This is a genomic window from Stenotrophomonas sp. STEN035 (assembly GCF_056759935.1).
Map to the genome: position 1 here is coordinate 57516 of NZ_JBRRDY010000003.1, position 55413 is coordinate 112928.

Consider the following 55413-nt stretch of genomic DNA (forward strand, 5'->3'; position numbering starts at 1 on the left):
GTGCCGTTGCGCCTGGACAACCTGGTGATCACCGCACCGGACGGCAGCAGCGTGCAGCCGCAGAACGCGGCGACCGGCAAGTACCGTAGCGTGTTCGACGTCGAGCTGACCCAGCAGGGCACCTACCGCCTGGCCACCGTCAATGCCGGCCTGTCGGCCAACTGGCAGGAAGACGGCAAGCCCAAGCGCTGGCGCGGCAACGCCGCCACCTTCGCCACCGAAGTACCGAAGGATGCCAAGGACCTGAAGGTCTCCGAGACCGCCGGCCGCATCGAAACCTTCGTCACCAACGGCAAGCCGAACAACACCGCGCTGCAGCCGACCGGCAAGGGCATGGAGCTGGTTGCCCTGGGCCACCCGAACGATCTGTTCGCCGGTGAGCAGGCCAAGTTCAAGTTGCTGGTCGACGGCAAGCCGCACGCTGGTCTGGAAGTCGAGATCACCCGTGGTGGCACCCGCTACCGCAACGCCCAGGAAGAGATCAAGGTCATCACCGACGCCAACGGCGAGTTCTCGGTGACCTGGCCGCAGGCCGGCATGTATTGGCTGGAAACCGGCACCGAGGACAACAAGACCTCGATCCCGCAGGCCAGCGTCCGCCGCCTGAGCTACGTAGGCACGCTGGAAGTGCTGCCGCAGTAAAGCTCAAAGCCCCTCTCCCGCCCGCGGGAGAGGGGTTGGGGTGAGGGCAAGGCCGAAGCCGGGCTCCTGAAGCCGCGGCAGACCCAGAAAAGCAAAAGCTCCCCTCATCCGCCCCTTCGGGGCACCTTCTCCCGCCTGCGGGAGAAGGGACCAACTGCACCCAGACAGTTTCCGATACCGATGTCCTCCAACTCCGACATCGCCGCCCTTGGCGGCCACACCATGGGCACCAGCTGGAGCGTCAAGCTGGTGGCTGCACGCAGCCGTGACCTGCACCCGCTGCATGCCGGCATCCAGGCCGAGCTCGACCGCGTGGTCGCGCAGATGAGCACCTGGGAAGCAGACTCGGACATCAGCCGCTATAACCGTGCCGCCGCCGGCAGCTGGCATGTGCTGCCCGATGATTTCTGGAACGTGCTCAGCACCGCGCGCGACATCGCCGAACGCAGTGCAGGCGCGTTCGATCCCAGCATCGGCCCCTTGGTCGCACTGTGGGGCTTTGGCGCCGATGCGGCCGCACAAGGCGTGCCCGATCCCGCGCGCCTAGCCGAGGTTGCCGCAGGCTGCGGCTGGCACAAGCTGCAGCTCGATCCACAAACGCAAAGCGCGCTGCAGTCCGGCGGCCTGCAACTGGACTTGTCTGCCATCGCCAAAGGCTACGGCGTGGATCTGGTCAGCCGCTGGTTGCGCCGCATCGGCATCACCGCTGCCTTGGTTGAGGTGGGCGGTGAACTGCATGGATACGGCTTGAAGCCGGACGGCCAGCCTTGGCGCGTGCTGGTCGAATCCGCGCCCGACGAAGATGCCGACGCCGACTACCCGCCGCGCGTGCTCGCGCTCGACGATCTGGCAGTAGCCACCTCCGGCGACCGCTGGCACCAGTTCGAACGCGATGGCGTTTCCTACAGCCACACCCTGGACCCTCGCAGCCATGCCCCGGTGAGCCGCGCCGCAGCAGCAGTCACCGTGATCGCCCGCGACGCCATGCGTGCCGATGCCTGGGCCACCGCGCTCACGGTGATGGGTGCCGATGAAGGCCTGGCCTTTGCCAACGACCACGACTTGGCTGCACGCTTCATCACCCGCAGCAGCAACGGCCTGATCGAAACCATGACGCCCGCCTTCCAGCGTTACCTGGACGCCAGCACGCAATGAATCCCAACCGCTCCACCCGCTCCCTGCTCGGCAATCTCGCCGTCGGCCTGGGCCTGCTGCTGATCGCACTGTTGCTGCTGCGCCTGCATCTGGGCGAGAGCTGGTGGCCGGCGGCGCCGCTGGCACCGCAGTGGTGGATGGCGCTGGCAGCGTTGGCGGTCTATGCGGCGGCCTGCTTCGCATTGTGGTGGTGCACCCGCCAACGCGATGACGACAGCGGCGACAGCAAGGAACCGCCGATTCTGGTGGTCTGGTCCAGCCAGACCGGCTTTGCCCAGCAGCTGGCACAGCGCACCGCCGCGCATCTGCGCGCCGCCGGTCACAAGACCCGACTGCGCGCCATCGACCAGGTCGATGCGGCCCTGCTCGGCAGCAGCCGCCAGGCCTTGTTCATCGCCGCCACCACCGGCGAAGGCGATCCGCCCGACCATGCACTCGCCTTCCTGAGCCGGGTGATGCCGCAGCCCTTGAAGCTACCGCAGCTGCAGTACGCCGTGCTTGCGCTCGGCGACAAGACCTATGAGCACTACTGCGCATTCGGCCATCAACTCGACGAGTGGCTGCGCACGCACGGCGCACAGCCACTGTTCGACACGGTGGAAGTGGACAACGCCGATGCCGATGCGCTGCGCCATTGGCAGCAGTTGCTGGGCCAGCTGGGTGGCGAAGCCGCCAACGCAACAGACTGGAGTGCACCGGCCTATCAATCGTGGTTGCTGCGCGGGCGCGAAGTCCTCAATCCAGGCAGCATCGGCGGCAAGGTCTTCCACCTGCAGCTGCAGCCCGCGGATGGAGCGCTGCCGACCTGGCAGGCCGGCGACATCGCCGAGATCGGCCCACGTCAGTCTGCCGCTGCGGTGCTGCAGTGGCTGCAGGCAAACCGTTTCGATGCCGCCACCGTGCTGGCCGACGGCCGCACGCTGGCGGATGTCCTGGCCCGCTCCTATCTACCCGACGGCGCCGATAGCCGCGACGCCAATGCACTTGCCGCCAGCCTCAAGCCACTGCCACACCGCGAATACTCGATTGCCTCGATGCCAGGCGAAGGCAGCCTGCAACTGATGCTACGCCGGCAACTGCACCCGGACGGCACGCCCGGCCTGGCCAGTGGTTGGCTGTGTGACTACACGCAGATCGGCGACAGCATTGATCTGCGCCTGCGCAGCAACAGCAATTTCCATCCGCCGCGCGGTGATGCCCCGCTGATCCTGATCGGCAACGGCACTGGCATTGCCGGCCTGCGCGCACATCTGCGTGCACGCATCGATGCCGGCGCGTCTCGTAACTGGCTGTTGTTTGGAGAACGCAACGCAGCCCACGATTTCCATTTCGGTGAAGAGCTGCAGCAATGGCAGCGCCAGGGCGAAATCGAGCGACTGGATTCAGTGTTCAGTCGCGATGACGGCGACTTCCATTACGTGCAGGACGCACTGGCCGCGCACAGCGATGTACTGCGGCAATGGCTGGACGACGACGCCACCATCCTGGTCTGCGGCAGCCTGCAGGGCATGGCCCCGGCGGTGGACAAGGTCATCATCGACACGATTGGCGAAGATGCGCATCAAGCTTTGCGTATAGCCGGCCGCTACCGCCGCGACGTCTACTAGCTCTGCCCCCTCCCTTTTGCGCAGCAAAGGGGAGGGTTGGGGAGGGGTTGCCGTTGCCTTGCGCTGTTGGTTCTGTGGCTTCGCGGCTTACGCCGCTCCTACAACTGCCGGAGCTACCTTTATCGCCAACAACTCCCCACCGCCGCTAAGCGTATAGCGCTGCCTTTCACCGGCAGCCAACCACGCGGTATCGCCCGCCGACATTGCCGGCAGCACACCACCCTCGAATTCGGCCTGCCCAGCCAATAGATGGATCGCCCACGCCGCCTGCGGCTCGGTGAAAAACAGCATGTTGCCAACCAAGGGGCGATGCAGCAGCTCGGCTTGCAGCGCCTCACGCCGCCACATCAGGTTGAAATCCTGGGTCACGCCATCGACCAGTTCACCCACCAGCTCCGCCTCGCCAGCAAAACGCAGGCGCTGATACGGCGGCAGCAGGGTTTCGCAGCGGCCATCGGCAAAGCGCAGACGCAGGCCTTCGCCCTGCAGCAGCACCAGCTCACGCTCGACACCGGGGAACGCGGAGAAGGCCGCGTCCTGTTCGATCTCGGCGATCGACAAACGCAGCTGCCAATCGCCCTGCTCGGGCAGACGCAGGATCTCGCGCGTCCAACCCAGACCATTACGCCAGCGCTCGCGCTGGTAGAGGGCGGACGGGATGACGCGGGAAGGAGAGTTCAAGGTATGCATCAGGCAATGATGCCATCAGCGCGCGGGTGGCTGTTTCTTTTGTGGGAGCGGCGTGAGCCGCGAAGCCACAGATCCAACAGCGCAGAGCAACAACAACCCCTCCCCAGCCCTCCCCTTACCTACGGCAAAGGGAGGGGGCTCAAAGCACCCCTCCCCAGCCCTCCCTTTTCTGCGCAAAAGGGAGGGGGCAGAAGCTTTGCTTACTTCGGCATCGCCAGGTTCTCCGCCGTCAACGGCTTGCCCGCCCGCGGCGTGGTCGCAATCACCGCATCGGCAGGCAAGGCCGTGCCCTTGTCCAGGCGCGCCTGCACCCGATCCAAGGCCTCGTACACATACGGCAACAGCGGCAGGTAACGCGAGCCGTAATCCGGCAAGCCGAGGAAACCATCGAAGTGCTGCACGTTCTGCACCTTCCAATAGCTCACCTCGCGCCCGGCAGCCTTCGCTGCAGCCGCATACGGCGCGCTGCTGAAAGCCGGCGGAATCAAGCCATCGTCGGCACCGTGCACCACCATCACCGGCAGACCCTTGCGCGGCAATCCGGCATGCGTGGCCTGGATGCCAGCCTGCACACGCTTGGCGTCTTCTCCTTGCCCGTCCCACAAACCGCGCAGGCATTTCAGGCCCGCATAGGTCAGGTCCGGCAAGGCGACCTTGCTGTCGAGCAGGCCAACGCCAGCACCCGGCGGAATACCGCTGCCGTCGGAGATCCATGCTGCCCGTTCGACTGCGGTCGCGGCGCGCGGCGAGAAATCCGGATTCTGTGCGGCAAAGTTGAAGCCGCAGGGATGCTCGCCCACACCATAACGGCCATAAGCCGAGGCATAGGTCGCCGAGATCGCACGCCACAGATCAAAGCCGGTAGACAAGGCACCCGCACGCAGCGACGCATCGGTCCAGCCCTTGCTCAGCATCAGGTCGTAAGCCGATTTTGCCTGCGCAGCCGGGGTCACACCGCTGATCACGCCTTCGGCCACCAACGTTGCGCAGCGCACTGCTGCACCAGCCTGCAACGCAGCCGTCAGCGGCGGCTGGGGCAGGTTGCTCATGTGCAGCTGCGCACACGGCATCAACAACGCCGCTTCGGTGCTGTAGTCATACAGCGCACGCGCACCCGGGCCGCTGGAATAGATGCTGGGCTCGCCAGCAACCACCGCGTCCAGCCAATCGCCTTCCAGCTCAGCCGCACGCAGCACCGCGCCACCGCCATTGGAAATGCCGACGGCGATGATGCGGGTGTTCTCAAAGGTGAAAGGCGCAGCCTGCGGATAGGCTTCTGCCAACGCCAGCAACGCGAACTCGGCGGCCTGCTTCACGTGGCGGCCCCAATCGGCCTCCGGGTTGTCCTTGGAATGTGCGTGCTTGAACGCAACACCTGACGCATTGATCGGCGCATCCGGCACGAAGGCCAGATCGCTTACATCGCCCAGTGCACCGACCGTGCCGTTGGCACGCACGCCGATCTGCGCGTTGAGGTCGTAGTAATCGCTACCGGCGCCCTTGTCGGTATAGACCACGGCACAGCCCTTGGGCAGACCCCAGGCAGCGGCGACCGAGACGGCGCCATAGATGCCACGCGAGCCCGACGCCGGTGCTACCAGCACGCAGCGCTTGCCGGTATCGAAGTTGTCTGGAATCTGCGCCAGCACGCGGTGCGGCTGCTTGACACCGGGCAGGCGCGCGAACGCCGAATACTCCCGGCCGGGCACGCTCTGCAGGCTTCCGAACAATTCGCCGTAGCCACCGCCGGGAGCGAGGTCGGCAATACCGCGCCAGCTGCCCCACATCGCCCGCCGACGCAGCTCATCGACGGTCGGCGCACTGGCGTCGGCGAATGCCGGCGGCGCCATGCTGCGCAGGCCGGCCAGGCCGAGCCCGGCGGTAAGCAGGTCGTCACTGCCGCGGTGTTCGCTGCGGAGCTCGTTGCTGAACATGGAAGGCTCCACGGACTTGGTTGCTGGGCCGCTGGCACAGGAGGCCAGGCTCAGTCCGACGAATAGGCCGCAGGCGGCGCGCAGTAGGGATTGGCTCATGGACGCACCCTAGCAGAGCCGCAGCACCCGGCTCATCGTACTTAAGTACCACACGTTTTTAGCGCGGCGGCTGCTAGGTTTCCACCATCCCCCAAAGCAACAGATCGGAGTTCCCCATGGACCGCTTCCTGCAAGGCCGCACCGCACTGGTGACCGGCAGTACCTCCGGCATCGGCCTGGCCATCGCCCAGGCCTTGGCCAACGCCGGTGCGCGCGTGGCCATCAATGGCCTCGGCACCGCCGAGCAGATCGAGGCGGCACTCAAGAGCGTAACCGATGCAGGCAGCGAGTCGCAGCACTTCGATGCCGACCTGCGCAAACCCGACCAGATCGCGCACATGCTTGAAGCCGTGCAGGCCTGGGGCAACATCGACATCCTGGTGAACTGCGCCGGCATCCAGCACGCCGCGCCGTTGGCAGAACAACCGCCGCAGAAGTGGGATGACATTATCGCCATCAACCTCAGCGCCGCCTTCCACACCATGCAGCACGCACTCCCGGGCATGGCCGAGCGCGGCTATGGCCGGGTGGTCAATATCGCCTCGGTGCACGGCCTGGTTGCTTCCAAGAACAAAGCCCCCTATGTGGCCAGTAAGTTCGGCATCGTCGGCCTGAGCAAGGTGGCCGCGCTGGAATATGCCGCTGCCGGCAGCCGCGACAGTGGCGGCGTCACCGTCAACTGTGTGTGCCCGGGCTGGGTGGAAACTCCGTTGATCGAGCCGCAGATCCAGGCCCACCGCAATGGCGGCAGCCGCGACGACGGCGTGCGCGCCCTGCTGGAAGAGAAGCAGCCCAGCCTGCGCATGTCGTTGCCAGAAGACATCGGCGCGATGGTGGTGTGGCTGTGCCGCCGCGAATCGCACAACCTGACCGGCGCGGCAATGCCAATGGACGGCGGCTGGACCGCGCAGTAAGTCTGGAAAAACAGGAGGAAGCGGGCAATGGCAGAAATCCACGGCATACTGCCCCGGGTGCATGCTGCCGAGCAGCCGGCACCCGCTTCCTTCCATCCTGTTAGCACCGCCATGCCCAGCCTGTTGATTGCAGACGACCATCCCCTGTTCCGTGCCGCCCTGCGGCAGGCCGCCAGCGAGGCGGTCAGCGATCTATCGGTGCGCGAAGCCGAATCACTGGAAGGTGTACTGGCTGCACTGGATGCAGCGCCGGATACCGACCTGATCCTGCTCGACCTGCACATGCCGGGCAATCATGGTCTGGCCGGTCTGGCCGCGATCCGTGCCCAGCATCCTGGCGTGGCGGTGATTGTGGTCTCGGCCAATGACGATCCACGCGTGGTACGGCGTGCGCTCGACCACGGTGCCGCAGGCTATCTGCCCAAAAGCTCCGGCTTGAACGAGCTGCGCGAGGCGATCCGCAGCGTGATGGCCTGCGAACAGTGGTTGCCGGCTTCGCTGCGCGCCTCGGTGTCGCGCGCGCAATCGTCTACGCATGACAGCGAACTGGCGGCACGGTTGGCGAGTCTGTCACCGCAGCAGTTCCGGGTATTGGCGCTGGTCGCCGAAGGCCTGCTCAACAAGCAGATCGCAGACCGCCTGGATGTGCAGGAACGCACGGTCAAGGCACATCTGTCCGCCATCTTCGAGCGGCTGGGGGTGCGCAACCGCACTCAGGCCAGCGTGGTGCTGCGTGAGCTGGAATTGAGCGACCCGGCACGGCAGGCGCTGTGATCCCGGCCGAAGCCTTGTAGGAGCGGCGTAAGCCGCGAAGCTGATAGACCTCCCAGCTTCAGCCAAACCAATCCCACGCATTCCTGATTTCATTTATTTCGGTATCGGAACCGATGCCAGCTTCGCGGCTTACGCCGCTCCTACAAGCTGGTGTTCCTACTGATCAGCTTGTGCAGCAACATGCCAGCCACCATCGCCGGCACAAACCACAACGCCTCCGATGACAGCACACCCAAGCCCACCAGCGCCGGGCCCGGACAATAGCCAGCCAATCCCCAGCCGATGCCGAACAAGCCCGCACCGACCAGCAAAGGTCGGTCGATGCTGCGCAGATCCGATATCTGGAAATGCTCGGCAAACACGGGCGTTGGCCGCCGCAGCACAAAGCGGAACAACAGCATCGTCGTAGTCACCGCGCCGCCGAGCACAAACAGCAACGCCGGATTGAAGTCGCCAAACACATCCAGAAAACCCAGGATACGCTGTGGGTCAGTCATGCCCGACATTGCCAGCCCCAGCCCGAACAGCGCGCCAGAAACCAACGCAGCCAAGGTGATGCGTGAAGTACTCATACCAAGTGCCTGATGATGTAAGTGGTCACTATCGCCGTCGCCATGAAGGTCAGCACAGCGGCGAACGAGCGCATCGACAAGCGCCCCAGACCGCAGACACCGTGGCCACTGCTACAGCCGTTGCCCATGCGCGTCCCGAAACCCACCAACACGCCGGCCATCACCAACAACAACGGCGAGAATCCCTGTCGCGGCGAATACGCACCCGGCACCAGCCACAGATACGCGGCGCCGGCGCCAATCAGGCCAACCAGGAAAGCCACGCGCCAAGCCGCCTCGCCGCTACGCGGCATCAACACACCGCCAAGAATGCCGCTGATACCAGCGATACGGCCGGTCAACCACAGCAGCAAGGTGGCGGCGATACCAATCAGCACGCCACCGGCCAGCGCCATCATCCAGCTGTTCATTGCGGCTTTCCGATCTGATCCAAAGGCAAGCGCAGATAACGCACGCCATTGGCATCCGGTTCTGGCAGACGGCCGCCGCGGATATTCACCTGCAAGGCGGGCAGGATCAGCTTCGGCACCGGCAGGGTCGCATCACGCTGCTGGCGCATCTGCACGAACGCAGCTTCATCTGTGCCCCCCTTCAAATGCACGTTGTTCTGCCGCTGCTCATCGATCGAGGTTTGCGCCTGCGCCTCACGGCGGTTACCGGGATAGTCGTGGCACAAGCAGATGCGGGTATCGGCAGGCAGCGACAGGATGCGCTGGATCGAAGCGTACAGGCGATGCGCGTCGCCGCCAGGAAAGTCACAACGCGCGGTACCGGTGTCGCTGGCAAAGACCGTGTCACCGACGAACGCGGCATCACCGATCACATAGGTCAGGCTGTCATCGGTATGTCCTGGCGTCGCGATCACCCGCGCACTCAAGGCACCTACGTTGAAGGTATCGCCATCATCGAACAGTCGGTCGAACTGGCTGCCGTCGGCAATGAACTCATCGCCCAGGCCAAACACCGTCTTGAAGTGCTGCTGCACCTGCACGATGCCGCGCCCGATGGCCACCGGTACTTGCAGTTGATCAGCCAGATAGCCGGCAGCACTGAGATGATCGGCGTGTGCATGGGTTTCCAGAATCCACGCCACCGTAAGCAGCTTGCCACGCACGAACTCCAACAGCGCGTCAGCCGATGCGGTGCTGATGCGCGCACCAGCGGCCTCATAGTCCAGCACCGGATCGATGATGACGGCCATGCCGCCGATCTGGTCATAGGCCACGTAACTGAAGGTGCCTGTGTCCTTGTCATAGAACGGTTCGACCAGGGTTGATGAAGGCTGCGGCTGGCTCATGGGGTGCCTCCCTTTTAATTTAGCTTTTTCTAAATTAGACTAGTACCTTCCAAAGCACAAGCCCGAACCTCAACTCTCATGATGCGCGCTTCAGACATGGATATGGAGCAAATGCAGGCGCACGCCGAGCAGGCCGCGCAGCTGCTGAAGTCGCTGGCCCATCCGGCGCGCCTGCGCGTGCTGTGCCGCCTGGTGGAAGGTGAAGCCTCGGTGGGTGAATTGCAGGCGCGGGTTGGTCTGTCGATGTCTGCGCTGTCACAACACCTGGCGGTGATGCGTGAAGCGGCGCTGGTCAGTACCCGCCGCGAAGCACAGACCATCTACTACACGTTGGCTGACAGCCCGGCATTGGGCGTGATGCAGGCATTGCATGCGGCGTATTGCGGGAGCGCCGATATCCGGAATTCGTAACAGCACTGCTCGTCGAGAAAGATAGCTATTCCTTGCTGCCAACTCCCGGTCTTAAGGCGTCCGCCGCCAACAGTCGATCCAGAATCGACTTCAATGCCAGCGGCCGCACCGGCTTGTGCAATAACGTGAGCCCCTGCTCCAGCACTTCGCGCCGCGTTGCCAGACTGTCATCGGCGCTGAGGATCAAAGTAGGCCGCGTGCCGAAGCGCTCGCCCAACCGCAACTGCAATGCAGTGCCAGTATCGCCATCGTCCAGGTTGTAATCGAACAACCACAGGCTCGCAGATCTCTGCTGCAACGCCGCTACTGCCTGTGCTTCTCCCGAAGCCTCTGCCACCTCATAGCCCCAACCACGCAGCAGGCCGGCCAATCCCCGCAAGGCAGCAGGATCGTTATCAACCACCAATACCGGCACGCCGCCCGATGTTGCCGCATTGCGTGTGCGCGGCTGATTCGCTATCTGCGGCGAGCTCACGCGTTGCAACGACACCGAGAAGACAGTGCCCTGCCCTTTCTCACTGCGCAGGCGCAGTGGTGCATGCAGCAGGCCTGCGATGCGATCGGCGATCGCCAGGCCGAGGCCAAGTCCTTGCCCACTGCTGTCCTCGCCGCGCCGGAACTCCTCGAATATGCGCTGCTGTTCCTCCTTGGCAATACCCGGGCCGGTGTCGTGCACCTCAACCCGCAGGCGGCCGCCATCACGGCGTACGCCCAACAGCACGCCGCCCTGACTGGTGTAGCGCACCGCATTGGCAAGGAAGTTCTGCAGCACCCGCCGCAGCAGCTGCGGATCACTGTTCACCCAGGCAACGGTGGGCACATAATGAAACGCCAGCCCGCGCGCAGTAGCCAGTGCGCGGAACTCCGAGACCAAGGGGTCCAGCACTTCAGCCAACGGCAGGTCACGCGGCTGCGGCACCAGCCCACCGGCTTCCAGCCGCGACATGTCGAACAGGCCGGTCAATAGATCGGTGGTCGAATCCAAGGCGCCACGAATCTGCACCACCGCCTGTTGCTGCTGGCTGGACTCCACCTGTTGCGCCAGCGTATCGGTGAACAGATGCGCAGCGTGGAGCGGCTGCAACAGGTCATGTCCCACCGCGGCCAGAAAGCGGCTCTTGGCATCATTTGCCCGCTCGGCCTCACGCTTGGCCGATTCCAGCAAAGCGGTACGTTCGCCAACGCGTTGCTCCAGCGTCTCGTTGCTGCGCTTGAGTTCGCGCTCGCTACGGCGGAATTCGGTGACGTCGGTAAAGGTGGCGACAAAACCACCACCCGGCATCGGATTGCCACGAATCTCGACGATGCTGCCATCGGGGAACACGCGCTCGGTAAGATGCGGCGTGCCGGCGCGCATGAAGGCCAGGCGCCGGTCCACCGCACGCTCATCGCCACCGCGCGCAGGCATCGCCTGCAGCGCCCAGCGGGTCAGGTCCATGATTGGCCGCCCCACCTGCAGCAACTCATCCGGAAAACCAAACATGCGCGCATACGGGCGGTTCCATGCCACCAACCGTTGCTCGCGATCAATCACGCTGATGCCCTGGCTCATGTTCTGCAAGGCGGCCTGCAGCACCTGCTGGCTGAAACGCAGGTCCTGCGAAGCCTCACTGACGATGGCTGCCACCGTCGCCAGCTCATTCCCTTCGCGACGTGCAGCATCCAGCAGTAAACGTGCGGAGGCGGCACCAAGCACAGCCGACAACTCGCGCTCGATGCTGGCCTCGATCGAAGCTGGCACCGCACCGCTGCGCGGCGCGTCTGCCAACAGCTGTTGCACGCGCTCGTCAGGCAGGAAGCGGCGCCCCGCATTGCGCAAGGTATCGGCATCCAGATTGCGGCTGATGCGATCGGGCGTATCGCGACGCCATGCCATCGCCAGCAAGGTCACCGCTGTGCCAACGAAAAGACTCGCTCCCACTGCCCGGCCCAGCGGAGTCCAGCCGGTCAGGCCAAACAGGCCTTGCGGGGCAAGCCACTGCCACCCGAACGGCCCCTGTTGCAGCCACATCGGTGTACGCCCACCGCTTTCCAATAGCGATGGCAGCAACAGTACCCAGGCCCAGGTCGCAAAGCTGGCGACCACACCAGCAATCGCGGCACGTGGTGGCGTCTGCGGTCGCCAGATGGCGAACGCCAGCACCGGCACCAGCGTCGCCATCGCCGAGAACGACACCGCACCGATATCGGCCAGCACATTACCACCGCCAATCAGGCGGCTATAGCCCCAGGCCAGCAGCATGATCACGCAGATGCCTGCGCGTCGCAGCCACACCAGCTCGCGTCGATGGTCACCACCGCCAGCGCGCGCCCACGCGCTGCGCACCAGACCTGGCGCAAACCAATGGTTGCCGATCATCAGGCTCAGGGTGAGCGTACTGACCACCACCATGCCGGTCGCCGCACTCAGGCCACCGAGGAAAGCGAACAAGGCAACCCCTTCGTGGCCCGCGGCGAACGGCAGCGCCAGCGTATACATGTCGGAGGGCACGCTGTTGCCCAACAGCAGCGTACCGGCGCGTGCCAATGGCAAGATAGGCAGCGCGATCAGCAGCAGGTACAAGGGGAACAACCAGCGTGAGGTGCGCACATCGGCAGGATCGCGGCATTCCACCACGCCAATATGGAACTGATGCGGCAGCAGGAACATCGCCAGTCCGCCAAGTATCACCAGCGGGATGAAGCCGCCTTCAGGCGTGCTGACGGGCGCCACGGGTGCTGCAGGCACACCTTTCAATCCAAACCAGACAAATACCCCCAGCGCCAGCATCGCACCCAGTTTGAATACCGATTCGGCCGCCATTGCCAGCACCAGCCCGCGGTTATGCTCGGAGGCATCGGCGCGGCGTGCGCCAAACAACATCGCGAACAAGGCCATCGCCAGCGCAACATACAAGGCGCTGTCCTGCCAGATCGAGCCGCCCTGCCCAGCCTCCACCGCGCGCGAGGTGATCATGCCGAAACTCATCGCCACCGCTTTCAACTGCAGTGCGATATACGGAATCAAGCCGAGCACGGTCACCAGCGTCACCGTTGCCGCCAACCAGGCATCGCGGCCCAGCCGAGCGGCGATCAGGTCGGCCAGCGAGGTCGCGTTGGTTTCGCGCGCCAGCCGCACCAGCCGCATCATCACGCCGATGGCCAGCGCATAGAACAGGATCGCACCGACGAAGGTCGGCGGTAGCGGCCAACCATGGCGCGCGGCCTGGGTAACGGTGCCGTAGAAGGTCCATGAGGTGCAGTGCACCGCCAGTGACAGCGCATAGATGTGCCGCCAATGGCGGGCAAACGCGGTGGGCCGACGTTCGCCGTACAGGGCCACGCCGAACATCAAGGCCAGCCAGGCCAGACCCGCCAAGGCCACTGTTACCAGACTCAACATGGAAAGCGTTTCCTGGAAGCTCTTTGGCAGGATACGGAGTTAAGAGCGAAGGATGAAGCAGCGCATAGCTTGAAGGCCTTTGCTTGAAGCCCCTCTCCCTCCGGGAGAGGGGTTGGGGTGAGGGTGCGCTTCGCCAGGAGTTTGTTCTTTAGCTTTTTCATCAAAAGCCAGAGCTCGAAAGCCAAAAGCAGAAGCTGCCCTCACCCCAACCCCTCTCCCGCAGGCGGGAGAGGGGCTTAAAACAACAGCAACAGCCAACGCCAAAAGCCAAAGCAGCAGCACCTGCTCCGGCAACCGCCGCCGCAGCCACAACCAGAGCACCAACAACAAACGCAAAAGCCCTCCCCCGCAACGCGGGAGAGGGCTGCCTTGCATACCAATCAGCCAGCCGTCACCGGCTACATCATCAGAAGTTGTAACGCACCGACACATACCAGTTGCGCGGCAGACCGTAGTACGCGGTCTGGATGTTGCCAACGCTGGCGAACTCCTGGCCTTCGGTCTTGTACTGCTTGTCGGTGAGATTGCGAATGCCTGCACGTACCTGCCAGGTCAGCTGCGACGAATCCCATACGCCGTAGGCGCCCAGCAACGTGTAAGCGTCCTGGCTCAGCACCTTGCGGTTGTCCACCGACAACCAGGTGTCACTGCGATACGACACATCGCCGCCAAAGGTCAGGCTGCCGTTGTCACCCAGCGAGAACACATGCTGCAGGGCCACGCGGGCAGTCACGTCCGGCGAGAACGGCACGTGGTCGTGGTTCACGGTCGGATCGTAGCCGGCGTAGGACGGATCGAGACGGAAGTCCTCGAAGCTGTCGTACTTGGCGTCCATCCAGCCCAACTGTGCGCTCAAGGTGGTGGATTCACCCAGCAGCGCGCTGCCTTCCAGCTCGATGCCCTTGATGTTGAGCTTGGCCGCGTTCAACACCGGGAAGGTGCCCACGTCCTGCGACACGCGTGCCTGGAAGTCGCTGTAGTTGCTGTAGAACGCAGTGGCGGTACCACGCAGGCGGTGATCGGCCGAGCTGCCCTTCAGGCCCAGCTCGTAGGTCCACACGTATTCCGGGTCGAACTTGGCGTGCTGGGTGTCGTATACGGTGTTGGCGCGGCCGTTGAAGCCACCGGACTTGAAGCCACGGTTGGCCGACACATAACCCATCAGGTTGTCGCTGAATTCCTTCTGCAGGCTGATCGACGGCGTCACCGCGGTCCACGAGGCCTTCGCATCGAACGCGACGGTGCCGTTCAAGCTGGCGAACGGGGCGCCCCAGAAGGTGCTGGTGGAACGGTCGTAGTCCTTCTTGTCCTTGGTCCAGCGCACGCCGGCAGCCACGGTCCAGGTCGGCACGAACTCCCAGTTCACATGCGCGAATGCGGCCGTCGAGGTTGTGCTCAGATCATCTTCGATGGTGCGCAGGAACGGCACCTTGCCGCCCAGGAACGAGAACAGGTCATCGGCATACGCTTCCTGGTAGGACGGCACGTTCTCCTTCATGTAGTACGCACCAAAGGTGGCATGCAGGTTGGAGCCGTTGTCGTAATGCAGCTGGAATTCCTGGCTCTTCTGGTCCTGGTCCAGCGCCACCAGTACATCGCCCAGCTCGTACTCGGAGGCATCGATATCGATGTAGGACTTGGTCTTGAGCTTGCGGTAGGAGCTGATGCTCTTCAGCGTGAACTGCTCGTTGATATCCCAGCTCATCGACAGCGAGGCACCGGAGTGCTTCAGATACTGGCCCTGGCCATCCTTGAACGAGGTCTGCGCGCGACGGTTCCACTCGCCGGTTTCGCCCGGCTGCAGCACGATCACACCAGCCGGCGCCAGGCTGGTCTGGCGCAGGTCGGCCATCGGGCGGCCCAGCGTCAGTGCGGCATCCTGCTTGGTGGTATCCAGCGACAGCACCGCGCTGAAGTTGTCGGTCGGCTGGAATGCCAGCTTCGCGCGCAATGCCTCGGTGTCGTCGTCGTTGTAACGCTTGCCGGTAACCGCGTCCTTGACGTAGCCATCGTTGGTGATCTTGGCACCGGCGATGCTCGCAGCCAAGGTATCGCTCAGCTTGCCCGAGACATAGAAGCGGCCTTCCAGGCGACCATAGTCACCAGCGGTCACTTCCACTGCACCGCCTTCATTGTCGAAGGGGTTCTTGGTGGTCAGCTTGATCGCGCCGCCAGTGGAGTTCTTGCCATACAGCGTGCCCTGCGGGCCACGCAGCACTTCCAGCTGCTGGATGTCGAACAGCGAGAACAGCGCGCCATTGATGCGCGAGTAGTAGACATCGTCCACGTACATGCCCACGCCCGGGTCGAAGGTCTGCAGCGCGTCGGGCTGGCCGATGCCGCGAATGAAGACGTTGACGCTGTTGGCCGAACCACGGCCCTGGGCGATGTTCATGTTGGGCACGGCGCCCTGCAGGCCTTCCACGGTCGAGGCCTGCAGATCCTTGATCTGCTCCTCGCCGAAGGCACTGACCGCCACCGGAACATCCTGGATGGATTCGCTGCGACGACGTGCGGTTACGGTCACTTCGTCCAGCTGCGTCGCCTTGGTGCCGGCCAGCACAGCCTGCTGCTCCTGCGCCTGCACGAATGCGGCCGGTGCCAGCAGAATGCCACCGATGGCGATACTCAGATACTTGCGCTTCATTGGTCTCCCTCCTCCCGGGTATGACGTTGCGACACACGAATGTCGCCATGGAGCGCACGTTAAAGGAGCGTTAGCCCGCCGCGTATAGTCCCTTCGTACAGTGGGCCACCCTCCCCGACATCCCGATACTCGCCGGCAATGTATTGGCCAGGGAGCTGTGAATGTCGTTTCTGATCGTATTGGCGGCCCTGTGCTTCCTGATGTTTGTCGCCTACCGCGGCTACAGCGTGATCCTGTTCGCGCCGGTGGCGGCGCTGGGCGCGGTGCTGCTGACCGACCCCAGCCTGGTGCAGCCGATGTTCACCGGCTTGTTCATGGACAAGATGGTCGGCTTCCTCAAGCTGTACTTCCCGGTGTTCGTACTGGGCGCGGTGTTCGGCAAGCTGATCGAGGTCTCGGGTTTCTCCAAGTCCATCGTCAGCGCCACCATCAAGCTGGTCGGGGCCAAGCGCGCGATGCTGTCCATCGTGCTGGTCTGTGCGCTGCTCACCTACGGCGGTGTGTCGCTGTTCGTGGTGGTGTTTGCGGTCTATCCGTTCGCCGCAGAACTCTTCCGCCAGAGCAACATCCCAAAGCGCCTGATCCCCGGCACGATCGCGCTGGGTGCCTTCACCTTCACCATGGATGCGCTGCCGGGCACGCCGCAGATCCAGAACATCATTCCCTCGGCGTTCTTCGGCACCAACAGCTGGGCCGCACCGTGGCTGGGCGTGATCGGCACCGTGGTGATCCTGATCCTTGGCATGAGCTACCTGGAATGGCGCCGTCGAGTCGCCGTGCGCAATGGCGAAGGCTATGCGGGCGCCAACGACGAGCTGCGCAATGAACCAGAACCCTTCCACGGCCAGAATCTGGCACATCCACTGGTGGCGATCGCGCCACTGATTCTGGTCGGCGTGGCCAATTTCTTCCTGACCCGCTGGATTCCCGGCTTCTATGGCGAGACCCAATCCTTCATCCCGGCGGTGATCGGCAACCCGGCACCGGTGGTACAGGAAGTCTCCAAGCTGGGGGCGATCTGGGCCGTGCAGGGCGCGTTGTTGCTGGGCATCCTCAGCGTCATCGCCTTTGCCTGGAAGCCGGTGGTGGCCTCGTTTGCAGAAGGCACCAAGTCGGCCATCGGCGGCGCCATGCTGGCCTCGATGAATACCGCCTCCGAATATGGTTTCGGTGCGGTTATTGCCGCCCTGCCCGGCTTCCTGGTGGTGGCCAATGCACTGGGCTCGATCCCGAATCCGCTGGTCAACGAAGCGGTTTCAGTCACCGCCATGGCCGGCATCACCGGCTCGGCGTCAGGCGGCATGAGCATCGCGCTGGCGGCAATGGCCGACAGCTTCATCGCCAACGCAAACGCGGCCGGCATTCCGATGGAAGTGCTGCACCGCGTGGCGTCGATGGCCTCCGGCGGCATGGACACCCTGCCGCACAACGGCGCGGTGATCACCGTACTGGCCGTCACCGGCCTCACCCATCGCCAGTCCTACAAGGACATCTTCGCCATCACCATCATCAAGACCCTGGCGGTGTTCGCGATCATCGGCGTGTACTACGCGACCGGGTTGGTTTAAAACTGCGGCTCGCCCTGGCCCAAAACCGGGGCAGTCAACCGCGATACGGTTTCGTAGCAGAATCAACCAGACCAAACAGACCGGGCACGGACCCGCTTTTTTGTAGGCGGCATCAGCCGCGAAGCCGGCACAGATCAGATCGCCCAGCAGTCAATTACCTCTGCACCACCAGCTTCGCGGCTGACGCCGCTCCCACAAACAACCGCAGCCCCGGGCAAACGCAGTGCGCCCTGGCAACATCGACCGCGCGGACCGGCTTTTTGTAGGAGCGGCGTCAGCCGCGAAGCAGATACAGAATCAGATCGCCCGGCAGCCAATTGCCTCAGCACCACCTGCTTAGCAGCTGACGCCGCTCCCACAAACAACCGCAGCCCCGGAAGCAGCTGGCGAGCCGAGTCGAAAAGCCCGAATCCCGACTTTTCCGGATCCGGAATATCCCATCCAGATTTCCGGCTCAACGCCCAAAAACCAGCAAGGCCCGGGTTTCCCCGGGCCTTGCCGTTTCCAACGAGCACAGACAGAAAAATCGCCCGGCTGCACGTCACTGTGCAACACCGGACGACCTCACATCCTTGTTGGCATCCTGCCAGCCCCCAGCGTCCTGCCCTTTTCGGGTTCCTGGTGATCCGTCCTCCTGACGGTTCACTATTCGATTCCTTCCGCTCAGCGCCTCTCAACCGGCTGCGCAGCTACCGTCCCGGTAGCACTCTTGGCAGGGGCGGCTCCGGCCCTTGCTTCGATCAGGTCACGATTCCGTTCGACCGTCTTCAATCCGATTCCTTTCACCAGTGCCAGTTCCTCGACACTTTTGAAGGGCCCGTTGGCCTGTCTGTGTTCGACGATCGCCTGCGCCTTGGAAGGGCCTACGTTCACCAACACCTGATTCAGCTCCGCCGCAGAGGCGGTATTGATATCGACCTTGTCCTTGGCTTGTGCCGTAAGGGTCAACAACAATGCGAGAATCAGAGACTGCAGCGTTACGGTAAGAAGCTTCATCGCTGTACTCCTTGTGGCTTGGTCATTGATTGGCTGGCTATCCCGCCGGTCAGATCAGTGTTCCGCGCCACATGCAGCCAGAATATCCGGGGCGGGTTCAGCAAACAGCCAGCCAACAACCCGACCCCTTGTAGGGAAAGTCCTACAAAATCCACTGATGAAACCGCCGCAAGCCCGATAAACAAAGGAGCGGCGTAGAATGGTTGCACCTGACATTGCTACCGGAGATCCAGATGGACAGCGCCAAGATCGGCCAATTTCTCAGCGACAAGTGGGACAACGACATCGTCCCGCAATTGGTCGATTACATCCGTATCCCCAACAAGTCGCCGATGTTCGACGCGAACTGGGTCGCCAACGGCTATATGGAACAGGCCGTAACCCTGATGGAGAGCTGGGCCAAGGCGCAGACCATCCCCGGCCTGCAGGTCGAGGTGGTTCGCCTGGAAGGCCGCACCCCGCTGCTGTTCCTGGAAATCCCGGCCACCGGCCCGGAAACCGGCGACGACACCGTGCTGCTCTACGGCCACCTGGACAAGCAGCCGGAAATGACCGGCTGGGACGAGGACCTGGGCCCGTGGATTCCGGTGCTGCGCGGCGACAAGCTGTACGGCCGCGGCGGCGCCGATGACGGCTATGCCATCTTCGGCTCGCTGGCCGCGGTGCTGGCGCTGCAGGAACAAGGCCTACCGCACGCCCGCTGCGTGATCCTGATCGAAGCCTGCGAAGAGTCCGGCTCCTACGATCTGCCGGCTTACGTCGACCATCTGGCCGAGCGCATTGGCCAGCCGTCGCTGGTGGTGTGTCTGGATTCGGGCTGCGCCAACTACGACCAGCTGTGGTGCACCACCTCGCTGCGCGGCCTGACCGGCGGCAACTTCACCGTCAAGGTGCTCAACGAAGGCGTGCACTCCGGTGATGCCTCCGGCGTGGTGCCGTCCAGCTTCCGCCTGCTGCGCCAGCTGCTGTCGCGCATCGAGGACGAGAAGACCGGCCGCATCCTGCTCGATGGCCTGCACGTGGACGTGCCGGCCGAGCGCCTGGAGCAGGCCAAGCGTGCTGCCGACGTGGTCGATACCGCCATCTTCGACAAGTTCCCGCTGGTCGACGGCCTCAAGCCGATGAGCGATGAGCTGACCGAACTGGTCCTCAACCGCACCTGGCGCCCGGCTCTGTCGGTGACCGGCATCGGCGGCATGCCGCCGCTGGAATCGGCCGGCAACGTGCTGCGTCCGGAAACCTCGGTGAAGCTGTCGCTGCGCCTGCCACCTACCGCCAATGGCAAGGCCTGCGGCGAGCTGCTGAAGGAAGCCCTGCTGCGTGATCCGCCGAACGGCGCCCACGTCAGCCTGGACCTGGAAAAAGCCTCCACCGGCTGGAACGCACCGGCCATGGCATCGTGGCTGGAGCAGTCCATCGACGCCGCCAGCCAGGCCTTCTTCGGCAAGCCGGCGATGTACATGGGCGAAGGCGGCTCGATCCCGTTCATGGGCATGCTGGGTGAGAAGTTCCCGGGTGCGCAGTTCATGATCACCGGCGTGCTCGGCCCGCATTCCAATGCACATGGCCCGAACGAGTTCCTGCACATCCCGATGGGCAAGCGCGTCACCTCCTGCGTGTCCAAGGTGCTGTTCGACCACCACGCCGCCAGCCTGCGTGGCGAAACCAGCGGTTCGCCGGTGGCCGCCGACAGCGGCACCCGTCACGGTGGCCACGGCTGCTGCTGATCGGTCCGACGCGGTTGGTCGAATGTTGATGGTTTGATGACGAACGCAGCCTGGCCTTGCTAGGCTGCGTTTTTCTTTGCCACGGACAAGAACATGAGCGGACTGTTTGGCAGCGACAGCTGGCTGTACATCATCCTGATCGGCTTCTTCGTAGGCCTGTTGGGTCGCTTCTTCATGCCCGGCAACAACCGCATGGGCTGCCTGCTGACCATCGTGCTCGGTGTGGCCGGCGCGGTATTTGCCGGCTGGTTCGGCCGTGAGATGGGCTGGTATTCGGCAGGTCAGCCGGCCGGCTTCGTCGGTTCCATCATCGGTGCGATCGTACTGCTGGCGCTGCTGCGCCTGATCAGCGGCGGCAACAAGCGCTGACTCCCTTCCAACGGCGCCTGCGGGCGCCGCTTCACTTGTAGTGTCCATGAACGATCCCGCCTCCGATCCGCTGCGCGCCCAACAACGCCTGCAGTGGACCTGTACCGCACTCGGCGACCCTGCCTCCACGCTTGAACGCGCATCGGTCGATGCCGGTTTCCGCAGCTATTGGCGCAGCACCAGCGCACGCGGCAGCCACATCGTGATGGATTCGCCGCCCGGCTTGGAAGATGTACGCCCCTGGCTGCGCATGCACGACCTGCTGGAAACCAACAGCGTGCGCGTACCGCAGGTGCTGGCGCGCGATGTCGACAACGGCTTCCTGCTGCTGGAAGACCTGGGCGGACCAACCCTGGCCCGCTTCATCAACGACGACACTGCCGATGCCTGGTTCGATGCGAGCTTCGCGCAACTTATCCGCCTGCAGTCGATTCCGGTGCCCGAAGGCATGGGTACGTTCGGCGAGGCGCTGCTGCAGCGCGATGCTGGTCTGTTTGAAGAGTGGTTCGTGCAACGCCACCTCGGTCTAAGCTTGGACTGTGGCGAAAGCGAGCAGCTGCAACTGGTGCAAAGGCGCCTGATGGACAACGCCTTGAACCAGCCACAAGTGCTGACCCATCGTGACTTCATGCCGCGCAACCTGATGCCGGTCGAGGGCGGCCCTGCGGTGCTGGATTTCCAGGATCTGGTCAGCGGGCCGATTGCTTACGATCCAGCCAGTCTGTTCAAGGACGCCTTCCTGAGCTGGCCGCTGGAAAAAGTGGACGCCTGGCTCGCGCGTTACCACGCACAGGCACTGGCCGCCGGCCTGCCGGTGCGGCCGTGGCCGCAGTTCCTGCGCGACGCCGACTGGATGGGCGTGCAGCGCCATCTGAAGATCCTCGGCATCTTCGTGCGCCTGCGTGATCGTGACGGCAAGGGCCACTACTTCGAAGACGCACCGCGTTTCATCCGTTACCTGGATGAAGTGCTGCCGCGCTATCCGGAGCTGGCGCCGCTGCAGGATCTGTTCGAGCGCCGCTTCAAGCCGGCGATGGCTGCCAAGGCTTCAGCATGAAGGCTTTGATCTTTGCCGCCGGGTTGGGCGAACGCATGCGCCCGCTTACCGACCACACGCCCAAGCCGCTGTTGGCCGTGGCCGGTGTGCCACTGATTGAATGGCATCTGCAGCGTCTGGCTGCGCTGGGCATCCGCGATGTGGTGATAAACACCAGTTGGTTGGCCGCGCAGTTTCCGGAAAAACTGGGGGATGGCAGTCGTTGGGACCTGCGTCTGCATTACCTGTACGAAGGCCCGGTGCCACTGGAAACCGGCGGTGGCATGCACAACGCACTGCCGCTGCTCGGCGATGCGCCGTTCCTGGCGGTCAATGGCGACATCTGGAGCGACTTCGATTTCGCCACGCTTCCGCGGCAACCGAAGGGCAGCGCGCATCTGGTCATGGTCGACAATCCAGTGCAGCATCCGCGCGGCGATTTCATTCTGGATGCCGATGGTCTGCTGCATGACAACGGCGAACAAGCGCGCCTGACCTTTGCCGGCATCGGCGTGTATCGGCCGCAATTGCTGCAGGACTGGCAGGCCGTGATTGGCAGTGCCGATGGCAGCGCGGAAACCCCACCGCGCTTCAAACTTGCACCCTTGCTGCGCGCGGCAATGGCCAGCAACAGCATCAGTGGCCAGCACCACCAGGGCCGCTGGACCGACGTCGGCACACCCGAGCGCCTGCAGCAGCTGGAAAACCAGCTCTTGTAGGAGCGGTGTAAGCCGCGAAGCAAGTGATGACTCAGATACACAGATGCCCGCAATTGCAGGCATCTTCGTTTACGGACGCGACACCGGCTTCGCGGCTTACGCCGCTCCTACAAAAGCCGCGTCCGCCAGCCGTTTGGGGGAGCGGTGTGAACCGAGAAACAACTGAGGTGTCAGATAAAAAATGCCTGCAATCGCAGGCATTTTTTCGGATAGAACATCTGCTTCGCGGCTTATGCCGCTCCCACAAGACCCAGAATGCCGATCAACCCGGCCCGTTCTCCAGCACCCGCTTCAGGAACGGCACGGTAATCCGCTTCTTTGCCGCCAGCGATTCACGGTCCAGCCGCTCCAGCAAGGTTACCAGCCCGCTCAGGTCGCGGCCGGTGCGGGTCAGCAACCAATCCAGCGTGGCCTCATCCATCACCAGCCCACGGCGCACCGAGCGCTCACGCAGCACCGCGCCACGGCCCTCAGCATCCAGCGGCTCCAGGGTGATGCGGCTGCACTGCGACAGACGCGAGCGCAGGTCCGGCAACACCAACCCCAGGCCATCAGGCGGCAGCCGCGAGGTATAGATCACGGTCACGTCGGCAGCGCGCGCGCGGTTGTGGAACTCGAACAGGGTGATTTCCTGCTCGCGTCGGCCGGCGACATATTCCAGCCCGTCCAGCGCCAGCACGTCGTGCCCCTCCAGCGCTTCCAAGGCGTCCTGCAGGCGCGTACCGGCCGCCTGTAGTGGCAGGTACGCAGGGCGACGCCCGGCCTGCAGCGCGGCAGCGCAGGTAGCCAAGGCCAGGTGCGTCTTGCCGGTAGCACCGGCACCCACCAGATAGATCCAATCCTGGCTACTGCCATTGGCAACGGCACGCAACTGCGGCAGCGCACCTTCCGGCGCACCGATGAACGTTTCAAAGCGCTGGTCTGGCGGGTAACGCAAGGCCAGCGGTAACTGCGGCACACTCACTTAGGTTCTACATCCTTCGACACGATGCTCAGATCCGCCGGCACTTGAACGTTGCGCGGGTCCAACACAATCGTCGGCCCGTGGCCGGCATACAACTCACTTTGGCGATATCGCTGGTGCGCATAGCGCAACAACACGTTGATCACCGCCGCTGCTGGCAAAGCCAACAGCATTCCCAGGAAGCCAAACAACTGGCCACCTGCCATCACCGCAAAAATAACCGCGACCGGGTGCAGGCCAATTTTGTCACCGACGATGCGCGGCGTCAGCACATAGCTCTCCAACAACTGGCCGACGGTGAAGACAACGCCCACCAGCACCAGCAACTGCAGGTCCACGCCCTGCGATTGCACCAAGGCCGCCAGCACCGCCATCACCACGCCGGTGGTCGCCCCCAGATAGGGGATGAAGCTGATCAAGCCAGCCACCAGGCCGATCAACAGGCCCAGGTTCAAACCCACCAGGGTCAGGCCGGCCGCATACACCACACCCAACGCGATCATCACCGCGATCTGGCCACGGATGAAGGCACCCAGCACATCGTTGGACTCACGCGCCAAGCGCGACACCACTTCGATATGGTTGCGCGGGATCATCGATGCAACCCGCTCGACCAACTTGTCCCAGTCGCGCAGGAAGTAGTAGGCCAGGATCGGCAACAAGGCCAGATTGATCACCCAGGCCACCATCGCAAAACCCGAGCGCGACACGTAGCCAAAGAACGTGGTGGCAACGCCGCCGGCCTGCTGCCAATGGCTGCGCACCCACTCAAACAAGCGACCGGGGTCCAGCCAGGCCATGATTTCCAGGCCGGTCTTCTGCTCGAGCCACGGGATCGCGGTATTCATCAACCACTCCTGCCCTTGGGGCAAAGCGGCGATCAGGGTAATGATCTGGCGTTGGATCAAGGGCACCAAAATCAGCAGCGCCAAGGCCAGCAGCAGGATCATCAACACGAACACCAGCACCACCGCGGTGTTGCGCGAACGACCCCGGGCTTCCAGCCGGTCAACCAGCGGATCACCCAGCCAGGCCAGCATCAAGGCGACCACGAACGGGGTCAGCACCGGGGCCAACAGCCACATCACCCACAGCCCGAAGGCACTGAGCACCACCCACTTCAGGCGGCGCAGGAACAGCGCGATTTCCATTTCCGCTGTATCAGTACTCATCGAATGCGGTACTCCGCGCGGCGGCTGCCGCTGTTCTGATCCGTAGATGCATCCGCATCACCATCGTCCACCGCGCCCACCGGCTGCAAGGCCGCATCGCGTCCCAGCATGCGGTTGAAGCCTGGCAGACCGCTCATCAGCTCGACATCCAGTTCCAGGCGGTCGCCCGAGGCCTGGATTGGGGTGATCCCCTTCACCACCGCCACGCTCTGCAAGGTAGCCGCCAGGCGCAGGTAGTCATCCGCGCTGCGGATTCCGCTGACCACGATCCGGTAGGTGCCCGGGGCACCACCAACTGGCGCCTTGGCATAGCGCCGCACCAGCGCATCGGCGGCACCATCGGCCCCAGCCATCATCGCCCGCCGTGCATCGGCGTCGTTGGTGGTCCATTTGGACAGCTCACGGCCGTTGTCGACAAACACCCAGTCGGCAACCCAGCCACCGCCCTTGCCGCGGTACAACTTGCCGATCAGCTGCATCGGCGGCGAATAGCGCGATGAGGCGCGCGCTACCGCCGCGGTGTCCTGGCGCCAGATCGCACCGACCAGGGCCTGCTCGGCCGCGCCGCCGGCCGGCAGCCCCAGCTTGAAGCCACGCTCAACCGCACGATCCAGCAACGGCCGCGCCGCATTGGACTGCGGCACACCCACCAGACGTGGGCCGCTGCCATCATCAATGGCCAGCCAAACCACCGGCTTGGGCCGTGGCTGCGGCCACACCGGCAGCCCCAGCGCAGCTACCAGCCCGTCGACGTCATCCTGGCGGAAGCGTGCCACCAGCATGGTGCGGAAGCTGGGCGCGCCACTGGCGCTGACACTTTGGTCCTGCCGGTAGTCGTAGCTCTCGGCCATGTCCTTGGCACTGCGCAGGGCCTGCGCCACACCCGGCCGCGCCAGCACACTACGGTCGCCGGACAGCTTGGCCAGCACCGCGCCCAGCGCGCGCGCCAGCCCGCCGTTGCGATCGGCCTCGCTTTGGCTGTTGACCGGTACCTCGGCCTCATAGGCACTGCTGGCGCCGGCCACGTCCCCTTCGGTACGCATGCCGGACGACTGCGCCTGCACCAATGAGATTGGCAGGCAGAGCGCCAGAAACAGGATTGTGACCAGGCTGCGGCGCATTGAAATTTCCATTGCTCGACGATTCCGGAGGGAATTGTTGCCCGAATGGGGCCTTCACGCCAACGTGGCCTGTTAAAATCGACCGTTCACCCCGCCAGTGCAGCCGCCAGTGACCAGCCCCTCGACCTCTGCCAACTCCCCCCTGACCTACCGTGACGCCGGTGTCGACATCGACGCGGGCAACGAACTGGTCGAGCGTATCAAGCCGCTGGTAAAGCGCAGCTTCCGCCCGGAGGTGATGGGCGGACTGGGTGGCTTTGGCGCCCTGTTCGACCTTTCCAACAAGTACCGCGAGCCGGTACTGGTGTCCGGTACCGACGGCGTCGGCACCAAGCTGAAGCTGGCACAACAGCTTGGCCGCCACGACACCATCGGCATCGATCTGGTCGCCATGTGCGTCAACGATGTGCTGGTACAGGGTGCTGAGCCCTTGTTCTTCCTGGATTATTTCGCCACCGGCAAGCTCGACATCGACACCGCTGCGGCCGTGGTCGGCGGCATTGCCAATGGCTGCACCGAGGCCGGTTGCGCGCTGATCGGCGGCGAAACCGCTGAAATGCCCGACATGTACGCCCCGGGCGAATACGACCTGGCCGGCTTCACCGTCGCCGGCGTCGAGAAGAGCGAGCTGAAGGACGGCTCGGCCGTCGCCCTCGGCGACGTGCTGATCGGCATTGCTTCCTCCGGCCCGCACTCCAACGGTTATTCGCTGGTGCGCCGCATTTATGAACGTGCCAGTAGCCCGGCCGATCTGGTGCTGGAGAACGGTGTGAAGCTGGTCGATGCGCTGATGGCGCCGACCCGCCTGTACGTCAAGCCGATCCTGTCGCTGCTCAAGACCCACGGCGCAGCCGTGCACGGCATGGCCCACGTCACCGGCGGCGGCCTGACCGAGAACATCATCCGCGTGGTGCCGGAAGGCCTGGGCCTGACCATCGACGCCAGCAGCTGGACCCTGCCGCCGGTATTCCAGTGGCTGCAGCGCGAAGGCAATGTGGCCAACAGCGAGATGTGGCGCACCTTCAACTGCGGTATCGGCTTCGTGCTGCTGGTGCCGGCCGACCAGGTCGCCGCCATCAATGCCACGCTGGACACCTTGGAGCTGGCGCATTGGCAGATTGGTGAAGTGGTGGCTGAAAACGGCGCTGAACGCGTCCACATCGGCTGAGCCAACGCCTACATGACAGCCGCCAAGAAGGCCGCCTTCATCGGCGTGCTTGTTGTATTCGCGCTTACCTGGATCAAACCGCTATGGCCTGTGGAACAGGCCCTGCACAGCTCGCTGACCGTGCTCGGCGTGCTGGCACTGTGGTGGGTGGACCGCCGCTGGCCCTTGGGCAGCGGCGCTTTCGCAGCGATCTGTGGCTTCATCATCCTGCACTGCATCGGCGCCCGTTGGCTGTATTCCAACATTCCCTATGACCAATGGGCGCAGGCCTTGTTCGGCTGGTCGCCGAATGCCGCCTTCGGCTGGGAGCGCAATCATTTCGATCGGCTGATCCACCTGCTGTACGGCATCTGCTTCACCCCGGCGCTGACCCAACTGGCCCGCCACGGCTGGCCAGCGCTACGCCTGGGTCAGGCGTTCACGCTGGCGGTGATGACCATCATGTGCACCAGCCTGGCCTACGAATGGCTGGAATGGGGCATCGCCCTGGCCCTGTCACCGGAAGCCGCCGAGGCCTACAACGGCCAGCAGGGTGACATCTGGGACGCGCATGCCGACATGTTGCTGGCCACCCTCGGCAGCATGGCGTTGTGGCCGCTGCTGCGGAAATCGCGCGCATGAGCCCCCTGCCCCGTCTCGCTGTGCTTGCCTCCGGGCGCGGCAGCAACCTGCAATGCCTGCAGGACGCCATCGCTGCAGGCCAGCTGGATGCACAGATTGTGGGTGTGTTCTCCGACAAGCCGGGCGCCGGCGCACTGGAAAAAGTGGCCCCCGCACAACGCTGGGCGCGCTCCCCCAGGGACTTCGCCGAGCGCGAAGCGTTTGACAGCGCGCTGGCCGACGCGGTGGTCGCAAGCCAGCCGGACTGGATCATCTGCGCCGGCTATATGCGCATCCTCGGTGCCGCCTTCGTGCAGCGTTTCAGTGGCCGCCTGGTGAACATTCACCCCTCGCTGCTGCCCTTGCACAAGGGCCTGCACACCCATGCACGCGCCATCGAGGCCGGCGATGCCGAGCACGGTGCCAGCGTGCACTTTGTCGTACCTGAACTGGATGCAGGCGCAGTGATCGCCCAGGCACGTGTCCCGGTACTGGCCGGTGACAGTGCTGAAGTGCTGGCCAAACGCGTACTGGCGGTCGAACATCCGCTGCTGCTGGCCAGCGTACAGTTGCTGGTCGCCGGCCGACTTGCTGAACGCGACGGCGTGGTGCATTACGACGGTCAGTCCCTGTTTAGCCCATTGCGCCTAGATTCCGCCGGAACCCTTCGCCGCTGATCCACACAAGCTGCTGATGTGTGGTTTGGCAAGATCCCCCCTTACTCCTGCCCTCGTCCTCACATGGCCATAGCGCTTCTCAAACCATTGGTTTTGACCGCACTGCTGGTATCGGCGGTCAGCTACGCCCAGGAAATGCCCGCAGCGGCGGCTACTCCGGCGCAGGCACCGGTTACGCTGGCACCGCCGGCGTTGGAGTGGACCCCACCAGCACTGGAGCCCTTCGTTGCTACCTACCAAGCCTTCTACAAGGGCAAGGAAGCCGGCGATGCCACCATGCGCGTGGTCCACAACAACGACATCCAATGGCGGGTCGACATGGCGGTGCGCGGCAAGCGCGGCTTTGCCAGCATCCTCGGGCTGAACATCGAACAGAGCAACGTGTTCAACAACGAAGGCAACGTTTACACGCCGTTGAGCCAGAGCACGATCAAGAAAGCCCTGTTCATGAGCAAGAAGGTCACCGGCGTCTACAACTGGCAGGCCGGCACCGCGCAGTGGCAGGGTGATCTGAAGGAGGAACGGCAGCAGCCGATTCCACTGCAACGCGGCGACCAGAGCGCCTTGCTGTTGAACCTGTCACTGATGCGCGATGCGCGCCCAGGCCAGGCACTGCAATATCGCTATGTCGATGTAGGCCGGGTGCGCCAGTATGAGTACCGTGCCGCCGACACCACCGAAAACGTGCAGGTGGGTGATCTCAGCTATGACGCCTTGCGCGTGTACCGCACCAATGGCGGCAACGATGAAACCATCCTGTGGATTGCCAACGGCGTACCCACGCCGGTGCGCATTCTGCAACGCAAAGACGGACAGGACGAAATCGACCTGCGCCTGATCGAATACCAAGGAGCCTGAGCATGAAGCTTTCCCACCGCCCCCTGCGTTACCTCGCTGCTGCCGCGCTGATCGCGGCCAGCTTGCCGGCGTTGGCATTTGAGCCGTTCACCGCCAATTACCAGGCCAGCTACATGGGCATGCAGGCCAATGGCGTGATGTCGGTGGCTCCTGCCGGCAACAATCAGTGGCGCTATAGCCTGCAGATCAAGAACCCGATGGCGGAATTGAGCCAAGCCACCGTGTTCGACGAACAAGGCGGCAAACTGCGCCCGCTCAGCAGCCATGATCGTTCAGTCGTGCTGATCAAGCGCAAGCAGGTGGATGCGCGCTATGACTGGAACAGCAACCAGGCCACCTGGACCGGCGATGTGAAGCCCGAGCGCAGCGGCCCGATCCGTCTTCAGAGCGGTGACATGGATGCGCTGCTGATCAACCTGGCCATTGCCCGCGATGTCAACGCTGGCAAGCCACTGACCTATCGCATGGTTGACGATGGCCGCATCAAGCCCATGACCTACCGGGTGATCGGCAAGGAGAACATGACCATCGCCGGCAAGCAGCAGGAAGCCACCAAGGTGTCACGCGTGGATGGAAACAAGGAACAGATCGCCTGGATCGTTCCCGGCATGCCGGTACCGGCACGCCTGCTGCAACGCGAGAATGGCCAGGACGCACTGGACCTGACCATCAAGTCAATTCAGTAAGCCACCTGTAGTGCCGAGCCATGCTCGGCAGAGGCTTTCCCGACAAAACGTCAGCCCAGGCTCTTTTGTGGGAGCGGCGCAAACCGCGAAGCCAGGGCTATGCAAGACACCAGCGAATCAACGATCTGGATGGATCGTCAGTTTCGCGGCTTACGCCACTCCCACAAGAGCGATGCGCCGGTAACGCCCTGGCCGAGCATCGCTCGGCACTACAGGCGCTGTACTTATTCCGTTGCCGGCTTCTTGAAGACCGTGCGGCAATCGCGGCGGAACTCTTCGCCGCTCTTGCGCCAGATGAAGCTGCGGCATTGGCGATCGCCTTCCTCGCTATCTTTCACCTGTACCGCATAAAACGCCTGCAGGAACTCGTCGCGACTGACCTGGCCATCGCCATTCCAGTCCATCTGTTCCTTTTCAACGCCCTGGGTGATGGCCACGCCGCTGTACCAACCCCAGCCCAACCAGGCCAGGGCCAGCAGCACCAGACCCAGCAGGGCCTTGCGACGCGGGGTGAAACGACCCTTGAGGATCATGCTGTCCGCCGCACGTTGGCACCGAGCCCACTGAGCTTTTCCTCAATGTTTTCGTAGCCACGATCCAGGTGGTAGATACGGTCGATGCTGGTTTCATCAGCAGCCACCAGCCCAGCCAGGATCAGGCAAGCCGAAGCACGCAGGTCAGTCGCCATTACCGGCGCACCGCTGAGCTTGGCCACGCCGCGGACGATCGCGGTATGACCTTCGATCTGGATGTCAGCGCCCAGACGCAGCAGCTCGTTGACGTGCATGAAGCGGTTTTCAAAGATGGTTTCGGTGATCACACCGACGCCATCGGCAACACAGTTCATGGCCATGAACTGGGCCTGCATGTCAGTCGGGAAGGCCGGGTGCGGCGCGGTGGTGATGTTCACCGACTTGGGCCGCTTGCCATGCATGTCCAGGGTGATGCTGTCTTCGGTGGTGCTGATTTCAGCGCCGGCCTCGGTCAGCTTCTGCAGCACCGCGTCCATCGTGTCCGGGCGCGCATTGCGCACCGTGACGCGACCACCGGCCATCGCTGCGGCAACCAGGAAGGTGCCGGTTTCAATGCGGTCCGGCAGCACTGCGTGACGACCACCGTGCAGGCGCTCGACGCCCTCGACAACCAGACGCGAGGTACCAACACCTTCGATCTTGGCACCCAGCGCAATCAGGCAATGTGCCAGATCGGCCACTTCTGGCTCCATTGCGGCGTTTTCCAGCACCGTTGTGCCGTCGGCCAGTACCGCCGCCATCAGCACGTTCTCGGTGCCGGTGACGCTGACCATGTCGAAGGTATAGCGACCGCCCTTCAGGCGCCCGTCGACGTGGGCCTTGATGAAGCCGTTCTCAACGCTGATTTCCGCACCCAGCGCCTGCAGGCCCTTGATGTGCTGGTCAACCGGGCGCGAGCCGATGGCGCAACCGCCCGGCAGCGACACTTCAGCCTTGCCGAACTTGGCCAACAACGGGCCCAGCACCAGGATCGAGGCGCGCATGGTCTTGACCAGCTCATATGGCGCCACGTGCTGATCGACGGTACGCGGATCCACCACCACCGCGCTGCCGCGCGACAGCGTGCCTTGATCGATAGTGACCTTGGCACCGAGCTCACCGAGCAGCTTCACGGTGGTGATCACGTCGTGCAGATGCGGCACGTTGGTGATTTCCACCGGCGCATCGGCCAGCAAGGTGGCGCACAGGATCGGCAGGACGGCGTTTTTGGCGCCGGAGATATGAACCTCACCGTTCAGCACATTGCCGCCGGTGACTACGATTTTTGCCATGGATTTAAGGCCGGTATAAGGGAAAGAGAGTGCGCCGGCTCAGCCGGCTTCACCCGGAGTAATGGTTTTCAGCGCCAGCGCGTGGATCGCACCGCCCATCAAGTCGCCCAGCGTCGCATACACCATACGGTGGCGCGCCAACGGCATCTTGCCGGCAAATGCCTCACAGACCACCGTGGCTTCGAAGTGCACTCCGTCGTCGCCCTGCACGTCGGCGCGGGCGCCAGGCAGGCCGGCTTCGATCAGATTTCGGATGGTCTCGGCGTCCAAAGCGCTTTCCTAATAAAATGAACCCCCATTCTACTCTCCGAGTGGCATCCGTATGGCTGCTTCCCCGCTTTCCCTGGCTACATTGCGCGACACCGATCTGGTGGCCAGTGGTCACCGTGTGTTCGAGATCGAGCGCGACGAACTGGACCGGGTAGGCGGTCGCATCGGCGCAGAATTCGCCGCCGCCTGCCGGCTGGTGCTGGCCTCGCGCGGCCGCGTGGTCACCACCGGCATGGGCAAATCCGGGCATATCGCGCGCAAGATCGCCGCCACCCTGGCCTCGACCGGCACGCCCTCGTTCTATGTGCACCCAGGCGAAGCCGGGCACGGTGATCTGGGCATGATCACCGAAGATGACGTGGTCTTGGCGCTGTCCTATTCGGGCGAATCTGACGAAGTACTGACCCTGCTGCCGGTGTTCAAGCGCCAGGGCAACCCCTTGATTTCCATGACCGGCCGGCCGCAGTCGAGCCTGGCGCTGGCCGCCGACGTGCATCTGGACGTGAACGTGGATCATGAGGCCTGCCCCTTGGCCCTGGCCCCGACCTCCAGCACCACTGCCTCACTGGCGATGGGCGATGCGCTGGCGGTGGCCCTGCTGGACGCGCGCGGCTTCACCGCCGACGACTTCGCCCGCTCACACCCGGCCGGCAGCCTGGGCCGGCGCCTGCTGCTGCATATCACCGACGTGATGCATGCCGGCGACGACCTGCCCAGCGTCAGTGACGACGCCAGCCTCAGCCAGGCCCTGATGGAAATGAGCCGCAAGCGGCTGGGCATGACGGCCGTGGTCGATGCCCAGGGCAAGCTGGTCGGCCTGTTCACCGACGGCGACCTGCGCCGTGCGCTGGACACCGACCTGGACGTGCGCACCGCCAGCATCGCCCAGGTGATGACCCGCAACCCGCGCACCATCGGTGCCGACCAGCTCGCCGCTGAGGCCGCACGGTTGCTGGAAACCCACAAGATCAATGGTTTGATCGTGGTCGACGGCGACAATCACCCCGTCGGCGCCCTGAACATTCATGACCTGTTGCGGGCAAAAGTCGTCTGAACCCCGCACAATCAACGACCTCGGGCCAACACCCGACCTGCCGCAACGGATACTGCCTGCCAATGCCTTACTCGCCGCTAGCGCTTTTCCCCGCCAATCTGCACGCCACCGCCAGCGCCATCCGCTTGGCCTGCTTTGACGTGGACGGCACCCTGACCGACGGCCGGCTGTTCTACGATCATGCCGGCAACGAGAGCAAGGCGTACTACGTGCAGGACGGGCTGGGCCTGAAGCTGCTGCAACAGCACGGCATCCATCCGGTGCTGATTACCGCCCGCAACAGCCTGTCGGCGCAGCGGCGCGGGGCTGATCTGGGCATCGACACCCAGATCGCGGTCGGCGACAAGCTGGCCAGCGTGCGTGCACTGTGCGAACAGCACGGCATCGGCCTGGACCAGGTCGCCTTCATGGGCGACGACCTGCCCGACCTGGCGCCACTTGGCGCGGTCGGCCTCGCAGTTGCACCGGCCGATGCGCATCCATGGATCGCCGAGCGCGTGCACTGGCAGACCCGCGCACAAGGCGGGCGTGGTGCAGCGCGCGAACTGTGTGATGTATTGCTGGCCGCGCAGGGCAAACTGGATGCAGTCCTGGCGAGGTTTTCCTGATGAGCTGGCGTTCGCTTCTTGGTATCGGCCTGCTGTTGGCGGCACTGCTCAGCGGTTGGTCGGCTTGGCGCAATCGCACCCATACCGCACCCACGGCCATTGAAGAAGGCAGTACCGACTTCACCTTGACCGACTTTGAGATCATCAGCCTGGACAAGGACGGTCACGAATCGGTGACCCTGCGCGCACCGTTGATGGCGCGCAGCCGCGCCGACCAGACCTCAACCATCAGCAAGCCGTTGTTCCTGCTGCCTGACGCTGCCGGACAGCATTGGCAGCTGCGTGCTGATACCGGCTGGGTCAGCGCCAAGGGTGAAGAGCTGCGCCTGCGCGGCAGTGTCGCCGGCGACAGCCCTGCCGATGGCAAGACCCCACCCACCACCTTCCGTACCGACGCGCTGGATGTGCTCACCGAGCAGAATCTTGCGCGCACCGATGGTCGCGTTACCGTGACCCGCCCCGGGCTCACCCAGACCGGCGTTGGCTTCCAGACCAACCTGAAAACCAAACAGTACTCACTCCTTTCCCAGGTCAAGACCCGCTATGAACCCAATGCTGCCCGCTAAGCTCGCGTCGATCACGCTGCTCGCCGCCCTGCTCGCACCTGGTCTTGCGTGGTCCAAAGCATCGGATCGCAACCAGCCGATGACCATCGACTCCAACAACAATGACTGCAACTTCAGCGACAACGGCAAATGCCAGTTCAGCGGTAATGTGATCATTACCCAGGGCACGATGGAGATCCATGCCGACACCGCTGATGTGATCCGCAAAAACGGCGAAACCGAGCGCGTGATCCTCACCGGCAAGCAAGCCACGCTCAAGCAGCAGATGGATGACAACACCTGGATGAATGCCCGTGCCGACAACATGGACTACAACATCAACAGCGAAATCATCATCCTGACCGGCAACTACAAGGTTGAGTCCGAGCGCGGCACCAATGCCGGCCAGCGCATGGTCTACAACACCCGCAGCGGCGCGATGCAGAGCGGCGGTGATGGCACCCGCGTGCGCACCGTGATCCAGCCCAAGAACAAAGCGCCGGCAGCGGCGGGAGATAGCAAGTAATGCTCGTTGCCCAAGGCCTGCGCAAGCGCTACAAGAACCGCGAAGTCGTCAAGGACTTCGGGCTGACCCTGGATGCCGGCGAAGTGGTCGGCGTGCTCGGCCCCAACGGCGCCGGCAAAACCACCTGTTTCTACATGATCGTCGGCCTGGTCGCCGCCGATGCCGGCAGCATCGTGCTGGACGGCAAGGACATCACCTCCGAGCCGATGTACGAGCGCGCCAAGCTGGGCGTGGGTTATCTGCCGCAGGAACCGTCTGTGTTCCGCAAGCTCAGCGTCGCCGACAACATCCGCCTGGTGCTGGAGCTGCGCACCGACCTGGACAATGTCGGCCGCGAGCGCGAACTGTCCTCGTTGCTGGACGAACTGCAGATCAGCCACGTGGCCGATCAGACTGGCGCCAGTCTGTCCGGCGGCGAGCGCCGTCGCTGCGAAATCGCCCGTGCACTGGCGGCCAAACCGCGCCTGATCCTGCTCGACGAACCGTTTGCCGGCGTCGACCCGATCTCGGTCGGCGAAATCCAGCGCATCGTGACCCACCTCAAGCAACGCGGCATCGGTGTGCTGATCACCGACCACAATGTGCGCGAAACCTTGGGAATCTGCGACCGGGCGTATATCCTCGCTGAAGGCAGCGTACTGGCGCAGGGGGCACCGGAAGATCTGCTTGCCAATACTGACGTACGCCGTGTTTACCTCGGGGACGCTTTCACCCTCTGAGCCGCAGCGCCACGTCGTGCCCCTACCCGAACGGAACAGGCATGAAAGCTCAGCTGCAGACATCGATGGGACAGAGCCTGGTCATGACGCCGCAGTTGCGTCAGGCCATCCGTCTTCTGCAGATGTCCAGCACCGAGCTCGAGTTGGAACTGACCGAAGCAGTGGAAACCAATCCACTGCTGGAATGGGCCGACAACACCGAGGGGGGCGACAGCGACGATGCAGCCCCCAACAGTTCCAACGAAGAAACCCCGATCGATCCTGCGCAAGGTGATATCAACGCCGAGGGCGAAGACTGGGACGGCGGTGATGAGGACTGGAGCAGCGGTCGTTCCGGCTCGTTCGACGACGATGGTGACAACGACGAACGCGAACAGGCCGAAGACGGCGACACGCTTGCCGATCACCTGCTGTGGCAGCTGCACCTGACCCATCTTGGCCCTTGTGATCGCGCCATTGGCGTAGCCCTGATCGATGCGCTGGATGAAGACGGCTATCTGCGCGAACCCTTGTCGGCAATCGCTCAGACCCTGCTGCCGGAAATCCGTGTCGACGAAGATGAGATCGTGGCGGTGTTGCGGCAGATCCAGCGCTTCGACCCGGCCGGGGTTGGCGCACGCAGCCTGGGCGAGTGCCTGAGCCTGCAGCTGGACGTACTGCCCTGCCAAACCCCTGCCCTCGCCTTGGCCCGCCGCATCGCCGATGGCCCATTGGAGCGCCTGCCGCGCGCCGGCATCAGTGGCATAGCGCAGGAACTCAAACAATCCGTTGCCGACGTGGAGGAAGCCGTGCAGCTACTGCGCTCGCTCGACCCACGCCCGGGCAAGCAATTGGGACAGATGACCTCGGACACCTATGTAGTTCCCGATTGCGTGGTCTGGCGCCAGCGCGGCATCTGGCGCTGCGCGCTGGCTGGGCACGCCGGCCCCAAAGTGGTCATCAATCAAAGCTATGAACAGCTGATCCGGCGCTGCGGCGATGCCGACGCCAGCTATCTGCGCGCGCAGCTGCAGGAGGCACGTTGGCTGCTGAAAAGCCTGCAGGCGCGTGGCGAAACCCTGCTGCGCGTGGTCAGCAGCCTGCTGCATCACCAGGCCGGCTTCCTGGAATTCGGCGAGCAGGCGCTGCGTCCGCTAACGCTGCGTGAAATCGCCGGCGAACTTGAGCTGCACGAATCCACCATTTCGCGTGCCATCGCCCGCAAGTACGTGCGCACCCCGCGCGGCACCCTGCCATTGCGTGCATTTTTCGCTTCCGGCATTGATACCGAAGGCGGTGGCGAGGCCTCCAGCACGGCCATCCAGTCGATGATCCGCAATCTGATCGATGCGGAAAACCCGCGCAAACCACTTTCTGACGCCAAGCTGGCTGAGATGCTCAAAACAAGTGGCATACCGGTAGCGCGCCGCACCGTTGCGAAGTATCGTGAGGCCATGAACATCTGTGCCTCTCACGAACGCGTCCGCATCGCCTGAAGCATTCGTTGAGCAGCGCAGGGTTCATCTAGGCAACCCCGAACCACAGGAGGAATCCGATGCGTATCGAGACGTATGGCCAGCAAGTTGAAGTCACGCCTGCCCTGAAGGAGTACGTGGAAACAAAGCTGGAGCGGCTGGGTCGGCACTTCGACCAGCACTGCGAAGTACGAGTCCAGTTGTCCACCCGCAAGCCTGACTACCTCGTCGTCGCCACGGTGAATTTACCCGGGCGCACCCTGCACGCCGATGCTGCCGAACCCACCATGTACGCAGCCATCGACGTACTGGCCGACAAGCTCGACCGACTGGTCATAAAGCACAAGGAAAAGCATCTTCCCCACGCATCGCATGCTCTGCGCGACAATGGCTGATCTTTATACCCAGCCGTAAGCCAACATGCCGTTGACCGACCTGATGGCGGCCGTGAGTACCCAGGTACTCGCGGTCGCTGATCGAGACAGCACCCTGATTGCCGCTTCCCGCCTGCTTGCCTGTCGAGAGGCCGGTGCGGACAACCTTTTCTTAAGCCTGCGCGAACGTGAAAACGTCGGCAGCACCGCCATTGGCCACGGCATCGCCATCCCCCACGGGCGTTCGGAGACCTTGCAGGAGCCCCGCGGCGCCCTGCTACGGCTGCAGAATCCCGTTGATTTCGGCGGCGACGAACCGGTGGATCTGGTCTTCGCCATGGCCGTGCCAGCGCATTACACCCACCAACACCTGATGCTGCTGTCGGAGCTGGCGGAAATTTTCTCCGACCCCGACATCCGCCAGGCGCTGCGCGTTGCCCCCGATGCGCAGACCCTGAAGAACATCATCATCAACCCGCAGCAGGCGCGTAGCGGATGAATACCAGCATCACCGCCCAGGAACTCTTCGACCACCAGCGCGAGAAGCTCGACCTGCGCTGGGTCGCCGGCCATGCCGGTGCGCAACGTGAGCTGGAGGCCGGCAATACCGTCTCGCGCCGGCCCTCGCTGGCCGGCTACCTCAACACCATCTACCCCAATAAAGTGCAGATCCTCGGCACCGAGGAGCTGACCTGGCTGGATTCGCTGGATGCGCGCCAGCGCTGGGAAGTGATCGAGCGCATCATCCAGGCGCGGCCACTGGCGCTGGTGATCACCAAAAGCCATGGCTGCCCGGAAGACCTGCGCTCGGCCGCCGATGAATCGCAGACCCCGCTGTGGGTGTCGCCGCGGCGTGGCCATGAACTGCTCAACCACCTCAGCTACCACCTGGCCCGCACGCTGGCACCTCGGGTGATCCTGCATGGCGTATTCATGGAGATCTACTCCATCGGCGTGCTGATCACCGGCGAGGCCGGCTCGGGCAAGAGCGAGCTGGCCCTGGAACTGCTGTCACGCGGCCACCGCCTGGTCGCTGATGACGCGCCCGAATTCACCCAGATCGCCCCGGACGTACTCGACGGCACCTGCCCGGAGCTGCTGCAGGATCTGCTGGAGGTACGCGGGCTGGGCGTGCTCAATGTCCGTCAGATGTTCGGTGACACATCTGTAAAGAAGAACAAGTACCTTCGTCTCATCGTTCACCTGACCAAGCCGATGACCGAACCCAGCAGCTATGGCTATGAGCGCCTCACCGGCGATTCCGGCAAGCGTCACGTACTGGATCTGGACGTGCCGCTGATCACCCTGCCGGTGATGCCCGGACGCAATCTGGCCGTGCTGACCGAGGCCGCCACCCGCCTGCATATCCTGCGGACAAAGGGCATCGACCCGGCGGCGATGTTCATCGCCCGCCATAGCAACCTGCTGGAGCAACGCAGTCCATGAACACCCCTGCATCGGTACTGATCATCGTCAGTGGCTTGTCCGGCTCGGGCAAATCGGTGGCGTTGAAGACCTTTGAAGACCTGGACTACTACTGCTCGGACAACATCCCGGTAAACCTGCTGCCAGAATTCGTACGCGGTGTACTCGGCGAACGCGATGAGAACCGCCCACAGCGGCTGGTGGTCGGCATTGACGTGCGCGGCCGCAGCGATCTCAGCCAGCTGGCTACCTGGCGCAAGACCGCGCTGGATTACGGCATTGAGGCGCGCCTGCTGTTCTTCGAGGCCGACGACGACACCTTGCTGGCCCGCTACGCCGACACCCGCCGCCGGCACCCGTTGAGCCATCTGGGCCTGTCGCTGCCGGAAGCGATTGCCCGCGAACGCGAGCTGACCGCGCCACTGCGCCGCGAGGCCGATGCCATCATCGACACCACCCGCCTCAACGTGCACCAGCTTCGGCGCCGGGTAGTGACCGAGTTTGCCCTCAGCCACGAAAGCAAACTGTCGCTGCTGTTCGAGTCCTTCGCCTACAAGCGCGGCGTGCCCGCCGAAGCCGATTTCGTCTTCGACGCACGGGTGCTGCCCAATCCGCATTGGGACCCCGAGCTGCGCTCGCTGACCGGGCGCGACCGCGAAGTCCGCGAGTATCTGGATGCCCAACCCGACGTGGTGCGTTACGTCACCCAGCTGCAGGACCTGCTCGACACCTGGCTGCCCAAGCTGGGCAGCGAGACCCGCAGTTATGTCACCGTGGCCTTTGGCTGCACCGGCGGCAAACACCGTTCGGTCTACCTGGCCGAACGGCTGGCTCGGCATGCTCGCGAGCAGGGTTGGCAGGACGTGGCCACCTTCCATCGCGAACAGGATTGATGGGCCGCACATGCAATCACCGTGCATGTACTGAATGGCACACAGAAGACAGTTTTAAGCGCTATCGCGGACTTGCCCTGACCTGTTAACGTTCAGGGATGACCTGCGGCATTCTCCTAGTTACTCATACCGGTGTCGGCACTTCCCTGCTGGAAGTGACGACCGCCTTGTTGCGGCAACTGCCGCTGAAAACAGAAGCGTTCGAAGTGCCGTTCGACGCCGACCTGGATGCCCTGCTGCCCGCCGCCTCGGCGGCGATGCGCAGGGTGGAAGGTGATGGCGGCGTGTTGATACTGACCGATCTGTACGGTGCCAGCCCGAGCAATCTTGCCGGCAAGCTGGCCCGCTTGGGCACGCCTAGCCGGCGTGTATCGGGATTGAGTCTGGCGATGTTGCTGCGGGTAATGAACTATCCGGAACAGGGATTGGACCAACTGCCCGCCACTGCGGCGGCGGGCGCTCGCAATGGAGTCATCACCGACGATGCTTGAAAAAGAACTCATGGTTTCCAACCGGCTGGGGCTGCATGCCCGGGCCACCGCCAAACTGGTGCAGGTGCTGTCTGCCTTCCGCTCCAACGCCACGCTTGTGGCCAAGGGTCGCGAGGTCAACGCCAAAAGCATCATGGGCGTGATGTTGCTGGCTGCCGCCCAAGGCACGCCGGTAACGGTGCGCGTGGATGGCGAGGACGAGGCTGCCGCACTGGAGGCGGTTGCTGCACTGTTCGAGCGTCGTTTCGACGAGGACAGCTGATGCCGCAAGCCGCGCTCGCAGGTACAACCCTTGTGTGGAGCCGGCAACGGTGACCCGTTTGCTGGGCCTGCCTGCTTCCCGCGGCACCGCACTGGGCCGTGCCCGGGTGCGCCTGCCCCACGTGCAGGACATTGGTGAAAAGCGCGTCGCCGCCTCCGCGGTGGAACACGAGCTCGAGCGCCTGCATCGCGCCACCGATGCAGCCCGCCAGGAAATGCGTGATCTGCGCACCCGCCTGCAAGGCGCATTGCCGGCCGAGGTAGGCGAGTTCCTCGACCTGCATGCCATGCTGTTGGACGACCCCGAACTACTGACCGCGCTGGACGAGCTGGTGCGCAGCAAGCGTTATAGCGCCAGCCACGCCCTGCGCGTGCAGCGCGACCGTCTGGCGCAGGTGTTTGAAGGCATGGAAGATGCCTACCTGAAAAGCCGGATGGACGATCTGGACCATGTGATCGGCCGCATCCAGTCGTTCCTGCACAAGCGCACCACCAGCATGAAGGGGCTGGCCGGGGAAATCCTGGTCTGCGAGAACGTCGCTCCCTCGGAACTGGCCCAGCTGCAGTCGCAGGGCGTTGTCGGCATCGTCAGCAGTGCCGGCAGCGTGCTGTCGCATAGCGCCATCCTCGCCCGCAGCCTGCATATGCCGCTGGTGGTAGCCGCCAGTGCGGTGCTGCAGAAAGTCAGCGATGGCGACGTACTGATCCTGGACGGCGGCAGCGGCGAGCTGGTGGTCGATCCGGGCCCGGATGACCTGCGCCAATATCGCCTGCGCCAGCGCGAGCTGGCCCGCGAGCAACGCGAACTGGGCCGTTTGCGGGCCAAGCCCACCCGCACCCTCGATGGCGCGGAAATTACTCTGCTGGCCAATGCAGAGTCGCATGACGACGTCGCCCAGGCGCATGCGCTGGGCGCCCGTGGCCTGGGCCTGTACCGCACCGAATTCCTGTTCATGCAGCGCAACCAGCTGCCTGACGAAGAAGAACAGTTCCACGTCTACCGCGACACCGTGCTGGGCATGAGCGGGCGCCCGGTCACCATCCGTACCCTGGACCTGGGCGCGGACAAGGCCGACCGCACCGGGCTGGTGCTCAGCAGCGAAGAAAATCCCGCTTTGGGCCTGCGCGGCGTGCGCCTGTCACTTGCTCGGCCGAAAGTGTCCGACACCCAGCTGCGGGCGATCCTGCGTGCCTCCGGCTACGGCCCGCTGCGCATCCTGGTGCCGATGCTGACCACCCGTGAAGAAATCATGGCGGTACGGCGACGGCTGTCGCGGCTTGCCGCGATCCTGCGCAATGACGGTCATGAAGTGGCGGAGAACATTCCGGTCGGAGCGATGATCGAGGTCCCGGCAGCCGCAATCGCGCTGGAAACCTTCATCGACCAGGTCGACTTCCTGTCGATCGGCACCAACGACCTGGTCCAGTACCTGCTGGCCGCCGACCGCAACAATGACGCCGTGGCCGAGTTGTACTCGCCGCTGCATCCGGCAGTGCTGCGGCTGCTCTGGCAGGTGATTGAAACCGCGCAGCGGCATGACACGCCGGTGGCGGTGTGCGGTGAAATGGCAGGTGACGCGCAGATGACAACCCTGCTTCTAGCCTTGGGGCTGACCGAATTCAGTCTGCACCCGGCCACCTTGCTGGAAGTGCGACGTGCCATCCGTGAGGTGAACCTGGGCGAATTGCGGCTGCAGGCCCCGCAATTGTTGGCTGCACGCGACCGTCGCGGCATTGAACGCTGGATCACCAGCGTCGCCGGAAACTGATTTCGATAGCTGCGGTTGTATGCAAGCCCGCGCGTCGCGCGTGATAATGGCGGGCTAAACACCGCCGTTGGCGCCCAGCCGTCACGGACAGCGGCCATCACCATACCGGGAGCTGCGCATGGCTGAAGCCGTACGCCACGACAAGACCGCACGCCAGCTGCGCCTGCTTTCCGATGCATTGGACAGCGGCCGGCTAGGACCGGTACGTCGCCTGGTCAACACCTTGTCGCCGGCCGAGATCGGCAACCTGCTCGAATCGCTGCCGCCGGGAAAGCGCGAAGTGGTGTGGGGCCTGGTCGATGCCGAGGACGATGGCGAGGTACTGGTGCATGTCGGTGAAGACGTGCGCGAAAGCCTGCTGGCGGACATGGACGCGGACGAAATCATCGCCGCGGTCGAAGACCTGGACATCGACGATCTTGCCGACCTGGTCGAGGATCTGCCCGATACGGTCATCGACGAAGTGCTCAAATCGATGGACCGCGAGAACCGCGAGCGGCTCGAGCAGGTGCTGTCCTATCCGGAAGACACCGCCGGCCGTTTGATGAACCCTGACGTGGTCACCGTGCGTGCCGACGTCAACGTCGACGTGGTGCTGCGCTACCTGCGCCTGCGCGGCGAGCTGCCCGACCACACCGATCACCTGTTCGTGGTCAGCCGTCGCCACCAGTACCTGGGCCGTCTGTCGCTTGCTTCACTGGTCACCCACGAAGACACCACTCCGATCAACCGCCTGATCGACGACGAACAGCCGGCCATCGACGTGGGCGAGAGCGCCGACGAAGTGGCCCGCCAGTTCTCCGATCATGACTGGGTCTCGGCGCCGGTGGTGGACGACAACAACATCCTGATCGGCCGCATCACCATCGATGACGTGGTCGACATCATCCGTGGCCAGGCCGACCACCAGGCCCTGGGCGCGGCCGGCCTGGACGAGGACGAAGATCTGTTCAGCCCGGTCTGGCGTGCCATGCGCAGGCGCCTGATGTGGCTGTCGGTGAACCTCTGCACCGCCTTCCTCGCTTCCAGCGTGGTCGGTCATTTCGAAGGCACCATCGACAAGCTGGTCGCACTGGCGGTGCTGATGCCGATTGTCGCCGGCCTTGGCGGCAATGCAGGCACGCAGGTGCTCGCACTGATGATCCGTGGCCTGGCGCTGGGCCAGGTGGGCGCCTCCAATGCCCGCACCCTGCTGTGGAAAGAACTGCGCGTGGCCCTGCTCAATGGCGTCGTGCTGGGCACGGTGCTGGGCCTGATCGTATTGGCGTGGTTCCACATGCCCGGGCTGTCGCTGGTGATTGCGATCGCGCTGACCTTCAACCTGCTGTTTGCCGCATCCGCTGGCGTGCTGGTGCCGTTGACACTGAAGCGTCTGGGATTCGACCCTGCCCTGGCCAGCGGCATCTTCCTGACCGCGGTCACCGACTCGATGGGTTTCTTCACCTTCCTCGGCCTGGCCACGCTGGTGCTGCTGCACTGATTGTGGCTTGTTGAACCGTAGCCCGGGCAAGCGCCAGCACACCCATGGCTTCTCGCGAAGAACTCACGGGTGCGCTCACGCTTACCCGGGCTACACTTCACCGCCCTTGCTTCAGGCCTTACCCATGACCATCACTGTCAGCGATTACTACCAAACCGGCTGGCGCGAAGACCTGCACAACTGCCCTGCCTGCGAATGGAAAGGCAGCTCACGGCAGATGGAAATGGAACTGCACGACGAGCAGACCGAATACGCCTGCCCCGAATGCGAGTACCCGCTGCTGGTGGTTCAGCACCCGGACTTGGCCCAGGTGCAAGCAGCTGCCGCAGCCGGCAATGAAGAAGCGCAGCAACAGCTGGCAATCCTGGCAATGGCGCCGCGCGGCTAAGCGCACGCCAACACGCTGTAGTGCCGAGCCATGCTCGGCAGAGGCTTTCCCGGCAATGCCCCAGCCGAGCATGGCTCGGCTCTACAGTGGAACATCACCAGCAATCCCAACCTGCTGTTGTGGGAGCGGCGTAAGCCGCGAAGCTGGGAATGGTTGAAAGGCTTTAAGAGCCAACCCCTCCCCGGCCCTCCCCTCCGCCTTCGGCGCAAGGGAGGGAGACAGCATCGATCAGCCCAGCAGCGTTTCCAACACCGCCATGCGCACGGCAACGCCGTTGGCAACCTGGCGCAATACCCACGACTGCGGACCATCGGCCACTTCGTCGGTGACTTCCACGCCGCGATTGATCGGGCCCGGGTGCAGCACCGCCGCATCCTTGGCGGCGCGCTTCAGGCGCTCGCTGTTGAGGCCGTACTGGGCGTGGTACTGCTCCAGCGACGGCACCAGGCCTTCTTCCATGCGCTCGCGCTGCAGACGCAGCATCATCAGCGCATCAACGCCTTCCAGCATCGCGTCGAAATCCTGCCCGACCACACAGCCATCAAGGATTCCATCTTCCGGCAGCAGCGACTGTGGGCCGCAAACGCGGATCTCGCCCACGCCCAGGGTGCGCATCGCCTGCAGATCGGTACGCGCAACGCGTGAATGCTTCACGTCGCCAACGATCACCACTTTCAATTTGGAGAAATCGCCGCCCTTGGCCTGACGCAGGGTCAGCATGTCGAGCAAGCCCTGGGTCGGATGCGCGCTGCGACCATCGCCAGCATTGATCAGCGCGGTGCCTTCACCAGCCACGCCAGCCAGTTCGGCGACGGCGCCATCGTCCGGGTGGCGCACGATGAAACCACGCACGCCCATCGCTTCCAGATTCTTCAGCGTGTCGCAGGCGGTCTCGCCCTTGCGCGCGGAAGACGTGGACGCATCGAAATTCAATACGTCGGCTCCCAGCCGCTGCGCCGCCAGCTGGAACGAGCTGCGGGTGCGGGTGGAGGGCTCGAAGAACAGGGTGCAGACGCCGGTACCAGCCAGCACCGCGCGCTTGTTGTTGATCCGGCCAACCGCGGCATCACGGATCTGACCAGCACGGTCGAGCAGCTGCAGCAGGGTTTCTCGCGGCAAGCCATCCAGGGTCAGCAGGTGGCGCAGGCGTCCTTGGTCATCAAGTTGCGAAGCGGTCATGGCAGGGTCTTCGACAGTCAGGAAATAGGGGTGGCTTCGTGCGGCGCCGACAACCAGCGCTCGATGATGACGGCGGCGGCAACGGCGTCGAGGTTGGCGGCATCGCGGCGGCGCTTGCGGCCTTCGGCGCGCTCCACGGCGAAACGCTGCGCGGCCTCGACCGAGCTGGAGCGCTCATCCACCAACAATACCGGCACTTTGTAGCGCTGCTGCAGCTGCCGGGCAAAGGCATGCGCGCGCTTGCGGTTGGGCTGGTCTTCGCCTTCCAGGGTGAGCGGATCGCCGACGATCATGCCTTGCGGCCGCCATTCCTTGTGCAGCTTGTCCAGCGCGTTCCAGTCCGGGCCATTCCCATGCACATCGACGACCGCGATCGCACGCGCGCCGACGCCCAGCGAGCTGCCAATGGCAACGCCGATGCGACGCGAGCCAACATCGAAGCCCAGTACCGTGCTGCTGGTGGAAAGTGTGTTGGACTCAAGCACGGCCGCTGTATCCGGTGACCAGGAACAGATCAACGCCGATGCGCGCGCCGGCCAGCTGCCAGCGCTCGTCCAGGGGCGTTTCGAACAGCACGGCGGCGTCGGCAGGCACGGTCAGCCAGCTGTTTTCCGCCAGCTCCTGCTCCAATTGCCCTTCACTCCAGCCAGCACAGCCGAGCGTGACCAGGGCGTTGCGCGGGCCTTCGCCGCGAGCCATGGCTTCGAGGATGTCACGGGACGTGGTCAGGTAGAGGCCATCGCCCACCTTCAGGCTGGAATCCCATGCGCGGGCGTCGTCATGGATGACGAAACCGCGCTCGGTGTGCACCGGGCCGCCATTGAGCACCGGCACGGCGCGCAGGTCGCCATCGTCGGTATCGATCGCCATCTGCGCGAACACATCGCCCAGGGTGAAATCGGAGGGCTGGTTGACCACGACGCCCATGGCGCCGTTTTCGTCGTGCTGGCAGATCAAGGCCACGCTACGCGCGAACTGGGGGTCGACCAGCGACGGCAAAGCCACCAGCAGGTGATTGGAAAGAGGGGGCGACAGCGCAGACATGTCCGCATTCTACCGGCTGCCGCTGCCTGACGCTTCGCAGGGGGCGATAATCGGGGCTTCCTTAACGCGGAAACGCCCATGACCTACTACTGTGACTTCGCCCCGGGCCACCCCGTGCACGGGCCGTACCACGAGAACGAGTATGGCTTCCCGCAGCGCGACGAACGCGAGCTCTTCGAGCGCCTGCTACTGGAAATCAACCAGGCCGGCCTGAGCTGGGAAACCATCCTGCGCAAGCGCGAAGGCTTCCGCAGCGCCTACAGCGGCTTCGACGTGGATGCGGTGGCGGCCTATGGCGAGGCGGATATCGCCCGCCTGCTGGCCGATGCCAGCATCATCCGCAACCGGCTCAAGGTGGCAGCGGCGATCCACAACGCGCAGGTGATCCAGGGACTGCGCGCGTCGCATGGCGGCTTTGCCAAGTGGCTGGATGCGCATCATCCACTGCCCAAGGTGGACTGGGTGAAGCTGTTCAAGAAGACCTTCCGGTTTACTGGCGGCGAGATCACCGGCGAATTTTTGATGAGCCTGGGCTATCTGCCGGGGGCACACCGGGAGGATTGCCCGGTGATGGTGAAGATTGCGGCGATTGGGCCGGCGTGGATGGGGCGGTAATTTGCCTGGATGGTGATGGTTTGAGCGCGAGCTGTAAGCAACAGCAAGAGCACCCCTCCCCGGCCCTCCCCTTCGCTACGCGAAAGGGAGGGGGAAAGGCGGCCTCCGCCAAGATTTCGGCTTCGGCTTCGGCTTCGGCTTTCGCTTTGGCTCGGCCTTGGCCCCTCCCTTTCGTGCAGCGAAGGGGAGTGTTCGGGAGGGGTGCTGTTGATCTTGCCCACCTAAACCCCAAACAAAAAGCCGCCCCAAAAGGAGCGGCTTTTCAAATAACCAAGCCCACCAGACTCAGCGAACCTCGGCAATCTCCACGCCATCCAGACCTTGCGACAAGGTCTTGGCGTCACCACCCTGCGACAGCTTGATGCGCAGGCGCACTTCGTTCTGCGAGTCGGCGTAACGCAAAGCGTCGTCGTAGCTGATCTCGCCGGCCTGGTACAGCTCGAACAGGCTCTGGTCGAAGGTCTTCATGCCCAACTGGACGGAATCCTTCATCACTTCCTTCAACTTGTGCACTTCGCCGTCGCGGATGTAGTCCTGCACCAGCGGCGTGCCCAGCAGGATTTCCATCGCCACGCGGCGGTTCTTGCCGTCCGGTGTCGGTACCAACTGCTGTGCGACCACGCCTTTCAGGTTCAGCGACAAGTCCATCAGCAGCTGATTGCGGCGATCTTCCGGGAAGAAGTTGATGATGCGGTCCATCGCCTGGTTGGCGTTGTTGGCGTGCAGCGTGGCCAGCACCAGGTGACCGGTTTCTGCAAATGCCACCGCGTGATCCATGCCCTCGCGGGTACGGATTTCGCCGATCATGATCACGTCCGGCGCCTGCCGCAGCGTGTTCTTCAGCGCCGCTTCCCAGCTGTCGGTATCGATGCCAACTTCGCGCTGGGTGACGATGCAGCCTTCGTGTTTGTGCACGAATTCGATCGGGTCTTCGATGGTGATGATGTGGCCGGTCGAGTTCTGGTTGCGGTATCCGATCATCGCCGCCAGTGAGGTCGACTTGCCGGTACCGGTGGCGCCGACGAACAGGATGATGCCGCGCTTGGTCATGGCCAGCGTCTTGACCACTGGCGGCAGGCTCAGCTCTTCCACAGTGGGAATGCGCGTCTCGATGCGACGCAGCACCATGCCCACCTGGTTGCGCTGGTAGAAGCAGCTCACACGGAAGCGACCCACGCCGGATACGCCAATGGCGAAGTTGCATTCGTGGGTTTTTTCGAATTCCTCGCGCTGCGCCGGCGTCATCACGTTGAGCACCATGTCGCGGCTTTGCTGCGCCGTCAGGGGTGTCTGGGTGATCGGCGACAGCTTGCCGTTGACCTTCATCGACGGCGGCATGCCGGCGGTGATGAACAGGTCCGACGCCTTCTGGTGCGCCATCAGCTTGAGGAACGAGGTGAAATCAATAGTGCTCATGTCTGGCTCCCGATGGAGAGCCGGGACAGGGCGTGGGATGACCCCATCGCGCCCCGTCGATTCCGGCTTTTGCGAATCCCGAATTCCGAATCTCTAATCCCGAAACCTGGAATTACTCGAACAGACGCTTGTCCTTGGCGTATTCCTTGGCCTGGTTGCGCGTGACCAGGCTGCGCTTGACCAGATCCTGCAGGTTCTGGTCCAGCGTCTGCATGCCCACCTGCTGACCGGTCTGGATGGACGAGTACATCTGCGCCACCTTGTCTTCGCGGATCAGGTTACGGATGGCCGGTGTTGCCACCATGATTTCGTGCGAGGCCACACGGCCGCCACCGACGCGCTTGAGCAGTGCCTGCGAAATCACTGCACGCAGCGACTCGGACAGCATCGAGCGCACCATCGGCTTTTCGCCAGCCGGGAACACGTCGATGATACGGTCGATGGTCTTGGCCGCCGAGCTGGTATGCAGGGTGCCGAACACCAGGTGACCAGTTTCTGCCGCGGTCAGTGCCAGACGGATGGTCTCAAGGTCACGCAATTCGCCGACCAGGATGATGTCCGGGTCTTCACGCAGCGCCGAGCGCAGGGCTTCGTTGAAGCCGTGCGTATCGCGGTGCACTTCGCGCTGGTTGATCAGGCACTTCTGCGAGGTGTGCACGAATTCGATCGGATCCTCGACAGTGAGGATGTGACCGTATTCGTTCTTGTTGATGTGATCGATCATCGCCGCCAGCGTGGTCGACTTGCCCGAACCAGTCGGGCCGGTGACCAGGATCAGACCCTGCGGCTGCTCGATCAACTCACGGAAGATCGGCGGGCAGGCCAGGTCTTCCAGCGTCAGCACTTCCGAGGGAATGGTACGGAACACCGCACCGGCACCACGGTTCTGGTTGAACGCATTGACACGGAAGCGCGCCAGCGAGGGAATCTCGAACGAGAAGTCGACCTCGAGGAACTCTTCGTAATCACGCCGCTGCTTGTCCGACATGATGTCGTACACCAGCGCATGCACTTGTTTGTGGTCCAGCGCCGGGATGTTGATGCGACGGACGTCACCGTCCACACGGATCATCGGCGGCAGGCCGGCGGAAAGATGTAAGTCCGAGGCCTTGTTCTTGACCGAGAACGCCAAAAGTTCAGCGATGTCCATACGCGCTCTGTCCCCTGCGTTGCGAGTATATGTAAGGTGTTTCCCCTGGCAGGCAGTATAAGCCTTCCCACGCAAGAGGTAGATGCTTTGCAAACCGTGTCTTTGGCCACCCTCCGGCAGCAGATCGACGCTGCTTCCAGCCCCTCCCGGGCAGTCCGCCTGCTGGCCGTTTCCAAGCTGCAGCCGGCCGCTGCCGTGGCCGCTCTGGCCGCCCAAGGACAGCGCGCCTTTGGTGAAAACTACGTGCAGGAAGCCGCCGCCAAGACCGCCGAGCTGGCCGAACTGGGCCTGGAGTGGCACCTGATCGGCCACCTGCAGTCCAACAAGGCCGAGCTGGCTGCCCAGATCTTCGATTGGGTGCAGACCGTGGACCGGGGCAAGCTGGTCAACGCTCTGGCCAAGGGCCGCCCGGCCGCTTTGCCCCTCCTCAATGTGCTGATCCAGGTCAACATCGACGACGAGGACAGCAAGCATGGTTGCACCCCGGAGCAGGTCGCTGCACTGGCCGCAGCTGTCGCCAAGGAGCCACGGCTCTGCCTGCGCGGCCTGATGGCGATCCCCGCGCCGTTCCCGGAAGCGACCAAACGCCAGGCCGCGTTCGCACGGATGCAGGCCTTGTTTACCGACCTGGCCGCGCAGTACCCGCAGGTCGATACACTTTCGATGGGCATGAGCAGTGACTTTGCCGAAGCCATCGCCGCCGGCTCGACCATGGTCCGGGTCGGCACCGCCTTGTTCGGCCAACGCCCTTCCCCTTGATCGCACCGAGATTGGATTGATGAGCAGCAACCCGCACGCAGACCTTCCCGACACTGATGTCGCCTTCATCGGCGGCGGCAACATGGCGCGCAGCCTGATCGCCGGCTTGTTGCGGCGCGGCATGGCCGCCCCCCGCATCCATGTCGCCGAGCCGGTCACCGCCCTGCGCGAGGCGCTGGCGCAGGACTTCGGCGTACGTACCTACGAGGCGGCCAATGACGCCGCCAGCCATGCCGGACTGTGGCTGATGGCGGTCAAACCGCAGGTGATGCGCACGGTCTGCGAAGCCTTGAGCCCGATCGCCGCTGCCCAGCAGCCGGTGGTCGCCTCGATCGCCGCCGGTATCACCGCTGCGCAGCTGGAACGCTGGCTGGGTGGCAATCAGGCCATCGTCCGCGCCATGCCCAACACCCCTGCCCTGCTCGGCGCCGGCGTCACCGGCCTGTTCGCCAACCCGCGCGTCTCCGCCGCCCAGCGAGCGCAGACCGAACAGGTACTGGCCAGTGCCGGCCGCACCGTCTGGATCGAGAACGAAGGGCTGATGGACGCGGTAACCGCCGTCTCCGGCAGCGGCCCGGCCTATGTATTCCTGCTCGCCGAGGCGATGGAAGCCGCAGCACTGGAACAAGGCCTGCCGGCGGACGCGGCCCGCACGCTGGTACTGGATACCGTACTCGGTGCCGCGCGCATGCTGACCGAAGCCGGTGAAGCCCCAGCTGAGCTACGCCGCCGCGTAACCTCGCCGGGCGGCACCACCCAGGCAGCCATCGAAACCTTCCTGGCCGGCGGCTTTGAAACGCTGACCGCGAAGGCCATCGATGCCGCAGCGAAGCGTGGCAAGGAGCTGTCTGCTGCGAACGATTGAGTAGTAAGAACTCTGCAGTTCGCAAGCAGTGCCAAGCCCCTCTCCCCTCGTGGGAGAGGGTTGGGGAGAGGGGGCAAGGCGAAGCCTTGTCGCTTCTGAACCCTCAGAAAGAAGTCTCCGTCCAACAACCAACACCACAGCTAATGGAGCAATCCACCATGCCCCGGTTCGCCCTAACGCTGTCCTCCACCCTGCTACTCACTCTTGCCGCCTGCTCTGCGGAACCCTCCCCGCGCGCAGCCGTCATCCAGCAATCGCAACCCAGCCACGCCGATCTCGGCAAGCTGCGCGTGCACTACAACCTGCTGCCTACGCTGGCCATGAACGACGCCGTAGCCCGCAGCTACCAGGTGCAGCGCGAAGCCAACCGCGCCCTGCTTGTCGTCGCCTTGCGACAACTGGCACAGGGCGAAGAACTGCCAGCCGAAGGCAAGGTACAAGCCATCGCCACCGATCTTTCCGGCAAGCGCCAACAGATTGACTTGCGTGCGGTGCGTACCGGTTCCTATACCGACCTGATCGGTGTACTCGACGCGCATCCACGCGATCAACTGCGCGTGGATCTGCAGATAAGCGCGGAGGCAGGTGCGGGAAACGTTCGCTTCGAACGAAATTTCTGAATCCCGCTGAAACAATAAGCATCGTCTTGTTTGTTGTTTCAGCGCTGCATTTCGCTTTGAAATGGCCCTGGGAAAAGCGCGCATTTCCTTTCCCAATCAACTCGATATGACATCACAACCGATGTCGCATTGCGGCGTGCACTGCTGATGTGCTGTGCCCGTGCACGTCGCAAAGTCAAATTGACATGCAAGTGATGCAAACGATACTGGCCGCCTTTCCAATTCCGCGCGCGCCTGGGAAATGCAGTCTGCGCCGGACAAAGTGATGTCCCTTGCCAGCTGACAACTCCCCCTCATCGTTGCTGCAGCTGCAAGGCTGGGGCATGCGCCGTGGCCAACGCACCGTGTTGGCCAGCATTGATCTGAGCATCAGCGGCACCGGCATCGTGGTATTGATGGGCCCAGGTGGCACCGGCAAGTCTTCATTGCTGCAGGCGCTGTCCGGCCAAAGCAACGCACATGGCGAGCGCTGGGGCACGCTGCTGTTCCAGGGCGCACCGTTGGAGGCAGCAACGCAGCCGCCAGTACTGGTGCAACAGCATGCACGCGAACTTGGCTTCAGCGTGCTGGAAAACCTCAGCGCCGCGCTGCGCCCGCAAGCGGGCAACAAGCCGCAGGCATTGCGCGAAGAAATCGACGCGCGCCTGCAAGCCTTGGGCACCACTGCCGTGGCCGCACATCTGCAGCACAGGGTGATCGATCTACCACGCGGACTGGCCCGGCAAGTCGCCATCCTGCGCGCCGCCTTCAGCGGCAGCGCGGTGTTGCTGATCGACGAGCCCACCAGCGAGCTGGAGCCTGCAGATGCCGAAGCAGTGCTCAAGCTGATTGAACGCCTGTCTGACAACCACTGCTGTCTGGTCAGCCTGCACCATCAAGGCCATGCCCGACGTATAGCGTCACGAGTGATCCTGCTGGCCGGCGGCCATGTGCAGGTTGATGCGCCGGTAGATGCCTTCTTTGCCAATAGCAGCAAACACCCGGTGCTGGCGCAGTTCCTGCGCACCGGCAGCTGCCATGTGCCGGCGCCGGATGCGCGTGCCGAGGAACTGGCTGACGGTGTGGCTGCGCCCGCACCGGTTGTCATCGCTGAAAGAACACCAAGCCGGCCTGTCAACGCTGCGGCCGAAACGTCCTTTCCTCGTCCGCTGCAAGTGTCTACACCAGCACCGGTCCGTCTTTCCGCCACGCCGTCACGGCGCGGCCCAAACGGCTTCCATTGGCTGGTACCGGGCAAGCTAGCCGGCTGTCCGATGCCGGGTGTGGTATTCGCTATCGATCACGATCTCGCGCTGTTGCGCGGCATGGGTGTAACCGTGCTGGTCAACCTCACCGAGCGCGAGATGTCCGCCGACCGGCTGGCACCATACGGCCTGCGCAGCTATCACCTGGGCATCGCCGACCGCGGCGCGCCGCCGCTGCTGTGGGCCAAGCTGCTGCTGGCCAAGATCGAGGTGATGTTGCGCGAAGGCGAAGTGGTTGCCGTGCATTGTCTGGCCGGGCTCGGCCGCACCGGCTTGGTGCTGGCGGGCTGGCTGATCCGCGAAGGGCTGACCGCCGATGAAGCACTGCGCCGCCTGCGCACGCTGGACCCGGGTTTCGTGCAGTCGCAGGAGCAGGAAGACCTGCTGCATGCGCTGGAAGAGAACCTGCTGATCCGCGCCTGCGATTGATCAAACCTTGAGTGATGCCGGGTCGCACTGCGGCCTTCGGGCATCGCTTTTCCTTTTCTCCCCCTTCCGCAAGGATCCCCCATGTCCCTCGACACCACCCTGCAGCAATCCGTCGCCACCATCCCCGAATGCCTGGCCGCCGGCTACGTTGATATCAGCTCCGGCATGCTGCTCTCGGTACGCACCGTCGACTCACATCCGCGCGAAGTGTTGGATCTGGTTGCCGCTGCCACCGCCGATCTGTACCAGGGCCCGAACATCCGCAGCATCGAGCAGATGTTCCGCCGCGCACGTGGTCTGGAAGATCAGGAAGGCGCGCATTACTTCCAGGAAATCATCGTCAACAGCGAAAACCTGATCCACATCTTCATGCGCGGCAAGCGCTACCCGGATTACGTGATGGTCTTCGTCTGCCGCCGCACCGCCAACCTCGGCATGGTGTTGACCCGCTCGCGTTTGGCGATGCCGCTGATCGAAGCGGAAATCTGATGCATCCGGGCCACGCGCTGTGGCCCGGGCTGCAACGCGCTGCTGGTGTGTCCATTGGATACCCAGCAGCTTGCTAGCCGCCTGGCGATTTAAACCTAGCCGACCCGCTGTGGACCTTCGCCTTGCTGCCCCAGCACATCCTGCGGATTCAGCAGCCCGCAGCGCTTCAACGACAGACAGCCGCAGCCAATGCAATCGCTGAGCTGGTCACGCATGAACTGCAGCGTTGCGATGCGCTCGTCCAGCTCCTTGCGCCAGCGCGCCGACATCCTTGCCCAGTCAGCCTTTGTGGGCGCGCGCCCTTCCGGCAGTTCGGCCAGGCGCTCGGCCACCGCCTGCAGCGGCATGCCCACCCGCTGCGCGGCCTGGATCAGTGCCAAACGTCGCAGCACATCACTCTGGAATCTTCGCTGGTTACCGGCCGTGCGCTGGCTGTGGATCAGTCCCTTGCGCTCATAGAAGTGCAATGCCGACACCGCAACACCGCTGCGCCGGGCCACTTCACCTACACTCAGTTCCCGCGTGGACATCACTTGACCTAAACCATGGTTGAGGTGTGATGCTGCACGCCCCCCAGCCGCAACTCAAGCAGCAGCGTCGCATCATGAGTTCCCAAAGCATCGCCTCAACCCAAACAGCAAGTACTTCCATCCTCGCACCGCAGTACCGTGCCACCACCTTCGGCATGGTCGCGCTGATCTCGCTGATCGCCTTTGAAGCGTTGGCCGTGGCGGCCGCCATGCCCAGCGTGGCGCAGGCCTTGGACGGGCTGCGCCTGTATGCGTTGGCCTTCGGCGGCGCCCTGGCCACCAGCGTGATCGGCATGACCCTGGCCGGCCGCATGTGCGACCAGCAAGGTCCGGCGCGGCCGTTGTGGCTGGGCCTGTGCAGCTTCCTGATTGGGCTGTTGCTGGCCGGTTTGGCACCGCGCATGGATGTATTGATCGTCGGCCGCCTGCTGCAGGGCGTCGGCATCGGCGCGATCTCCGTGTCGCTGTATGTGCTGGTGGCGCGTACCTATCCGGAAGCGCTGCGGCCGAAAGTGTTCGCAGCCTTCTCCGCCGGTTGGGTGGTGCCTTCGCTGATCGGCCCGGGTCTGAGCGGCTTGATCGTGCAGCACCTGAGCTGGCGCTGGGTCTTCCTCATCGTGCCGGTGCTGGCCTTGCCGGCGGCATGGCTGCTGTTGCCGGCACTGCGCAGCACCCACACCAGCATCCGCCGCGATGTCGAGCAACGGCCGGTGGTGCGCTGGGCGATAGGCACGGCGCTGGCCGCGCTGCTGCTGTATGTCGGAGGACAGCTGCAAGGCATGCAGGCGCTGGCGGTAATGACGGCAGCAGTGATCGCACTGATCTTCTGCGCGCGCCACCTGCTGCCCAGCGGCAGCTTGCTCCTGCGCCGTGGCCTGCCCAGCGTGATTGCCTTGCGCGGCATTGCCGCCTCGGCGTTCTTTGGCGCTGAAGCCTTCCTGCCTCTGCTGCTGCAGCGCGAGCGCGACCTGTCGCCGCTGTGGGCCGGTGCTGCACTGAGTCTGGGCGCGCTGGGCTGGTTCTCCGGCTCATGGCTGCAAGGCCACCAGCACTTCGGCTGGCGCCGCACGCACATGCTGCAGGTCGGCACCTGGCTGATGCTGGCTGGTCTGCTGATCACCGTGCTCACGTTGTATCCGGGCGTGCCGTTGATGCTGGCGCTTGCCGGCTGGGCGCTTACCGGCCTGGGCATGGGCCTGATCTACCCCAGCCTGTCGGTACTGACCT

Annotated in this window: 58 protein-coding genes (2 of these 58 running past the window's edge); 38 read left to right on the forward strand and 20 right to left on the reverse strand. The window is 63.9% G+C overall.

Features of this window, described 5'->3' with window-relative positions:
- The 3 genes from ACVOLL_RS02385 to ACVOLL_RS02395 form a co-directional block, all read left to right on the forward strand.
- On the forward strand, positions 1-642 hold the 3' portion of the coding sequence (locus ACVOLL_RS02385) for a DUF4198 domain-containing protein (RefSeq protein WP_481511418.1). Its footprint begins 165 nt before the window's first position; 642 of the gene's 807 nt are visible here — the last part of the coding sequence; the start codon falls outside the window, past its left edge; its stop codon occupies positions 640-642.
- A 174-nt stretch (positions 643-816) separates the two neighbouring features.
- A complete protein-coding gene (locus ACVOLL_RS02390) occupies positions 817-1797 on the forward strand; it encodes an FAD:protein FMN transferase (RefSeq protein WP_481511516.1) in 981 nt (326 codons plus the stop codon).
- Positions 1794-3404 carry a sulfite reductase subunit alpha gene (locus ACVOLL_RS02395; protein WP_481511419.1) on the forward strand — a complete coding sequence of 537 codons (1611 nt, stop codon included), beginning with the start codon at positions 1794-1796 and terminating at the stop codon, positions 3402-3404. The genes ACVOLL_RS02390 and ACVOLL_RS02395 overlap by 4 nt, the downstream gene beginning before the upstream one ends.
- Before the next feature lie 87 nt (positions 3405-3491).
- On the opposite strand, the gene ACVOLL_RS02400 is transcribed toward ACVOLL_RS02395, so the two are convergent.
- Together ACVOLL_RS02400 and ACVOLL_RS02405 are read right to left on the reverse strand one after the other, a co-directional pair.
- On the reverse strand, positions 3492-4094 hold the full coding sequence (locus ACVOLL_RS02400) for a HutD/Ves family protein (protein WP_481511420.1): 603 nt from the start codon (positions 4092-4094) through the stop codon (positions 3492-3494).
- A gap of 200 nt (positions 4095-4294) precedes the next feature.
- Positions 4295-6127, reverse strand: a complete 1833-nt coding sequence (locus tag ACVOLL_RS02405; protein ID WP_481511421.1) for a 3-hydroxybutyrate oligomer hydrolase family protein — start codon at positions 6125-6127, stop codon at positions 4295-4297.
- Between the two features lie 116 nt (positions 6128-6243).
- On the opposite strand from ACVOLL_RS02405, the gene ACVOLL_RS02410 reads away from it, so the two are divergent.
- Both ACVOLL_RS02410 and ACVOLL_RS02415 read left to right on the forward strand, forming a co-directional pair.
- Complete coding sequence (locus ACVOLL_RS02410; protein ID WP_481511422.1) at positions 6244-7041, forward strand: 3-hydroxybutyrate dehydrogenase; 798 nt, start codon at positions 6244-6246, stop codon at positions 7039-7041.
- 111 nt (positions 7042-7152) lie between these two features.
- Entirely contained in the window at positions 7153-7815 is a 663-nt protein-coding gene (locus tag ACVOLL_RS02415; protein ID WP_481511517.1) for a response regulator transcription factor, read from the forward strand.
- A gap of 140 nt (positions 7816-7955) precedes the next feature.
- Here ACVOLL_RS02415 and ACVOLL_RS02420 read toward each other — a convergent pair whose 3' ends face one another.
- The 3 genes from ACVOLL_RS02420 to ACVOLL_RS02430 are packed head-to-tail and all read right to left on the reverse strand — an operon-like array spanning position 7956 to position 9684.
- Entirely contained in the window at positions 7956-8387 is a 432-nt protein-coding gene (locus ACVOLL_RS02420) for a DUF6691 family protein (RefSeq protein ID WP_481511423.1), read from the reverse strand.
- The gene (locus ACVOLL_RS02425) at positions 8384-8797 is read right to left on the reverse strand and encodes a YeeE/YedE family protein (protein ID WP_481511424.1); all 414 of its coding nucleotides are present in this window, start codon (positions 8795-8797) and stop codon (positions 8384-8386) included. Before ACVOLL_RS02425 ends, ACVOLL_RS02420 begins: the two co-directional genes overlap by 4 nt.
- The gene (locus ACVOLL_RS02430; RefSeq protein WP_481511425.1) at positions 8794-9684 is read right to left on the reverse strand and encodes an MBL fold metallo-hydrolase; all 891 of its coding nucleotides are present in this window, start codon (positions 9682-9684) and stop codon (positions 8794-8796) included. Before ACVOLL_RS02430 ends, ACVOLL_RS02425 begins: the two co-directional genes overlap by 4 nt.
- A gap of 111 nt (positions 9685-9795) precedes the next feature.
- Here ACVOLL_RS02430 and ACVOLL_RS02435 point away from each other — a divergent pair, with 111 nt between their 5' ends.
- Positions 9796-10095 carry an ArsR/SmtB family transcription factor gene (locus ACVOLL_RS02435; protein WP_481511426.1) on the forward strand — a complete coding sequence of 100 codons (300 nt, stop codon included), beginning with the start codon at positions 9796-9798 and terminating at the stop codon, positions 10093-10095.
- Positions 10096-10120: 25 nt separating this feature from the next.
- Here the strand turns inward: ACVOLL_RS02435 and ACVOLL_RS02440 are convergent, their stop codons facing one another.
- Together ACVOLL_RS02440 and ACVOLL_RS02445 are read right to left on the reverse strand one after the other, a co-directional pair.
- Entirely contained in the window at positions 10121-13477 is a 3357-nt protein-coding gene (locus ACVOLL_RS02440; RefSeq protein WP_481511427.1) for a hybrid sensor histidine kinase/response regulator, read from the reverse strand.
- A gap of 406 nt (positions 13478-13883) precedes the next feature.
- Positions 13884-16124 carry a TonB-dependent receptor gene (locus tag ACVOLL_RS02445; RefSeq protein ID WP_481511428.1) on the reverse strand — a complete coding sequence of 747 codons (2241 nt, stop codon included), beginning with the start codon at positions 16122-16124 and terminating at the stop codon, positions 13884-13886.
- Positions 16125-16285: 161 nt separating this feature from the next.
- Between ACVOLL_RS02445 and ACVOLL_RS02450 the strand changes: the two genes are divergently transcribed.
- Positions 16286-17692: a GntP family permease gene (locus ACVOLL_RS02450; RefSeq protein WP_481511429.1), complete on the forward strand. Its 1407-nt coding sequence runs from the start codon at positions 16286-16288 to the stop codon at positions 17690-17692.
- Between the two features lie 663 nt (positions 17693-18355).
- Here the strand turns inward: ACVOLL_RS02450 and ACVOLL_RS02455 are convergent.
- A complete protein-coding gene (locus ACVOLL_RS02455) occupies positions 18356-18688 on the reverse strand; it encodes a ComEA family DNA-binding protein (RefSeq protein ID WP_481511430.1) in 333 nt (110 codons plus the stop codon).
- A 233-nt stretch (positions 18689-18921) separates the two neighbouring features.
- Between ACVOLL_RS02455 and ACVOLL_RS02460 the strand changes: the two genes are divergently transcribed.
- From ACVOLL_RS02460 to murU, 4 genes are all read left to right on the forward strand, one after another.
- Positions 18922-20415, forward strand: a complete 1494-nt coding sequence (locus tag ACVOLL_RS02460; RefSeq protein WP_481511431.1) for a M20 family metallopeptidase — start codon at positions 18922-18924, stop codon at positions 20413-20415.
- Between the two features lie 93 nt (positions 20416-20508).
- Positions 20509-20784 (forward strand): GlsB/YeaQ/YmgE family stress response membrane protein, encoded by a 276-nt coding sequence (locus tag ACVOLL_RS02465; RefSeq protein ID WP_481511432.1) that lies wholly within the window; start codon positions 20509-20511, stop codon positions 20782-20784.
- A 46-nt stretch (positions 20785-20830) separates the two neighbouring features.
- Positions 20831-21841, forward strand: coding sequence for an aminoglycoside phosphotransferase family protein (locus ACVOLL_RS02470; protein WP_481511433.1), 1011 nt, complete (start codon positions 20831-20833; stop codon positions 21839-21841).
- Positions 21838-22539, forward strand: a complete 702-nt coding sequence (gene murU, locus ACVOLL_RS02475) for an N-acetylmuramate alpha-1-phosphate uridylyltransferase MurU (RefSeq protein WP_481511434.1) — start codon at positions 21838-21840, stop codon at positions 22537-22539. Before ACVOLL_RS02470 ends, murU begins: the two co-directional genes overlap by 4 nt.
- Positions 22540-22801: 262 nt before the next feature.
- Here the strand turns inward: murU and hda are convergent, their stop codons facing one another.
- The 3 genes from hda to ACVOLL_RS02490 are packed head-to-tail and all read right to left on the reverse strand — an operon-like array spanning position 22802 to position 25808.
- Entirely contained in the window at positions 22802-23503 is a 702-nt protein-coding gene (gene hda, locus ACVOLL_RS02480) for a DnaA regulatory inactivator Hda (RefSeq protein ID WP_296250981.1), read from the reverse strand.
- Complete coding sequence (locus ACVOLL_RS02485) at positions 23500-24675, reverse strand: AI-2E family transporter (protein WP_481511435.1); 1176 nt, start codon at positions 24673-24675, stop codon at positions 23500-23502. The genes hda and ACVOLL_RS02485 overlap by 4 nt, the downstream gene beginning before the upstream one ends.
- On the reverse strand, positions 24672-25808 hold the full coding sequence (locus ACVOLL_RS02490; RefSeq protein ID WP_481509305.1) for a DUF2066 domain-containing protein: 1137 nt from the start codon (positions 25806-25808) through the stop codon (positions 24672-24674). The genes ACVOLL_RS02485 and ACVOLL_RS02490 overlap by 4 nt, the downstream gene beginning before the upstream one ends.
- A gap of 130 nt (positions 25809-25938) precedes the next feature.
- On the opposite strand from ACVOLL_RS02490, the gene purM reads away from it, so the two are divergent.
- The 5 genes from purM (at position 25939) to ACVOLL_RS02515 (ending at position 29785) form a co-directional block, all read left to right on the forward strand.
- Positions 25939-26964 carry a phosphoribosylformylglycinamidine cyclo-ligase gene (purM, locus tag ACVOLL_RS02495; protein WP_481511518.1) on the forward strand — a complete coding sequence of 342 codons (1026 nt, stop codon included), beginning with the start codon at positions 25939-25941 and terminating at the stop codon, positions 26962-26964.
- A 12-nt stretch (positions 26965-26976) separates the two neighbouring features.
- Positions 26977-27585: a DUF2238 domain-containing protein gene (locus ACVOLL_RS02500; RefSeq protein WP_481511436.1), complete on the forward strand. Its 609-nt coding sequence runs from the start codon at positions 26977-26979 to the stop codon at positions 27583-27585.
- Positions 27582-28241 carry a phosphoribosylglycinamide formyltransferase gene (purN, locus tag ACVOLL_RS02505; RefSeq protein WP_481511437.1) on the forward strand — a complete coding sequence of 220 codons (660 nt, stop codon included), beginning with the start codon at positions 27582-27584 and terminating at the stop codon, positions 28239-28241. Before ACVOLL_RS02500 ends, purN begins: the two co-directional genes overlap by 4 nt.
- 135 nt (positions 28242-28376) lie before the next feature.
- Positions 28377-29099: a DUF3108 domain-containing protein gene (locus ACVOLL_RS02510; protein ID WP_481511519.1), complete on the forward strand. Its 723-nt coding sequence runs from the start codon at positions 28377-28379 to the stop codon at positions 29097-29099.
- 2 nt (positions 29100-29101) lie between these two features.
- Positions 29102-29785 carry a DUF3108 domain-containing protein gene (locus ACVOLL_RS02515; RefSeq protein ID WP_481511438.1) on the forward strand — a complete coding sequence of 228 codons (684 nt, stop codon included), beginning with the start codon at positions 29102-29104 and terminating at the stop codon, positions 29783-29785.
- 224 nt (positions 29786-30009) lie between these two features.
- Here the strand turns inward: ACVOLL_RS02515 and ACVOLL_RS02520 are convergent, their stop codons facing one another.
- From ACVOLL_RS02520 to ACVOLL_RS02530, 3 genes are read right to left on the reverse strand one after another with little or no spacing between them, the layout of a single operon-like run.
- Positions 30010-30318 (reverse strand): EF-hand domain-containing protein, encoded by a 309-nt coding sequence (locus ACVOLL_RS02520; protein WP_481511439.1) that lies wholly within the window; start codon positions 30316-30318, stop codon positions 30010-30012.
- On the reverse strand, positions 30315-31589 hold the full coding sequence (murA, locus tag ACVOLL_RS02525) for a UDP-N-acetylglucosamine 1-carboxyvinyltransferase (protein WP_481511440.1): 1275 nt from the start codon (positions 31587-31589) through the stop codon (positions 30315-30317). The genes ACVOLL_RS02520 and murA overlap by 4 nt, the downstream gene beginning before the upstream one ends.
- A gap of 39 nt (positions 31590-31628) precedes the next feature.
- Positions 31629-31859, reverse strand: a complete 231-nt coding sequence (locus ACVOLL_RS02530) for a BolA family protein (protein ID WP_296251001.1) — start codon at positions 31857-31859, stop codon at positions 31629-31631.
- Positions 31860-31911: 52 nt separating this feature from the next.
- Here ACVOLL_RS02530 and ACVOLL_RS02535 point away from each other — a divergent pair, with 52 nt between their 5' ends.
- The 15 genes from ACVOLL_RS02535 to ACVOLL_RS02605 all read left to right on the forward strand — a co-directional run bounded on the left by ACVOLL_RS02535 (position 31912) and on the right by ACVOLL_RS02605 (position 43846).
- A complete protein-coding gene (locus ACVOLL_RS02535; RefSeq protein ID WP_481511441.1) occupies positions 31912-32913 on the forward strand; it encodes a KpsF/GutQ family sugar-phosphate isomerase in 1002 nt (333 codons plus the stop codon).
- A gap of 62 nt (positions 32914-32975) precedes the next feature.
- On the forward strand, positions 32976-33521 hold the full coding sequence (locus tag ACVOLL_RS02540) for a KdsC family phosphatase (protein ID WP_481511442.1): 546 nt from the start codon (positions 32976-32978) through the stop codon (positions 33519-33521).
- Complete coding sequence (lptC, locus tag ACVOLL_RS02545) at positions 33521-34087, forward strand: LPS export ABC transporter periplasmic protein LptC (protein ID WP_481511443.1); 567 nt, start codon at positions 33521-33523, stop codon at positions 34085-34087. Before ACVOLL_RS02540 ends, lptC begins: the two co-directional genes overlap by 1 nt.
- Positions 34074-34592, forward strand: coding sequence for a lipopolysaccharide transport periplasmic protein LptA (gene lptA, locus ACVOLL_RS02550; protein WP_481511444.1), 519 nt, complete (start codon positions 34074-34076; stop codon positions 34590-34592). The genes lptC and lptA overlap by 14 nt, the downstream gene beginning before the upstream one ends.
- On the forward strand, positions 34592-35311 hold the full coding sequence (gene lptB / locus ACVOLL_RS02555; RefSeq protein WP_481511445.1) for an LPS export ABC transporter ATP-binding protein: 720 nt from the start codon (positions 34592-34594) through the stop codon (positions 35309-35311). The genes lptA and lptB overlap by 1 nt, the downstream gene beginning before the upstream one ends.
- Positions 35312-35352: 41 nt before the next feature.
- Entirely contained in the window at positions 35353-36786 is a 1434-nt protein-coding gene (locus ACVOLL_RS02560; protein ID WP_481511446.1) for an RNA polymerase factor sigma-54, read from the forward strand.
- Positions 36787-36845: 59 nt separating this feature from the next.
- On the forward strand, positions 36846-37160 hold the full coding sequence (hpf, locus tag ACVOLL_RS02565; RefSeq protein ID WP_282267862.1) for a ribosome hibernation-promoting factor, HPF/YfiA family: 315 nt from the start codon (positions 36846-36848) through the stop codon (positions 37158-37160).
- Positions 37161-37185: 25 nt separating this feature from the next.
- Positions 37186-37638 (forward strand): PTS sugar transporter subunit IIA, encoded by a 453-nt coding sequence (locus ACVOLL_RS02570; RefSeq protein WP_481511447.1) that lies wholly within the window; start codon positions 37186-37188, stop codon positions 37636-37638.
- On the forward strand, positions 37635-38585 hold the full coding sequence (gene hprK / locus ACVOLL_RS02575) for an HPr(Ser) kinase/phosphatase (protein WP_481509320.1): 951 nt from the start codon (positions 37635-37637) through the stop codon (positions 38583-38585). The genes ACVOLL_RS02570 and hprK overlap by 4 nt, the downstream gene beginning before the upstream one ends.
- Positions 38582-39457, forward strand: coding sequence for an RNase adapter RapZ (gene rapZ / locus ACVOLL_RS02580; RefSeq protein ID WP_481511448.1), 876 nt, complete (start codon positions 38582-38584; stop codon positions 39455-39457). Before hprK ends, rapZ begins: the two co-directional genes overlap by 4 nt.
- A gap of 98 nt (positions 39458-39555) precedes the next feature.
- Positions 39556-39948, forward strand: a complete 393-nt coding sequence (locus ACVOLL_RS02585) for a PTS sugar transporter subunit IIA (RefSeq protein ID WP_481511449.1) — start codon at positions 39556-39558, stop codon at positions 39946-39948.
- Complete coding sequence (locus ACVOLL_RS02590; RefSeq protein ID WP_481511450.1) at positions 39941-40210, forward strand: HPr family phosphocarrier protein; 270 nt, start codon at positions 39941-39943, stop codon at positions 40208-40210. Before ACVOLL_RS02585 ends, ACVOLL_RS02590 begins: the two co-directional genes overlap by 8 nt.
- Before the next feature lie 49 nt (positions 40211-40259).
- Positions 40260-41978, forward strand: coding sequence for a phosphoenolpyruvate--protein phosphotransferase (gene ptsP, locus ACVOLL_RS02595; RefSeq protein ID WP_481511451.1), 1719 nt, complete (start codon positions 40260-40262; stop codon positions 41976-41978).
- A gap of 118 nt (positions 41979-42096) precedes the next feature.
- On the forward strand, positions 42097-43458 hold the full coding sequence (gene mgtE, locus ACVOLL_RS02600; RefSeq protein WP_303749141.1) for a magnesium transporter: 1362 nt from the start codon (positions 42097-42099) through the stop codon (positions 43456-43458).
- A 124-nt stretch (positions 43459-43582) separates the two neighbouring features.
- Positions 43583-43846, forward strand: a complete 264-nt coding sequence (locus ACVOLL_RS02605; protein ID WP_481511452.1) for a hypothetical protein — start codon at positions 43583-43585, stop codon at positions 43844-43846.
- A gap of 228 nt (positions 43847-44074) precedes the next feature.
- On the opposite strand, the gene ACVOLL_RS02610 is transcribed toward ACVOLL_RS02605, so the two are convergent.
- The 3 genes from ACVOLL_RS02610 to ACVOLL_RS02620 are packed head-to-tail and all read right to left on the reverse strand — an operon-like array spanning position 44075 to position 46069.
- Positions 44075-45025 carry an aspartate carbamoyltransferase catalytic subunit gene (locus tag ACVOLL_RS02610; RefSeq protein ID WP_481511453.1) on the reverse strand — a complete coding sequence of 317 codons (951 nt, stop codon included), beginning with the start codon at positions 45023-45025 and terminating at the stop codon, positions 44075-44077.
- 17 nt (positions 45026-45042) lie between these two features.
- The gene (ruvX, locus tag ACVOLL_RS02615; RefSeq protein WP_296251643.1) at positions 45043-45510 is read right to left on the reverse strand and encodes a Holliday junction resolvase RuvX; all 468 of its coding nucleotides are present in this window, start codon (positions 45508-45510) and stop codon (positions 45043-45045) included.
- Positions 45503-46069 carry a YqgE/AlgH family protein gene (locus tag ACVOLL_RS02620; protein WP_481511454.1) on the reverse strand — a complete coding sequence of 189 codons (567 nt, stop codon included), beginning with the start codon at positions 46067-46069 and terminating at the stop codon, positions 45503-45505. Before ACVOLL_RS02620 ends, ruvX begins: the two co-directional genes overlap by 8 nt.
- A gap of 78 nt (positions 46070-46147) precedes the next feature.
- Between ACVOLL_RS02620 and ACVOLL_RS02625 the strand changes: the two genes are divergently transcribed.
- Positions 46148-46684 (forward strand): DNA-3-methyladenine glycosylase I, encoded by a 537-nt coding sequence (locus tag ACVOLL_RS02625; RefSeq protein ID WP_481511455.1) that lies wholly within the window; start codon positions 46148-46150, stop codon positions 46682-46684.
- 285 nt (positions 46685-46969) lie between these two features.
- Here the strand turns inward: ACVOLL_RS02625 and ACVOLL_RS02630 are convergent, their stop codons facing one another.
- Both ACVOLL_RS02630 and ACVOLL_RS02635 read right to left on the reverse strand, forming a co-directional pair.
- Entirely contained in the window at positions 46970-48100 is a 1131-nt protein-coding gene (locus ACVOLL_RS02630) for a PilT/PilU family type 4a pilus ATPase (RefSeq protein WP_481511456.1), read from the reverse strand.
- 112 nt (positions 48101-48212) lie between these two features.
- Entirely contained in the window at positions 48213-49250 is a 1038-nt protein-coding gene (locus ACVOLL_RS02635) for a type IV pilus twitching motility protein PilT (RefSeq protein ID WP_296251652.1), read from the reverse strand.
- A gap of 96 nt (positions 49251-49346) precedes the next feature.
- Between ACVOLL_RS02635 and ACVOLL_RS02640 the strand changes: the two genes are divergently transcribed.
- The 5 genes from ACVOLL_RS02640 to ACVOLL_RS02660 all read left to right on the forward strand — a co-directional run bounded on the left by ACVOLL_RS02640 (position 49347) and on the right by ACVOLL_RS02660 (position 53656).
- Positions 49347-50009 (forward strand): YggS family pyridoxal phosphate-dependent enzyme, encoded by a 663-nt coding sequence (locus ACVOLL_RS02640; RefSeq protein WP_481511520.1) that lies wholly within the window; start codon positions 49347-49349, stop codon positions 50007-50009.
- A gap of 19 nt (positions 50010-50028) precedes the next feature.
- Positions 50029-50874, forward strand: a complete 846-nt coding sequence (gene proC, locus ACVOLL_RS02645) for a pyrroline-5-carboxylate reductase (protein WP_481511457.1) — start codon at positions 50029-50031, stop codon at positions 50872-50874.
- Positions 50875-51032: 158 nt separating this feature from the next.
- Positions 51033-51494: a DUF4426 domain-containing protein gene (locus ACVOLL_RS02650; RefSeq protein WP_481511458.1), complete on the forward strand. Its 462-nt coding sequence runs from the start codon at positions 51033-51035 to the stop codon at positions 51492-51494.
- Positions 51495-51766: 272 nt separating this feature from the next.
- Positions 51767-53167, forward strand: coding sequence for a phosphatase domain-containing putative toxin (locus ACVOLL_RS02655; RefSeq protein ID WP_481511459.1), 1401 nt, complete (start codon positions 51767-51769; stop codon positions 53165-53167).
- 81 nt (positions 53168-53248) lie between these two features.
- Positions 53249-53656, forward strand: a complete 408-nt coding sequence (locus tag ACVOLL_RS02660; RefSeq protein WP_481511460.1) for a hypothetical protein — start codon at positions 53249-53251, stop codon at positions 53654-53656.
- Between the two features lie 95 nt (positions 53657-53751).
- On the opposite strand, the gene soxR is transcribed toward ACVOLL_RS02660, so the two are convergent.
- Complete coding sequence (soxR, locus tag ACVOLL_RS02665) at positions 53752-54186, reverse strand: redox-sensitive transcriptional activator SoxR (RefSeq protein ID WP_481511461.1); 435 nt, start codon at positions 54184-54186, stop codon at positions 53752-53754.
- 74 nt (positions 54187-54260) lie between these two features.
- Here soxR and ACVOLL_RS02670 point away from each other — a divergent pair, with 74 nt between their 5' ends.
- On the forward strand, positions 54261-55413 hold the 5' portion of the coding sequence (locus ACVOLL_RS02670; protein ID WP_481511462.1) for an MFS transporter. The gene runs 209 nt beyond the window's last position; the window shows 1153 of its 1362 coding nt (coding positions 1-1153); its start codon is at positions 54261-54263; the stop codon falls past the right edge of the window.

What these genes read in the sequence shown, in the direction of transcription:
- ACVOLL_RS02395 (WP_481511419.1), top strand. Translation starts at nt 1,794, where the DNA reads ATGAATCCCAACCGCTCCACCCGCTCCCTGCTCGGCAATCTCGCCGTC.
- ACVOLL_RS02400 (WP_481511420.1), bottom strand. Translation starts at nt 4,094, where the DNA reads ATGCATACCTTGAACTCTCCTTCCCGCGTCATCCCGTCCGCCCTCTAC.
- ACVOLL_RS02405 (WP_481511421.1), bottom strand. Translation starts at nt 6,127, where the DNA reads ATGAGCCAATCCCTACTGCGCGCCGCCTGCGGCCTATTCGTCGGACTG.
- ACVOLL_RS02410 (WP_481511422.1), top strand. Translation starts at nt 6,244, where the DNA reads ATGGACCGCTTCCTGCAAGGCCGCACCGCACTGGTGACCGGCAGTACC.
- ACVOLL_RS02415 (WP_481511517.1), top strand. Translation starts at nt 7,153, where the DNA reads ATGCCCAGCCTGTTGATTGCAGACGACCATCCCCTGTTCCGTGCCGCC.
- ACVOLL_RS02420 (WP_481511423.1), bottom strand. Translation starts at nt 8,387, where the DNA reads ATGAGTACTTCACGCATCACCTTGGCTGCGTTGGTTTCTGGCGCGCTG.
- ACVOLL_RS02425 (WP_481511424.1), bottom strand. Translation starts at nt 8,797, where the DNA reads ATGAACAGCTGGATGATGGCGCTGGCCGGTGGCGTGCTGATTGGTATC.
- ACVOLL_RS02430 (WP_481511425.1), bottom strand. Translation starts at nt 9,684, where the DNA reads ATGAGCCAGCCGCAGCCTTCATCAACCCTGGTCGAACCGTTCTATGAC.
- ACVOLL_RS02435 (WP_481511426.1), top strand. Translation starts at nt 9,796, where the DNA reads ATGCAGGCGCACGCCGAGCAGGCCGCGCAGCTGCTGAAGTCGCTGGCC.
- ACVOLL_RS02440 (WP_481511427.1), bottom strand. Translation starts at nt 13,477, where the DNA reads ATGTTGAGTCTGGTAACAGTGGCCTTGGCGGGTCTGGCCTGGCTGGCC.
- ACVOLL_RS02445 (WP_481511428.1), bottom strand. Translation starts at nt 16,124, where the DNA reads ATGAAGCGCAAGTATCTGAGTATCGCCATCGGTGGCATTCTGCTGGCA.
- ACVOLL_RS02450 (WP_481511429.1), top strand. Translation starts at nt 16,286, where the DNA reads ATGTCGTTTCTGATCGTATTGGCGGCCCTGTGCTTCCTGATGTTTGTC.
- ACVOLL_RS02455 (WP_481511430.1), bottom strand. Translation starts at nt 18,688, where the DNA reads ATGAAGCTTCTTACCGTAACGCTGCAGTCTCTGATTCTCGCATTGTTG.
- ACVOLL_RS02460 (WP_481511431.1), top strand. Translation starts at nt 18,922, where the DNA reads ATGGACAGCGCCAAGATCGGCCAATTTCTCAGCGACAAGTGGGACAAC.
- ACVOLL_RS02465 (WP_481511432.1), top strand. Translation starts at nt 20,509, where the DNA reads ATGAGCGGACTGTTTGGCAGCGACAGCTGGCTGTACATCATCCTGATC.
- ACVOLL_RS02470 (WP_481511433.1), top strand. Translation starts at nt 20,831, where the DNA reads ATGAACGATCCCGCCTCCGATCCGCTGCGCGCCCAACAACGCCTGCAG.
- murU (WP_481511434.1), top strand. Translation starts at nt 21,838, where the DNA reads ATGAAGGCTTTGATCTTTGCCGCCGGGTTGGGCGAACGCATGCGCCCG.
- ACVOLL_RS02485 (WP_481511435.1), bottom strand. Translation starts at nt 24,675, where the DNA reads ATGAGTACTGATACAGCGGAAATGGAAATCGCGCTGTTCCTGCGCCGC.
- ACVOLL_RS02490 (WP_481509305.1), bottom strand. Translation starts at nt 25,808, where the DNA reads ATGGAAATTTCAATGCGCCGCAGCCTGGTCACAATCCTGTTTCTGGCG.
- ACVOLL_RS02500 (WP_481511436.1), top strand. Translation starts at nt 26,977, where the DNA reads ATGACAGCCGCCAAGAAGGCCGCCTTCATCGGCGTGCTTGTTGTATTC.
- purN (WP_481511437.1), top strand. Translation starts at nt 27,582, where the DNA reads ATGAGCCCCCTGCCCCGTCTCGCTGTGCTTGCCTCCGGGCGCGGCAGC.
- ACVOLL_RS02510 (WP_481511519.1), top strand. Translation starts at nt 28,377, where the DNA reads ATGCCCGCAGCGGCGGCTACTCCGGCGCAGGCACCGGTTACGCTGGCA.
- ACVOLL_RS02515 (WP_481511438.1), top strand. Translation starts at nt 29,102, where the DNA reads ATGAAGCTTTCCCACCGCCCCCTGCGTTACCTCGCTGCTGCCGCGCTG.
- ACVOLL_RS02520 (WP_481511439.1), bottom strand. Translation starts at nt 30,318, where the DNA reads ATGATCCTCAAGGGTCGTTTCACCCCGCGTCGCAAGGCCCTGCTGGGT.
- murA (WP_481511440.1), bottom strand. Translation starts at nt 31,589, where the DNA reads ATGGCAAAAATCGTAGTCACCGGCGGCAATGTGCTGAACGGTGAGGTT.
- ACVOLL_RS02535 (WP_481511441.1), top strand. Translation starts at nt 31,912, where the DNA reads ATGGCTGCTTCCCCGCTTTCCCTGGCTACATTGCGCGACACCGATCTG.
- ACVOLL_RS02540 (WP_481511442.1), top strand. Translation starts at nt 32,976, where the DNA reads ATGCCTTACTCGCCGCTAGCGCTTTTCCCCGCCAATCTGCACGCCACC.
- lptC (WP_481511443.1), top strand. Translation starts at nt 33,521, where the DNA reads ATGAGCTGGCGTTCGCTTCTTGGTATCGGCCTGCTGTTGGCGGCACTG.
- lptA (WP_481511444.1), top strand. Translation starts at nt 34,074, where the DNA reads ATGCTGCCCGCTAAGCTCGCGTCGATCACGCTGCTCGCCGCCCTGCTC.
- lptB (WP_481511445.1), top strand. Translation starts at nt 34,592, where the DNA reads ATGCTCGTTGCCCAAGGCCTGCGCAAGCGCTACAAGAACCGCGAAGTC.
- ACVOLL_RS02560 (WP_481511446.1), top strand. Translation starts at nt 35,353, where the DNA reads ATGAAAGCTCAGCTGCAGACATCGATGGGACAGAGCCTGGTCATGACG.
- hpf (WP_282267862.1), top strand. Translation starts at nt 36,846, where the DNA reads ATGCGTATCGAGACGTATGGCCAGCAAGTTGAAGTCACGCCTGCCCTG.
- ACVOLL_RS02570 (WP_481511447.1), top strand. Translation starts at nt 37,186, where the DNA reads ATGCCGTTGACCGACCTGATGGCGGCCGTGAGTACCCAGGTACTCGCG.
- hprK (WP_481509320.1), top strand. Translation starts at nt 37,635, where the DNA reads ATGAATACCAGCATCACCGCCCAGGAACTCTTCGACCACCAGCGCGAG.
- rapZ (WP_481511448.1), top strand. Translation starts at nt 38,582, where the DNA reads ATGAACACCCCTGCATCGGTACTGATCATCGTCAGTGGCTTGTCCGGC.
- ACVOLL_RS02585 (WP_481511449.1), top strand. Translation starts at nt 39,556, where the DNA reads ATGACCTGCGGCATTCTCCTAGTTACTCATACCGGTGTCGGCACTTCC.
- ACVOLL_RS02590 (WP_481511450.1), top strand. Translation starts at nt 39,941, where the DNA reads ATGCTTGAAAAAGAACTCATGGTTTCCAACCGGCTGGGGCTGCATGCC.
- mgtE (WP_303749141.1), top strand. Translation starts at nt 42,097, where the DNA reads ATGGCTGAAGCCGTACGCCACGACAAGACCGCACGCCAGCTGCGCCTG.
- ACVOLL_RS02605 (WP_481511452.1), top strand. Translation starts at nt 43,583, where the DNA reads ATGACCATCACTGTCAGCGATTACTACCAAACCGGCTGGCGCGAAGAC.
- ACVOLL_RS02610 (WP_481511453.1), bottom strand. Translation starts at nt 45,025, where the DNA reads ATGACCGCTTCGCAACTTGATGACCAAGGACGCCTGCGCCACCTGCTG.
- ACVOLL_RS02620 (WP_481511454.1), bottom strand. Translation starts at nt 46,069, where the DNA reads ATGTCTGCGCTGTCGCCCCCTCTTTCCAATCACCTGCTGGTGGCTTTG.
- ACVOLL_RS02625 (WP_481511455.1), top strand. Translation starts at nt 46,148, where the DNA reads ATGACCTACTACTGTGACTTCGCCCCGGGCCACCCCGTGCACGGGCCG.
- ACVOLL_RS02630 (WP_481511456.1), bottom strand. Translation starts at nt 48,100, where the DNA reads ATGAGCACTATTGATTTCACCTCGTTCCTCAAGCTGATGGCGCACCAG.
- ACVOLL_RS02635 (WP_296251652.1), bottom strand. Translation starts at nt 49,250, where the DNA reads ATGGACATCGCTGAACTTTTGGCGTTCTCGGTCAAGAACAAGGCCTCG.
- proC (WP_481511457.1), top strand. Translation starts at nt 50,029, where the DNA reads ATGAGCAGCAACCCGCACGCAGACCTTCCCGACACTGATGTCGCCTTC.
- ACVOLL_RS02650 (WP_481511458.1), top strand. Translation starts at nt 51,033, where the DNA reads ATGCCCCGGTTCGCCCTAACGCTGTCCTCCACCCTGCTACTCACTCTT.
- ACVOLL_RS02660 (WP_481511460.1), top strand. Translation starts at nt 53,249, where the DNA reads ATGTCCCTCGACACCACCCTGCAGCAATCCGTCGCCACCATCCCCGAA.
- soxR (WP_481511461.1), bottom strand. Translation starts at nt 54,186, where the DNA reads ATGTCCACGCGGGAACTGAGTGTAGGTGAAGTGGCCCGGCGCAGCGGT.